Below are 56,630 nucleotides of genomic sequence, written 5' to 3' on the forward strand. Positions count from 1 at the left end.
CCCCCCGGGGCGCGCGCCCCGCGGCGCGGGCCCCCCCCCCCCCGCCCACCCCCCCGCCGCCGCCCCCCCGCCCCGCCCCGCGCGCGCCGGTGACGAGTGCGGCGCGCTGGCCGGGCCGTTCGACAGCCTCTTTGAGCGCGACGGCGATCGCCACGGCTTCGTCGCGTTCGCTGGCGGCTTCGAGAAGCGTCACCTCGGCGAAGGCCTCGGCAATATCGCCGGCCCTAAAGCGGGCGCGCGTCTCGGCCCAGAGCTCGGTGGTCTCCGCCGGGCGCAGCGCTTCGCCGACAAGTGCGGCGCGCAGCGCAAGCGGTCGCGGCGCAACAGCAATCTCCTCGACATCGGCGCGCGGCACGCCGATCTTGCCGATCAACTTTGCCAGGCCGTATTGCGGGTGGCCAAGCACGGCTGGCCGCGCGCCCGGTGTGGTGATCGCGGCAAAGGATGGCTCGTCCAATGCCCGGTCGAGCCCGGGCAGCACAACGGCGCCATTGGGCAGACCGGCGATCACGGCAAGCAGCTCGGCCGTGGCGGGAATGGAGCCGGTGGACCCGGCGGCGATCACCGGTCCGGCTGGCGGATTACGCTTCAGCCGCGCCGCCTCCAGCCTTATCAGGGCATTACGATGCGCGGCCGGATTGGAACGATGGCGTTCCTCGAGCAGGTTCGGCCAGTTCTCCGTCACGATGGTCAGGAAGTCGAGTGTCACCTGCCACCAGCCTGCAAGATTGCCGGCTACAAGGTCGGCGAGCCTTGCCCAATCCGTGCCTTCGGTGTCGATCTCATCCATCAGGCGTGCAAGGTCGCGCGCCAGCCAGATGGCGTCGGCGGCGGAGGCCGGTATGACGATCTCCTCGTCGAACAATGCCGCGACATGTGCCGGCAGGCGGCGTTTCCACGCCCGCACCAGCGGCGCAAGCAGCAGAAGACGCTCGACCACGGCGATCGGCGGCGCAAGGTCGATGGCGACCGAACCTCCTGCCTCGAAGGCGGCTTCATCCTCATCGAACTCACCAAGCGGGCGGATGACCGGCAGGATCGCCGAGCGGCTTCCCGAGCGCGAGAGAGCATCGACGAAGACGCCGCGAAGCGCCCGCGCCGCACGGCGCGTCGGCACATAGATGGTGAGATCGGCCAGCGCCAGCGGATCGCCGTCATAGGCGAAGCCGGGAACCAAGCGCCCCGCAAGCAGCGCCTCGGCCAGCGTCGGCAGGAACGGCGCTCCGGGCGGGATCGAGAAAACGCGGCGGGAGCCGCTCATTTCGACTCGGTAAGAGCGCCGGGTGCCTCACCGACAGCATTGGGCGTGCCGGCAAGCGCGGCGGCGACCGCTGCTTCCGCCCGCGGGATCGCGTCAGGTGTGCCGACAGTAATCCAGTGGCCCTGCATTTTCATGCCGAACAGGCGGCCGGCGGCGATTGCCGCATCGAAATAGGCGTTGAGAGAGTGTGGACCGGCCGGCGCATCCTTGAAGATGCGCGGATGGACGATTGCGGCGCCGGCATAGATCAGGCCGGCCGGATCGTTGTTCGCACGCCGCAAGGCGCCGTCCGGCGCCATCAGGAAATCGGTGCCGCCGCTATGTCCGGTTGCCGACTGGAGATCCGCAAGCATCAGCAGAATGTCCATTGTCGCGCCCTCCCATGCAAGGGCAAGTCGCCTGAGACTGGAAACGCCGCTGTCGATCCAGAAGGTGTCGGCGTTGAGCACATAGAAGGGCGCCCCTAACCTGGGCAATGCCTTGACGATACCACCGGCGGAGTCAAGCAAGCCCCTACTCTCATCCGAGATGACGATTCTCGGCGCACTGCGGCGGGCTACATGGTCCACGATCTGTTGCGGGAGGTAATGGACGTTGACGACGGCCTTGGCGACGCCGGCTCCGGCTAGGCAGTCCAGCCCCCAGTCGAGCAATGTCTTGCCGGCGACCTTGACCAGCGGCTTCGGCATGGTGTCGGTGATCGGCCGCATGCGCTTGCCGAGCCCGGCGGCGAGCACCATGGCGGTCGTCGGCATCGGCTGCTCATCCGCCGCCTTCAGGCCCAAATCCTTAGCCGTCAAATCGAGCGTTCCTCCAGGAAGCCGTGGGCGATGTAGAAATCCTGCAGCCCGGCCAGCGCCGGATGCGCCAGTGCCCGGCGAAGATAGTCGCGGATGCGCGGCAGATGCTTCAGATAATAAGGCTTGCCGTCGCGTTTTTCGAGCCGCACGAAGATGCCGAGGATCTTGGAATTGCGCTGTGCGGCCATGATTGCATAGGTTTCGCGGAATTCGTTCTCATCGAAGGCACCGGCAGCACGTCGCGCGGCGATGTAGGCGGCGAGCGTGTGCTTTTCGATTTCAGGTGAGATGGTGACGCGCGCGTCCATGGCGAGCGAGGCGACGTCGTAGGCTGACGGACCGATCAGCGCATCCTGGACATCGACGACGCCGAGGCGATCGTGACCGGAACGGTCAGCGCGCCAGATCAGGTTGGGTGAATGGAAATCGCGCAGCATCAGCGTGTATTCGCGCCCCTCCAGCCGATCGAGCACCGCACTCCATTCGCCGCGGTAACCGGCGCGCAGCGCCTCGCTAGGCGGAGCGCCTGATATCGCCGGGGCATACCAGTCGACCAGCAATTCGGCCTCGATCATCATGGCGTCGCGGTCGAAAGGCGGCACCTCGTGGAAGACGCCGGGGCCGGCCTGCATGCAGGCCGGCCATGTTTTGCCGTGCATCATGGCAAGCAGTTCGGCCGCCGCCGCATAACGCGCAGCCACCGGCTGGCCGCGCTTGTCGAGGAAGCCTTGGGAACCGAGATGCTCCAGCAGGAGAAAACCCTGCTCGAGATCCTGGGCATGGATTTCCGGGACGCTGACGCCGCCGGCCCGCAAGGCCCGGTCGATGGCGACGAACGCCGAAACAGATTGCGCGGTGTGAGCGATCTCGGCATAGGGTTTGCCGTCGCGGACTGGCGGTCCGAGCACCAGCCTTGGCGAGTTCATCAGCACGCGCGGCGGAAATCCGGCGAGCGTGACGATCTCGTAGGAGCGAGCCGAGGCATCACCGATGAAATACCGTCGCTGCGCTTCGCCCCAACCGGCCTGCCCGAGAAAATCGCGCATTGCCAGCGATCGCGCCGCGCGCTCGAAGGCGGCGCCCTCTCCCGATAGTCTCGCCAGTCGGCCGTCGCCCTGCTGGAGAAGTTCGACCAGCACCGAGGTTTTCGGCAGATATGCCTCTGCCCGCTCCGGCCATTCGACCAGCGCGGCGCCTTGCGTCAGCGCCTCGTAGAAGCCCAGCTCGTCCAGCTCGGATGCCGTGCCCAAGCGGTAGAGATCGAAATGATGAACCGGCACACGCGTGTCGTAGCTCTGGACCAGCGTGAAGGTCGGGCTCGGCACGTCGAGCCCGGCATCGTCGGCCAGTGCCCTGATCAGCGCCCGTGCCAAGGTCGATTTGCCGGCGCCGAGATCGCCCTTGAGGGCGAGCACGTCGCCAACGCGCAGCGACATGGCGAGATCCTCGCCGAACCTTGCCGTCGCAGCCTCGTCGGCGAGAAAACGCTCCAGCACCAATACCGCCATCGAACGCGCTACTCGGCCGCCGCGCGGATGCCGGACGGCGTGTCGGGAAAGGCGCAAACAACCGTGGTGCCCTTATCCCTGCCGGTCTCGATGCGGACGCTGCCGCCATGCAGTTCGACAAAGCTCTTGACGATCGACAGGCCGAGCCCGGCGCCACGGCGGCGGCCGCCATTGGTGCGCGGCTCGAAGCGCCGGAACACTGAGTCAAGCAGGTCCGGCGGCATGCCGGGGCCGTCATCGTGAACGGAAAATTCCACGCCGTCGGCAAGTTGGCGGCAGGCGAGCGTTATGGTGCTCGCCTCCGGCGCGTAATTGGCGGCATTGCTGAGCAGATTGAAGAGGATCTGGCGGACGCGGATCTCGTCGCCGTGGAAGGTTTTCGGCGCGGCCGCCGCGTCGATCCTGAGCTTGATCGCATGTTCCTCCAGCCGGTCGGCGACCAGTTCGGCGGCAGCCGTAATGGTTCGATCGATGTGAACTTCGGAAATGTCGAGTTCCATGATGCCGGCATCCACCGTCGCCAGGTCGAGGATGTCGTTGACGATGGTGAGCAGGACCGAGGAGGACGAGCCGACATGCCCGATATATTCGCGTTGCTTCTGGTTCAGCGGACCAGTCGACGGCAGTGAAAGAAGCTCGGTAAAGCCGATGATGTTGGTGAGTGGCGAGCGCAGCTCATAGGAGACGTGCTGCACGAATTCGTTCTTGATCTGGTCGGACTTTTGCAGCGCCTCATTCTTGTCCTTCAGCGCCCGCTCGACATTAACGCTGTCGGTAACGTCGACGAAGGTCATCATCACCTGGCCGTTGGGCAAAGGGATGACGGCGTAGCGCAAAACGGTGCCGTTGTTCAATTCGGTTTGGCCGTGGCGGTCGCGGCGCTCGTCGTCGAAGCCGGTGATGGCGGCAACGAACCCGCCCCACGGACTGTCGACGGCACGGCGGTCGCAAAGGTCGCGGATCGTCGAGACATGGACGTTGGGTTTTGAGGCATCGGCATCCAGCCCCCACAATGCCGCGAACGCCGGGTTCGACAGTCTCAGCCTGCCGTCGGGGCCGAACACAGCGACGCCTTCGGCGAGGTTGTCGAGCGTCTCGCCCTGGACCCGGACGGCGGTCTGGTAGCGGCTTTCAAGGTCCATCTTCTCGGTCAGGTTCTCGAACACCCAGGTGACGCCGCCCTTGGGCTGCGGATTGGCGACGACGCGAATGGTCTTGCCGTCCGGCAGATGCCACCAATGCTCCTGCGATTCAACCGCGCGGTAAGCGCCGAGCAGGCTCTCTTTCCAGCGCCGCCATTCGGGCTGCTCGGCGATCTTGCCTTCGCTGCGCAGGCGATCGAGCAGCAAGGCGTTGTCCGGCGCGCTGTGCAGGAAGCCGCTGTCGAGGCCCCATAGTTTCTGGAACGCCTGATTGAAAAACCGCAATTTCTCGTCGGTGTCGAAAATCGCCACGGCGGTGTTGAGCTGATCGAGCGTGTCGGCGTGGCTCTGCATGGTCCGCTCATATTCGGCGCGAATGGCCTCGATAGCGCTGATGTCGCAGGCAAGACCAGCCGAACCATCCGCCCCGGCAAAATCGGTCACGGCAAACATACGGCGATCGCCTTCGATGACCGTGGAGAGCGTCTGTTCAAAGACCGCGCGCGACTTGTGCTGCGCAGCGATCGTGTCGCGCGCCTGGCCGCCGAGGAATTCCTTGCCATCGCGGACCGCCGCTTCGGCATTCTCGGCCTCGACCGCTTCGGCATACGCGCGGTTGACCCATTTCAGCCGCCCGTCGACAGTACGCAGCCATGACGGCATCTTGAGCGCATCCAGAAGACCGATCAGCGTCTCATGGTCGGCAGCTAAGCGCTGGTTCTCGATCTTCAGCCTGGCCTGGCTTCGCTGTGTCTCCGAAAGCGAGACGAAGCGAACCAGCACATGCGCCGCACTCTTGCGGCCGTGAACCTCGAGCGGCTGGCCGGCCTGCGATTCGATGACCAGATCGAACGGCTTTGCCTTGTCCCGCAGTGCCGCGACGGCATGTTCGAGTGCGGCCGCCGAACGCGGCATCAGCCAGCGGCCGAAAGCCAGGAAGGCCGCCCGGTCCTCCGGCGCGCCGCTCTCGATCGGCAATGTCCCGACAAGCTCGGGCTTCTTGTTCTCGGCCGCCCATACCACCACGCGCTGATCGCGGGAATGGAGCAGCGCCTCCGAGCGCTGCAGCGCGGCATTGACGTCGGCGATACGGGTCCTGAGCTCGGCATTTTCCGCCGCGGTGCGCGCCCGTTCGCGGATCAGAAAGATGGCCGACAGCAATGCCGCCCCCATGACGCCGACGAACATGGCGAGTTGCATGACCTCGACCGTGCTGACCGACAGCCCGGCCTTTTGCGCCACGCGGGTTTGGGCATGTGCAGTAAAGCCAAGCAGCGGACCAACCAGCGCGGAAGAAGCAAGCAGCACCCCGACACGGCTGCCGGCGCGCCATAGAAGGCTGCCGCCTCTGGCAGCGGAGCCCGTGATCGAATCGCTATGGCCGCCGGAAACGGCCTGTCCCGCGCAAGGCGGGTTATCCCCCGGCATGTCTTGGTCCTCTTCGCCGCCTGAATGCAAGACCGCCCTGATGCGTGCGCCCGGGCCTCGTCCCCGGACCGCGAATCAGCACCATAGCGCTTGCGCGAATCGGCGTGAAGAATCAATCAGCGCAAAAATAAAGCCGGGCGAAAAGTCAATCGCCCGGCTTCAATATCTAGTGGCAAGTTTCGCCGTGGCTAATAGCGGTAGTGTTCCGGCTTGAACGGTCCGTGCGGAGTGACGCCGATATAGGCGGCCTGTTCGCCGGACAGTTCGGTCAAGCGGGCACCGAGCTTGTCGAGATGCAGGCGCGCGACCTTTTCGTCGAGATGCTTCGGCAGGACGTAGACCTGGTTCTCGTACTGGCCGGGCTTGGTGTACAGCTCGATCTGGGCCAACACCTGGTTGGTGAAGGACGCCGACATGACGAAGCTCGGGTGGCCGGTAGCGTTGCCGAGGTTGAGCAGGCGGCCTTCCGACAAAAGGATCATCCGCTTGCCATCCGGGAAGGTGATCATATCCACCTGAGGCTTGATGTTGGTCCATTTCAGGTTGCGCAGCGACGCCACCTGGATCTCGTTGTCGAAGTGACCGATGTTGCCGACGATCACCATGTCCTTCATCAGGCGCATGTGGTCGAGGGTAACGACGTCCTTGTTGCCGGTGGTGGTGATGACGATGTCGGCCGTCGGCGCTGCGTCTTCGAGCGTGACCACCTCGAAACCGTCCATCGCCGCCTGCAGCGCGCAGATCGGATCGACCTCGGTGACCTTGACGCGGGCGCCGGCGCCCTTGAGCGAAGCCGACGAGCCTTTGCCGACGTCGCCATAGCCGCAGACAACCGCGACCTTGCCGGCCATCATCGTGTCGGTGCCGCGGCGAATGCCGTCGACAAGCGATTCCTTGCAGCCATATTTGTTGTCGAATTTCGACTTGGTGACGGAATCATTGACGTTGATCGCCGGGAACGGCAGCAGGCCTTTTTTCTGCAACTGATAGAGCCGGTTGACGCCGGTCGTCGTCTCTTCGGTAACGCCGCGGATCGCTTCCTTCTGCTTGGTGAAGAAGCCGGGCGATGCCTGCATGCGCTTCTTGATCTGGGCAAACAGGATCTCTTCCTCTTCGCTGCCCGGATTGGACAGCACATCCTCGCCGGCCTCGGCGCGGGCGCCGATCAGGATGTACATGGTGGCATCGCCACCGTCGTCGAGGATCATGTTGGAGGTGCCGCCATCGGCCCACTGGAAGATCTTGTCGGTGTAGACCCAATAATCCTCCAGCGTCTCGCCCTTGACGGCAAACACCGGAATTCCGGCCTCGGCAATGGCCGCGGCAGCGTGGTCCTGGGTCGAGAAGATATTGCAGGAAGCCCAGCGGATATCGGCGCCGAGCGCCTTAAGCGTTTCGATCAGCACCGCCGTCTGGATGGTCATGTGCAGCGAGCCGGTGATGCGCGCGCCCTTGAGCGGCTTCTTGTCGCCGAATTCTTCGCGGCAGGCCATCAGGCCCGGCATTTCGGTTTCGGCGATCTCGATCTCCTTGCGGCCCCAGCCGGCAAGCGCGATGTCTGCGACCACATAGTCCTTGCTACCCGTCATGGCAGTGCTCCGATGCGAATTGATTGCGGGACGCGCCCGCCCCGAAAGCGTGTCGGAGGGCGCGAGGTGCCGGCCTGACTAGCAGATCGGGAGTCGGACGACAATGGGATATAAAGAAATCTTTATCCGTGCATGTCTTCAGCGGCGGCGGCCATGAGAGCGCGCAGAAGGGGTGCTGTCCAAGGTGGCCGTCCCTCAGACCTCAGATCGGCAACACTTTCAAAGCCGGAAACAAAAACCCGCCTCGGCGGGCGGGTCTTCGGGGCCAATTGGCACCATAGCGAAATTAGTAGCATAGCTGCCGGCACAAAGCAAGAACAAAATACGCGACGGTCGCGCAAAAATGCGATTTCCTTCACCGCCGCAAGGTTGCACCGAACATGCCGTAGCAGGTGCCGTCGGCGAAGCCGTCAGCACTCCTCGCCGAAACGGGAAGCAACCAGTTGCTCCAGCGCATCGATGACCTCTTCGGCCTCCGGGCCGGTGGCGGTGACGCGTATCGAATAACCGGGGCTCGCCGCCAGCATCATCAGGCCCATGATCGAGGTGCCGCCGACCTTGACGCCGTCCTTCTCGACCTGGACCGTGGCGTTGAAGCCGCTGGCGATTTGAACGAACTTGGCCGAGGCGCGCGCATGCAGGCCGCGCTGGTTGACGATTGGAAAGTCGCGAACGATCTTGTCCTTTTCCGGCAACAGCGCGCTCATTTGCTGCTCAGGAGTTGACTGGCGACATTGATGTATTTGCGGCCGGCAGCCTGCGCCTCATCCAGCGCGGCCGTCATGTTGTCGCCCTTGCGAACGCTGGACAGCTTGATCAGCATCGGCAGGTTCATGCCGGCAATGACCTCGATACGCCCGGATTCCATCACGGAAATGGCGAGGTTAGAGGGCGTGCCGCCGAACATGTCGGTCAAAACGATGACGCCTGATCCCGTATCGACGCGGCCGACTGCCTCGATAATGTCGCGGCGGCGCTGTTCCATATCGTCGTCGGCACCGATCGCCACGGTCTCGAAATTGTCTTGTGGCCCAACGACATGTTCCACGGCATTGCGGAACTCGGCGGCCAGTTGACCGTGCGTTACAAGCACGAGTCCGATCATTCTTTGGTGGCTCCCGTCATCGCCGCTTCACAGGCGCATTTTATGCTCGCCGACCGTTCCAGGTGGCGGGAGCGCTATCTTGTCGACGCAAGGCCCGTTGACAAGCCCAAAATTGCGCCGGCCCAAGCCAATTTGACGCATTGCAGCAAAAAATCGAAATCGGATCACAGGAAAGGCGCAATCGACAGGCGCGACATCACTGCCGGCAAGGCCGCCGCTACATTGCGCCCGGCAAGATCGATGCGCGGCACTGGTACGCCGACAACGAGTTCGCAGCAGTCTTCCTGGAAGCGGGCCATTTTGCCGGCTGGCACCAGCCGGATAATGAGGTCGATCACGCAGCTTGGCTCGAACCGTATCGGTTTGGGGCCGAATCCCGGGACCTCGACGAGGCCGGCTATGCTGGCTGGTGCGCGGCAGACCAGCCGCCCGTCGCAATCTGCAGCATAGAGCTGGTCATCGCCGATCAGCCGGGAAAACAGCCCACGCTGGCTGCAATGATCGATCAAGGCGAGCCCCAGCGTCGTCTTGCCCAAGCCGGACGGTCCGGTGATGAGAATGCCGCGATCACCTATCAGGATCGCGGTGCCGTGAATATTTTCAGGCTGCACAATAGGACCAGGCGTGATTGGAATTCATCCGTCAGCCTTCCGCCGGCAGCGTCACCACGAAGCGCGCGCCCTTGATCTCGCCAGGCTTGGTGCCCGGGATGTTCTCGGCGCTCAGCGTGCCGCCATGAGCTTCAACGATCTGCCTGGATATCGACAGGCCAAGGCCCGAGTTCTGACCGAACGCCTCGCCGGCCGGCCGATCGGTATAGAACCGCTCGAAAATGCGGTCGATGTTATCGGCCCGGATACCGGGTCCATTGTCGTCGATGGTGACGATGTTGAACTTGCCGGCGCGCGCCAGCGATATGGTGATGTGGCCACGTTCCTCGGGAACGAACGAGCGGGCATTCTCGATCAGGTTGGTGATCACCTGGCCGATCCTCAGATCATGACCGACGACGAAGTAGCCTTTCACGCCCTGCGGCAGTTTGGCGACCTTGAATTCGATCTCGACCGCCTTCTTGTTGCGCGTGGCCTCGCGCGAGACGGCGACCAGATCGGTGATGAACTTCTTGAGGTCGACGGTTCCTGCATCTTCCCGCGCCAGCTCGGCATCGAGACGGGAGGCATCGGAAATATCGGTGATGAGACGGTCAAGCCGCCTCACATCGTGCTGGATGATATCCATCAGCCGGCTGCGCGAATTGTCGTTCCTGGCCAGCGGCAATGTCTCCACCGCGCTGCGCAGCGAGGTAAGCGGGTTCTTCAACTCGTGCGAGACATCCGCGGCAAAACTTTCGATCGCCTCGATGCGGGCGTAGAGCGCGTTGGTCATGTCGCGCACGGCGATCGACAGATTGCCGATCTCGTCCTGGCGGTCGGAGAAGTCGGGGATTTCCTCGCGGTTCTTGACGCCGCGGCGAACCCTGACCGCCGCCGCGGAAAGCCGGCGCAGCGGGTTGGCGATGGTGGAGGCCAGCAGCATCGACAGGATGGCGGTAACCAGGGCGGCAATGCCGAACACGCGCAGGATCGCCTTGCGCTCGGCCGCGACGATCTTGTCGATGTCGCCGCCTTCGGTCGACAGCATCAGCACGCCGAGAACGGCACGGAAGCGCTGGATCGGTACCGCCACTGAAACGATCTGCTCGCCCTGCTCCGAGATCCGCACGATCGTCGACGGACTGCCGGTAAGCGCCTTGACCACTTCCGGAAACGCGGCGCCGTTGCCACCTGGCTGCTCGCGATAGACAGGCAGCTGCTTGTTGCGAAAGAAATCAAAGACGAATTTCTGGATGCGCTCCAGAAGGTCTGGCTGTTCCTCTTCGACCGGCGGCAGGTCGTAGCGAAGGATCTGGCCGCGCGAATAGAGATGGCGGGAATCGAGCAGCAGGTTGGCGTCGCGGTCGTAAATGCGGGCTCGGGTCCGCGTCGGCGAGATCAACCGCCTGAGCACCGGCGCCACGCGCTCCGGATTGATCGGGAAATCGAGGTTATCGAGCTGATCGGAGCCCGGGCCGAGGCTTTCGCCGGCCTGCAACTCGAGCAGCTTCTCCGGATCGATGCTGATCGAATCGGTCTCGACCGTCGCCGAGGCGGCAATCGCGCCGGCGATGATCTCGCCTTGAGTCATCAGGCTCTCGACACGGGCGTCGATCAGCCCGTCGCGAAAGGTATTGAGATAGAGAATGCCGGTGACCAGGACGGCAAGGCCGGCAAGGTTGAGAAAGAGGATACGCCGCGTCAGGCTGGAAAAGATGTGATGGCCGAGAAACCGGCGCATCGGCACCGTAATTTTCGACACGAAGGCGGGCAGAATCCGCGGCGGGCGCCTGGCGGCGCCCGACCGTCTCACTCGCTCTACTTGCACTGCCATCGAATAGCAGCTCCCGCTCGACTCAAGCTTCGCGGAACCGATATCCGACTCCGTAAAGGGTTTCGATCATTTCGAAGTCATCATCAACGGCCTTGAACTTTTTGCGCAGCCGCTTGATGTGACTGTCGATGGTGCGGTCATCGACATAAACCTGCTCATCATAAGCCGAATCCATCAGCGCATCACGGCTTTTTACAACGCCCGGACGCTGGGCCAGCGAATGCAGGATGAGGAACTCGGTGACGGTCAGCGTCACCGGCTCGCCCTTCCAGGTGCAGGTGTGGCGCTCCTGGTCCATGACAAGCTGGCCGCGCTCAAGCGACCGGGCCTGCTGGTTGGGCGCCTTGGCCGCCGCCTCGCGGGTGCTGGCGCGGCGCAGCACGGCGCGGACGCGCTCCACCAGAAGACGCTGCGAGAAGGGTTTGCGGATGAAGTCGTCGGCGCCCATCTTGAGGCCGAACAGTTCATCGATCTCATCGTCCTTGGAGGTCAGGAAGATTACTGGCAGGTCGGATTTCTGACGCATCCGGCGCAGCAACTCCATGCCGTCCATGCGCGGCATCTTGATGTCAAGGATGGCGAGGTTCGGCGGGCGCGCCGCCAGTCCCTCCAGCGCCGATGCCCCATCCGTGTAGGTTTCGACCCGATAACCCTCGGATTCGAGGGCGATCGAAACCGAAGTCAGAATGTTGCGATCGTCGTCGACAAGCGCGATTGTTGCCATTTCAAGCGGCTCCCTCATGAGCTGTCCCTTCTTTCGTCGAGAAGGGGCTTTTGCAGGACAAATTAGGTACAAAATGTGGCACAGGCTGTATCCGCTGTCACGCGCGGCATGTCGACGGCTACAATTGTACCTCGATATGGATGGGACGAATGAACATCGCCAATCCTTTGGGCAACCATCAGTGTTTTTGCACATATAAACGATTTAAACAACTTTCAAAATATTTAAATCGATTAATGATTTGATATCATTCGCCTTTTCTGGTTTTGACGTTTTTAGCTCCTGCAATGGGGGTTCCGGAATTCGCCGGTAAAGACGCGGTAAATCGAAGAAGGGACACCCATGTCGGAAGCCGGCAAACGCAATCCTGCATGTGCAATCGATCGCATCGGCCTGAGAACCACGGGCGTGGTACGCTATAATTTCAGCGCGGCCGCGCTCTACGAGGAGGCAATCCGCCGTGGCGAGGCCCGACTCACCGCGCATGGCGCGCTTGCCGCCGAGACCGGGCAGCACACCGGCCGCTCGCCCAGGGACAAATTCGTGGTGCGCGACGAAAGCACCGCGCCGCATATATGGTGGGACAACAACAAAGCGATTTCGCCGATCCAGTTCGATACGCTGCTTGCCGATTTTCGCGCCCACGCGGCTGGAAAGGACCTTTATGTGCAGGACCTGGTCGGCGGCGCCGACGAGGAACTGAAGCTGCCGACCAGGGTGATCACGGAGCTTGCCTGGCACTCCTTGTTCATCCGCAATCTGCTCATCCGACCGGCCGCCGCCGAACTCGAGCATTTCCTGCCCGATTTGACGATCATCGACCTGCCGTCGTTCCGCGCCGATCCCGCCCGCCACGGCACGCGCGGCGAAACGGTGATTGCCGTCGATCTTTCGCACATGATCGTGTTGATCGGCGGTACCTCGTATGCCGGCGAGATGAAGAAGTCGGTGTTCACCGTGCTCAACTATCTGCTCCCGGCAAAGGGTGTGATGCCGATGCACTGCTCGGCCAATGAAGGGCCCGTCGGCGACGCGGCCGTTTTCTTCGGCCTTTCCGGGACCGGCAAGACGACGTTGTCGGCCGACCCGTCGCGCACGCTGGTCGGCGACGACGAGCATGGCTGGGGACCGCACGGCATCTTCAATTTCGAGGGCGGCTGCTATGCCAAGACGATCAAGCTTTCGGCCGAAGCCGAGCCGGAGATCTTCGCCACCACCCAGCGCTTCGGCACGGTGCTGGAGAATGTGGCGCTCGACGCAGGCCGCGTGCCGGATTTCGACGATGGCGGGCTGACCGAAAACACACGCTGCGCCTACCCGCTCCACTTCATCCCCAATGCCAGCAAGACGGGGCGCGCCAGCCACCCGAAGAACATCATCATGCTGACCGCCGACGCATTCGGTGTGATGCCGCCGATCGCGCGGTTGACCCCGGCGCAGGCCATGTACCATTTCCTCTCCGGCTATACCGCCAAGGTGGCGGGGACCGAGAAGGGCGTTACGGAACCCGAAGCGACATTTTCGACATGCTTCGGCGCACCGTTCATGCCGCGGCATCCGTCGGAATACGGCAATCTGCTGCGCGAGCTCATCGCCCGCCACGGCGTCGATTGCTGGCTGGTCAACACCGGCTGGACCGGCGGCGCCTACGGCACCGGCAAGCGAATGCCGATCAAAGCAACGCGGGCGCTGCTTGCGGCGGCGCTCGACGGCTCGCTGAAAGCGGCCGACTTCCGCACCGACGCCAATTTCGGTTTCGACGTACCGGTGACGGTTGCCGGCGTCGACCGCGCCATTCTCGACCCTAGATCGACCTGGATCGACAAGCCCGCCTACGACCGGCAGGCGGCAAGGCTGGTCGGCATGTTCGTCGACAATTTCGAAAAGTTCGAAGCCCATGTCGACGCCACCGTGCTCGGCGCCGCACCACGCATGCAGGTAGCGGCTGAATAGCCGTCGCCCCTGGTGATGCTTCAAGGCCCGGCTTCAATCGGGCCTTTTCTTTTTTCGCCTGCCGCGCCATGAGTGCGGCATGAACGCCGACGACAAGATCATCATTACCGACGATGCGGTGATTAATCCGGGCGACCTGCACGAGGACTTCATCCGTTCGTCCGGCCCGGGCGGCCAGAACGTCAACAAGGTGGCGACGGCAGTGCAATTGCGCTTCGATGCCGCCAATGCGGCTGGCCTGTCGGAGCGGGTGCGCGAACGGACCATCAAGCTTGCCGGCCAGCGCGCCACCAAGGACGGCGTCATCGTCATCGAAGCCGGACGCTTCCGCACCCAGGAGCAGAACCGGGCGGACGCCCGGGCGCGGCTGACGGCACTGGTCGCCAAGGCCGCCGAACCACCACCACCGCCGCGCAAGAAGACCAGGCCGTCCAAAGGCGCGGTCGAAAGACGGCTCAAGAGCAAGGCCGGGCGCGGCTCGATCAAGAAACTGCGCGGCCGGGTCGGGGATGAGTGACAGCCGAAGCGGCTTCGGATCTCAGATCGCCGGTTAAAGCGCGCAGCCACCGTCGGAGGCGGCTTTCGGGTCGCCGTTTTCATTTGACGGTGGCATTCTGATTTCTCCAGACCAACGGATTAACCGACGCGATGCTCGTACTGCCCAAAGGCGTCCGCCATATGCCCGGCTACCTGTCGCGCGCCATGCAGGAAGTGCTGGTGGAAGCTATCAGGCAGGTCGTGCAGAAGGCGCCGCTGTTCGTGCCGGCGATGCCGCGTACCGGCAAGGAGATGAGCGTGCGCATGACCAATTGCGGTCCGCTGGGCTGGGTCACCGACAAGGAGCACGGCTATCGCTACCAGCCGACCCACCCGGTGACCGGAAGGCCTTGGCCGCCGATCCCGGAGATGCTGCTCGAACTGTGGCGGGATGTATCTGCCTATGCGCACCTGCCGGAAGCCTGCCTGGTCAATTTCTATTCGCAGGATGCCAAGATGGGTCTTCACCAGGACCGCGACGAGAGCGATTTCTCCGCGCCTGTCGTCTCGGTGTCGCTCGGCGACGATTGCCTGTTCCGGGTCGGCCAGACGACGCGCGACGGCGCCACCAAATCGTTCAGGCTGAGGAGCGGCGACGTCGTCGTGCTTGGCGGCGAAGGGCGGCTCTGCTTTCACGGCGTCGACCGTATCTACCCGTCGACCTCGGCATTGCTCAGGAGTGGCGGCCGCATCAATCTGACGCTGCGACGGGTGACGATGCCGAAATAGGCTGTTCGGGTGGCCGGTGGCCCGGGCGGACATAATCGTCGCGCAGATAGATGCGCTCGGTCTCGTCCTCGATAAGAATGCGGTAGTGCGCCAGGATGGCGTCAAAGCCAAAACGCTCCATCAATTGGCTTGTCCACATCGTGTTGTTTTTCTTGAAGACGACGATATCCGGGCGCAGACGCACGAACTCTTCGCGTTTGCTTTCGACGTAGCGCGCCATGATGGCTTGGTAACGCATGGCTTCGGCGGTGTCACCCGAGAGAGATGCCTGCCGGGACAGGGAAAGTGCGAACGCTCCAAGCCAATCGCTGACGTGGGTCGAAACGAACTGCCCATCGATCATACGGTTCAACGGATGTCCCGAGGAAATATCCGAACTGACCAACGCTACGGTCGGCCGATCGGTGGCGGCGCGAATTGCAGCAACCAGCGCCGGCCCTGGTTTCTGGGTGCTCCAGTACGGCAAGAAAGCGATTGCCACCGCCGCCAATGCCCAAGCTCGCGAAGGAGCCGTCACGAACGTCAACAGCTTCGACGGCCGCTGCACGATCCTGGGCAGTGCCAACAGGCAGAAAATGGCTGCCACAGCGCAAAAGATCGCGGGATAGGCATGATAAGACCAGCCTTTGGCTTGGTAGAACAGGGGAAACATGCCGGCGATCGATGCCGCCAACGCTACCGCCGCCAGCTCTGGAAACCGCCTGGCCGGCCACAGCCACCAGATCAGGAAGACAAGGAAACACCACGAGAAACCGTAGCCGATCACAATCGGCCAAAAGATGCCGATCTTTGCATAAACGTCCGCCAAGAGGGGATAGATGTCGCGCACAAATTCCGGATGGATCAGCGTGACCGTGCTGAGATAGACAACGCAGATGCCGCCAATGACCCAGTGTTCCAGGGCGAAGATCGATTTCAGACTGCGCCGGCGCACTGCAACGACCAGCGCCGGCGCCAACACCATGATCGCATAGTAGGGCTTGACCAGCAGCAGAATGCTGCCCGACAGGCCGGCGAGTACGGCGAGCCCGGGGTCTGGTTGGGCAGCTGCATCTCTGCGCGCGCGCCAGGCATGAAGCGCAAGCAGCGGCATGAAAAGTGCCATGCCGATATGCTCCCGCTCGCTGAAGGCATTTCCGGGGAAGACCACCAACATTGCGCAAAACGCTGGCCCCAGTGCAAACAATGATGCAGTTTCGGTGAAACCCGCACGCTTGACGATCACGCCCGAGAGCGAAAGTCCGATAAGCACGGCAAGGTATGTCCAGGCCTCAACCAGGATTTCCGGGGCGGTGCCCAGCAATCTGGCTGCAGCCACTGGCGGCAGATAGAGCCAGACGCTGAATGGGGGATTGGTCTCGTAGATTTGCGAGTAAAGCCGCTCACCGGACAGCATACGCTCGCAGACCGTGATCAGCCAGCTAGTGTCGGGAACAGTCCCCCAACGTCGCTGCCAGAAGATCGAGAAGACGGTGACTGCGGCAATGGCCAGGACATTGCGGCTAGGAAGCAGCGACGCCGCAATATCCCGGTCGCGCCAGCGGCTCAAGCCGCCAATGTCGTTCGAGACGCTCATGCTGTTGCACCGAGGCTCTCGAGATCGAGCCATATGTCGTCCAGTGGAGCGATTGGATCCAGCCGTGTCATGGGTTTCCGGGGGCTCCTGCTCAATCGGTTTGGAGCGGCGCAGGCGCCGTGTAACGCAGATAGACAGTGATTTCCGGCTCGGCGTGCAGCAGACGATAGCCGGCCAAGGCGACCTGGATCCGCTTGTCCTGCAGCATCAGGGCAGTCCACGCCGGCGAGCCTGACAGCACGATATCGGGCTTCTTCGCTGATATCTCGGCGGCGTTTTCGCCGATCACCCGATCGCGGATGCTTTCAAGTTCCGGTCTCCGTTCGAGATCGCCGGTGACGCGGGCGAGCGTGTCCGCGTTGGAGACCGCCCAGGCGCTCGGATGGCGTGATATGAACCTGCCGCCGACCAGCCTGGCGAGGGGATGGGCAACCTGCATCTGGTCGGCAATCGACATGATGGCCGGGGTTTCGACCGTTGCGCGGATCGCGGCGACAGACCGGGCGATCGGGCCGTTATCCGTCGTCAGCGCCGCGTACTGTGCCCTGACCGCTATTTGCAGCACCAGCACGCAGCCGAAGATCAGGGCGGCCTTGCGAACGAAGCCTGCACTGCCGAATGTGCCGAACCGCACAAGCTGGATGCCAAATGCAAGTGTCGCAACAACGACCATCGGCAGCGCGTGATTGGGCCAACCCTTGCCCATGACAATGAAGGCCGGAATGAACCCCAGGGCGGTCAGGAGCGGAATCCTGACGTCCCAGTTCGTCTTTCTCAGGCCGCCGGCCGCAAGCACGGTGGCGGCGGCCAGAAGCAGCACCACTTTCGGCCAGTTTGCCAGCATATCGGCGGCAGAGGCCCTCAACGGAAGATAGACCTCCCTGACCAAGGGCAGGACGTCGCTGACGTAAGCGCGGTCGAAGAGCGCGATGGACGCTATATAGGCGGCCACGATCGCAGCGCCCACCAGGTTCTCTGCGACGAAGAGCGGTCTCAGCGACCGCCTTTCAAGCGCAAGACAGAGCGACGGCAACATGAAGGCCAGCACAAAATAGGGCGGCTTGACCATGACCACGACCGCCGCGCCGAAACCCGCGACCATGTGCTCCAGGCGCGAGCCCGCGCTGAAATCCAGGTTCCGCTGACGTGTGCATTGCAACGCCACCCAAGGCAGAATGGCAATCAATGCGAAGTGCTCGCGTTGGCCGAATTGATCCGGCATGAAACACAGGATCAAAAACAGGGCCGCCGCTGCCGCCCACAGCGCATGGGGCTGCCGGTAGACCGGTTCATCGCGCGCGAGAATGCGGACGGAAACGGAAAGACTGGCCAGGCTCAGGCAAACGACGCCAAGCGTCAGCCAGAATTCCGCACGCATGCCAGTGAGCTTTTCCAGGAGCATGAACGGCATGTAGAGCCAGATCGAGAAAGGTGGGTTGGTCTCCACGATGTCCGTGTTGAGCCGCTCTCCGCCAAGCAGGCGGTCGCAGACGACCAGAAGCCATGACACGTCGACATTGGTCGGGATTGCAACGGTGGATAGCCAGACGGCGTATGTGACGATCAGGCAGGCCAGCAGCAACGGAGCACCCGCTACGCCCGCAAAGGGCGAGAAGCGGTTGGCGCCGGGCAGCAGTTCACTGAGGGATCGCGCGCTAGAGACCACGAAACACCCACCGCCCGAGGACGACATAGTTGATGACCGGCACGGCAATGCAGGTGAGCAGGATCGGGATTGCGGCAGGGACGCCGAGCATCTGGGTCAAAAGCCCCGGCAGGGCGATCGCGACGGCGAGGCCGGAAGCGGTGAGCAGGAGGAAGCGGGGCAATTCCATAGCGTGACTGCCGCCCGAGGTGAACGTGAAATATTTATGCCCGGTGTAGGAGAACAACGCGGCGACGGCGTAGGCCGCAAACGATGTGAGCGCCCCCGGCAAGGCTGCCGTTGCCTGTCCACGCGACAGCAGAAAAGCGCAAACGGCGTAGATCAGCGTCGACGCGATGCCAATCAGCGCAAAGCGCGATAGTCGACGATACGAGCCGGTGCCCATGACGCGGTCAAGCTGCCAATTTCTCGTCGGGGCGAGCGGTTTCGACGGCGCTGTTCTTGCGGAATACCGCCAGCAGCGAAACCCCGAAGGGCAAGCTTGCATTTGGTATGATGCGGCCTTCCGCCGAAAACACTGCCTTCATCGCTGCATTCAGTGGTTTCGGCGGCGTGGCATGACCGGCTGGCAAGGCCGGCCTGCGCAACCTGTCCACCAGTCGTGCCAGCGCCGCTACCGGGAAGAGCGCGGCATTTGTGTAGCTCAGCCGGTCGATCGCGAAACCAGCCTTTTCAATTCGTTCACGCAGCAGATTGCGTGAATAGCGCCGCATGTGATGCAGCCCAACATCATGCGTGCTCCACAACCATTGGTGTGCTGGCACCGTGAGGACGACGCCGCCGCCCGGCTTCAGCATCTGGCGGATCGCGGCAAGCGACGCCTCGTCTTCGGCGACATGTTCCAGCACGTCGAACAGGCAGACGAGGTCGCAGCTTTGCGGCGCGACAGGAATGTTGTCCGGCAGATGTCCGGCGAGGAAGTCGCGGCCGGTCTTTTCCCAGGCAATCCTGCGCGCGAGATCGCTCATCTCGACTGCCGTCACTGCGCCGAACTGCTCCAGCATCCGGATGTTGCCGCCGGTGCCGGCGCCGATCTCGACGATGCGCGCGTTTTCAGGCAGGCCGATGCTGCGAATGACCGCCTCGGCGATGGCGCGACGCCCGCAGAACCACCAATGCTCGTCTTCGGTGGCGGCCATCTGTCGGTAGGCGTCGATCTCCATCAGCTCATTCCCTCATATTTGCGGCGCACGATGTAGATCGGACGCTGCTTGATCTCGGCGTAGACCCTGCCGAGGTATTGTCCGATGATGCCGATGCCGAGTAACTGGATGCCGCCAAGGAAAAGAACACTGACCAGCAGGGAGGCGTAGCCGGGCACATCAACGCCAAAGATCATTGTCTTGGCGACGATCAGCAGGCCGTAGAGGAACGACAGCGCGGAAATCGTCGCGCCGACATAGGTCCAGATTTCAAGCGGAGCGGTGGAGAAGCTGGTGATGCCTTCGAGCGCGAAGTTCCACAGCTTCCAGCCGGAGAATTTCGACTGGCCGGCGATGCGCTGATCGCGGACATATTCGACGCTTGCGGTACGGAACCCGACCCAGGCGAACAGGCCCTTCATGAAACGACGGCGTTCGGGCAAAGACCGCAGCGCCTGGATGACCTGGCGGTCGATCAAACGGAAGTCGCCGACATCGTGCGGGATCTTCTGCTGCGCGATCCAGTTGTGAACGCGGTAGAACATCGAGGCGGAGCGCTGCTTGAGAAAGCTGTCGCTCGACCGATTGGCTCGCTTGGCCAGAACAACCTCAAAACCCTCGCGCCACTTTTCTACAAGCAGCGGAATGACATGCGGCGGATCCTGCATATCGACATCCATCGGGATCGCTGCATCGGCATCGCAGCTGTCGAGCCCCGCGGTCATCGCGGCTTCCTTGCCGAAATTGCGTGAAAGGTCGATTACGTGGATGCGTGGATCGGTTTGTTGGGCTTCGATCAGCTTTTCGAGCGTCGTATCGCTGCTGCCGTCGTTGACGAAGATGAACTCGAGGGCAACGCCTTTGTCCTTCAGCGGCGCGGTGCTTTCGCATACCGCCTTCAGGAATGGAGCAATTGCGCCTTCCTCATTGTGGACAGGCACGATCAGGGCAATCGTTGCGCCGCCGCTGCCTGGACGTGCGATGCGGTCAGCTGCCGGCCGATCGATGTTTAGGAATGGCGCATTCATTTGTTTGCCGAGCCCGCAGATCAGGCCCGACAATAGAAAGACTGGGTTAAGATGACTTTAAGGAATGTCCCGGGATTTCACAGTTTCCTGAGCGCCACTTCCTCGACCAGATGGTTGGCGCCCTTGCGCAGGATGAGATCGGCTCGGGCGCGGGTCGGCAATATATTCTCGCGCAGATTCTTCAGGTTGATGTTGGTCCACAGGCCCTCGGCGATGGCGCGGGCCGCATCCTCGGAAAGTTGCGAATAGCGGTGAAAGAAGGAGGCCGGGTCGCGGAAGGCGGTTTCGCGCAACCGCATGAAGCGGGCGATATACCAGTGATGGATCAGCGCCTCCTCGGCATCGATGTAGATGGCAAAGTCGAAGAAATCCGACAGGAAAGGCACGATCTTGCCATCCTTCGGCAGCTTGCCCGGCTGCAGGACGTTGATGCCCTCGAAGATCAGGATGTCCGGCCGGTCGATGGTCTGGAACTCGCCCGGGATGACGTCATAGGTCAGGTGCGAATAGACCGGCGCGCGGACGTTGCGCTGCGCCGATTTGATGCCGGACAGGAAGCGCAGCAGCGCGCCGACGTCGTAGCTGTCCGGAAAGCCCTTGCGCTCCATCAGGTTGTTGCGGCGCAGGACTTCGTTCGGCAGCAGGAAACCGTCGGTGGTGACCAGGTCGACCTTGGGACTCGACGGCCAGCGCGCCAGCAGCTCCTTCAGCACGCGCGCCGTGGTCGATTTGCCGACCGCGACGGAACCGGCAATGCCGATGATGAACGGTGTCTTGGCCGCGTCCAGCGCGTTGAAGAAGGCCTGGCGCTGCCTGAACAGGAGTTGACTGGCTTCGACATGAGCCGACAACAGCCGCGACATCGAAAGATAGATGCGCTCGACCTCGTGGAGATCGACCGGATCGTTCAGCGACCGCAGACGACGGACCTCGTCCTCGGTGAGCGTCATCGGCGTATCGGCGCGGAACCGCGACCATTGCTCGGCCGAGAAGAAACGATAGGGTGAATACTTCTCGGTAGGAGCGAGCTGGTCCATCGAGTTCCTCCGCAGCGATCAGCCCCGGTCCAGCCGAGACGCCTTTTCGGCGATGCCCGAACGACCGGTGCGGCGTTCAAGCTCGTTGAGCACATCGCTCAGCGGAATGCCCGCTACGCCAAGAACGACAAGCCAATGATAGATGAGATCGGCGCTTTCCGAAACAAGCGCGTCCCGGTCGGCGCTGACGGCTGCGATCACCGTTTCGACTGCCTCTTCGCCGAGTTTCTGCGCTGCCTTGCTCATGCCACGCTGAAAGAGCTTGGCCGTCCACGAATCCGGATCGCCGGAACGTGCGCGTTCGCCAATAATCTTCTCCAGATCGGAGAGCGAGAACTCGGTCATGACGGCGTTTACAGCCTCTTCTTAGCCGGAAAGGCTCTAGGACCGATTACCCGGCGAGTCCAGCCGCATCGGCAGTCCGGCCTGAGCCATGTGCAGCTTGGCTTCGGCGATGCTGTAGGTGCCGAAATGGAAGATCGACGCCGCCAGCACCGCGCCGGCATGGCCGTCGCGAATGCCTTCGACAAGGTGGTCGAGCGTGCCGACGCCACCGGAAGCGATGACCGCCACGCGTACGGCATCGGCGACCGCGCGGGTAAGGGCTATATCATAGCCGGCCTTGGTGCCGTCGCGGTCCATCGATGTCAGCAGGATCTCGCCGGCGCCGAGGTCGACCACTCGCCGAGCGAACTCGACGGCGTCGATGCCGGTCTTCTCGCGGCCGCCATGGGTGAATATCTCCCAGCGATCAGCCTCGCTCGCAGCGGACACTTTCTTGGCATCGATGGCGACGACGATGCACTGGTTGCCGAATTTGTCGGCAGCCTCGGCGACAAAATTTGGGGTCTTCACCGCCGCCGTGTTGATCGACACCTTGTCGGCGCCGGCCAGTAGCAGCTTCCTGATGTCGGCGACCTGACGGACGCCACCGCCAACGGTCAGCGGCATGAAACATTGTTCGGCGGTGCGGGCGATGACATCGAAAATGGTCTCGCGGTTTTCCGACGAGGCGGTGATGTCGAGAAAGCAGAGCTCGTCGGCGCCGGCCGCGTCATAGGCTTTTGCCGCTTCGACGGGATCGCCGGCATCGACCAGGTCGACGAAATTGACGCCCTTGACGACACGGCCGTTCTTGACGTCGAGACAGGGGATGACGCGGGCTTTCAGCATCAGATCCTCTCGATCGCCGCAAGAAAGTCGACAAGCAGCTGGCCGACGACGGGCGGAACTTCGGACTGGGAATCAAAGGCCGGGTCGTAGGCCGAGAGCGTCACGCCGACAATCGGGATTGACCTGGCCAGTCCGCAGGCAAGCTGCCGCAGCTGTTCCGGACTCGGGCCGCCCGGGTGCGCGTAGCGGTTCACCTGCAGCACATCCGGATCGAGAACATCCAGGTCGAGATGCAGATGCGCCCGCACAGTCCCTGCCGCCGTGAGCTTTCCGATCATATCGAGTGCACCGGCACATTCGGTGCGCACGATCGGCAAAGTTTCCAGCAGTCGCTTTTCGTCGGGATCGAGGTCGCGGGCATCGACCAGCATGCAGCGCGCCGGGTCTATCGGCCGGAACCCCGGAATTGCTGCCGCCATCGGATGCCAGCAGAGCCCGAGCGTCGCCGCCAGCGCCATGCCGTCGAGAAAGCCGTAGGCCGACGTCTCCGGCGTGTTGAGATCGCCATGCTGGTCGATCCAGATGATCGAATCCGCCGCTTCACCGGCAACCGCACCGGCGGCGGTCAGGCAATTTCCAGCAAGGATAATGGGGAAGCGTCCTCCATCGCGGGCGAGGTTAACCTTGGTCGCGACGGCGTTGCAGACGGCGAAGCCGGTTGCAATTTCGCGCCCCTGCTCGTCTCCGACCTTGCCGATATCTTCGACGGCGACATCATGGCCAGCCACGGTCAGGGCTTCGACCAGCCCACCGCCGACGATGGCGTCCGGCCCCTGGCCGCACCCCTCGTGATAGTGCCCGCTGTCGTAGGGAGCAACGATAATCGAGACCTTCACGTTTCACACCCTGCCATCGGTTTGCCACGCAGGATCGCCAATGCCTCGGCCGGGTCGATGCGGCCGTCGTAGAGGGCGCGGCCGGAGATCGCGCCTTCGAGCTTGCGGGCATCGGGCATGGTCATGCGCACGATGTCGGCGATCGAGGCGAGCCCGCCCGAGGCGATAACCGGGATCGACACCGCGTCGGCGAGATCGATGGTGGCGTCCCAGTTGATGCCAGTCAGCACACCGTCGCGGTCGATATCGGTGTAGATGATGGCGGCGACGCCGGCACCCTCGAATTTCCTCGCCAGTTCAATGACGCCGAGGCTCGAGGCCTCAGCCCAGCCTTCGACCGCGACCTTACCGCCCTTGGCGTCGATGCCGACAGCGATCTTGCCCGGGAATGCCTTGCAGGCCTGCCTGACCAGATCCGGATCGCGGACCGCCACGGTGCCAAGAATGACGCGGGCCAGCCCACGGTCGAGCCAGTCCTCGATCTGCGCCAGGGTGCGGATGCCGCCGCCGAGCTGCACCGGATTGCTCGTCGCCTTCAGGATGGCGCCGACCGCGGCGCTGTTGACGCTCTGGCCCTTGAAGGCGCCGTTGAGGTCGACGACGTGCAACCATTCGAAGCCCTGCTCTTCGAAGACGCGCGCCTGAGCGGCGGGATCGTCATTGTAGATGGTGGCGGTCGCCATGTCGCCATGCCTGAGGCGCACGCATTTGCCGTCCTTGAGGTCTATCGCCGGAAACAGAAACACCTTCAGGCGCCTTCGACGATGACAAAGTGGCCGGTCGAGCCGGCGAGCCTGTACTTCAACGCCTCCTGGTATTCAGGCGAGCCGTAGCATTCCAGCGCCTTTTCATAGGATTCGAACTCCACCAGCACGTGGCGATTGCCTGCCGGTCCTTCCGGGCTGGTGTACCGCCCGGCGCGCACCGGGAACTTCGCGCCGTATTTCGCGAAAGCCGCGGCATTGGCCTCGATATATCGCTTGTAGATCTCGGGATCGCGGACATCGACCATTGCCATCCAATAGCCCTTCTTGCTCATGGTTCAGGGCCTCCAGCCTAGGAAATTGGTGATCAGCGCCAGGCCCAGCGCCTGGCTCTTCTCGGGGTGGAATTGCGTTCCGGCGAGGTTGTCGCGAGCGACAGCGGCCGTTACCGGGCCGCCATAGTCGGCAACCGCCAGCACCTCATCCTCCTTCCGTGCATCGAGATGGTAGGAGTGGACGAAATAGGCATGCAGTCCCTTGCCACCCGTCGCAATGCCGGAAAACAGCGGATGCTTGCGCTTCAGGTCAATCGTGTTCCAGCCGATCTGCGGGATCTTCAGTGTCGGATCGGCCGGCGTGATCTCCTTGACGTCGCCGGCGACCCAGCCAAAGCCCTTTGTGACGGTCTTTTCCAGGCCTCGCTCCGACATCAGCTGCATGCCGACGCAGATGCCGAGGAACGGCCGAGCCTTGGCGATCGCCACCTCCTCGACCGCTTCCCACATGCCGGCTACCGCACGCAGTCCAGCGGCGCAATCGGCATAGGCACCGACGCCGGGCAGGACGATGCGGTCGGCGGTCCTGACCCGCTCGGCATCGGCGGTGAGTTCGATCGCGGCGGCAATACCGGCTTCATGCGCGGCACGCTCGAAGGCCTTGGTGGCCGAGCGCAGATTGCCCGACCCGTAATCGATGATCGCTACCCTCATCTCAGGGCTTTCCCGGAATATGGTTCAGCCCCAGCGCCAGGCCCATCTGCGCCGACCGGGCATGTGCTGCGTCTGGGACGATGCGTTGCACCGTCGGTTGTTCATCCGACTGAGCATCGGCTTCCAATGCATAGCGGAGGTCTGCGTCGTCGAGCCTGTCGGCCTCGACCACGCCCCATTCATGCCAGCCGCGACGGCGCAGGGCTGCGATCCGCAAGCCCTGCCCTTCCAGTCCGACAAAGAGCATGACAAGCAGGGATAAAAGCGAGCCGGCTGTTTCCAGGTCCAGCCTTTCGCCTAGCATCGAGAGCAGGCCCATGGCGACAAACGCCAATGCCGCCTCGACCCACAGCCGGTGCCAGGCCAGCCACAGCGGCGGCACCAGGAAGCCGAGCCAGGCAAAGCCGTCACGGATAAAGGTAGTGTCCACGCTTTCGCTGCGGCCTGGCGGCTTCATCACGACATAGATGGCCATGACGCTATCCTTTCAGGGATCCCTTGGTGGAGGGAACCGCGTCCGGCTGGCGCGGGTCGCGCTCAAGCGCCGAACGCAACACACGCGCCACGGCCTTGAAGCAGGTCTCGGCGATGTGGTGGTTGTTGGCGCCGTAATGATTGGTGACATGAAGCGTGATGCCGGCATTCTGCGCCAGCGCGTGGAAGAATTCGCGCACCAGCTCGGTATCGAACGTACCGATCTTCGGCGACGAGAACGAAACATTCCAGACCAGAAAAGGCCGGCCGGAGACATCGATTGCCGCCCGCGTCAGTGTCTCGTCCATGGCGAGATCGATCGAGGCGTAGCGCATGATGCCGCGCCGCTCGCCCAACGCCTTGGCCAGCGCCTGGCCGAGCGCGATGCCCGTATCCTCGACCGAGTGGTGGTCGTCTATGTGCAGGTCGCCCTTGGCCTTCACGGTCATGTCGATCAGCGAATGGCGCGACAACTGGTCCAGCATATGGTCGAAGAAGCCGACGCCCGTCGAAATGTCGGATTTGCCCGAGCCGTCGACCTGAACCGACACGGCGATGTCGGTTTCCCTGGTCTTGCGGCTTATCTCGGCGGAACGGGGCGCCATGACCTCATCCTTGTCTCAGATTTGCACGGTTCAGGCGTTCACATGCCTGAAAACGAAAGCCTTCTAGCAGCATGATCCGGCGATTGCCAGTTACCGCTGCGGAGCACAGTCCGGCCCGGCGGATGGCCGGTTTGCAATCATCCGGCCTATGCATACATATGGCCGATCAAGTCACTCGTAACGCGCCGATCGCCTCGATGGGATCGGTGCTGATCGGAGCAGAAAATGTCGAATGAACTGACCATGCATGCCACGACCATCCTGACCGTGCGCAAGGGCGGCAAGGTGGTGATCGCCGGCGACGGCCAGGTCAGCCTCGGCCAGACCATCATGAAGGGCAACGCCAAGAAGGTGCGCCGCATCGGCAAAAGCGGCAACGTCATCGCCGGTTTTGCCGGCGCCACCGCCGATGCTTTCACGCTGCTTGAGCGGCTCGAAGCCAAGCTCGAACAATATCCCGACCAGCTAACACGTGCCTGCGTCGAGCTCGCCAAGGACTGGCGCACCGACCGTTATTTGCGCCGGCTGGAAGCAATGATGCTGGTGGCCGACAAGTCGGTGTCGCTGGCGCTGACCGGCACCGGCGACGTGCTGGAGCCCGAATTTGGCGTCATGGCCATCGGCTCCGGCGGCAATTACGCGCTGGCGGCGGCACGCGCTTTGATGGACAGCGACAAGGGCGCAGAGGAGATCGCCCGCAAGGCGATGCAGATCGCGTCAGACATTTGCGTCTACACAAACAACAACTTCGTCGTCGAAACCCTCGATGCCGCCTGAGCGGAGCCTCCGCTATGGTTTTCGGCCGGTGATCCAGAGGGACCTGCCGATGATCGCCGGCTGGCTTGCCGAGCCGCATGTCGCCGAATGGTGGAACGACCCAGAGACCGAGATTGCGGAGATCCGCGAGCATATCGACAGCATTTCGGTCGAGCCGCTGATTATCGAGCTCGACGGAAAGCCCATCGGCTATTTGCAGAGCTACGATCCGCATCTGGAGGACGGCCATCCCTATAGCGACCAGCCGTTCGGCACGCTCGGCATCGATCTGTCGATCGGCGTGCCGGGGCTTGTCGGGGTCGGCCACGGCTCGGCGATCGTCCGGCAGTTCGTCGAGCAGCTTTTCGAGGAAGGTACGCCGCGCGTCATCATCGACCCGGACCCCGCCAATGCACGGGCTATCCGTGCCTATGAAAAGGCCGGTTTCAGGGCTATCGATCGCAGGAAGTCGGAATATGGCGATGCCGTGCTGATGGCGATTGATGCCCCAGAGGGCGACGCCGGACAGGGTGAGGCAAAAGAGGGGCAATAGCAGCATGAGCGTATCCAGCGACAAAACCGTCTCGGCCTACGAAGACAGCTGGCGAATGGGGCTTCTGTTGGTTCTCGGCCTGGTCATCTTCCAGGCCGGGGTCCTCTACGGCATGGGGCGGACGCCGATCTGTACCTGCGGCTATGTCAAGCTGTGGCACGGCATTGTGCAGAGCTCCGAGAATTCCCAGCATATTTCCGACTGGTACAGCTTCTCGCACATCATTCACGGCTTCTTGTTCTATGCGCTGGCGTGGTTCCTTTTCCCGCGCTCGCCGATCGGGCTCAGGCTGGCCTTTGCGGTGGTTATAGAGGGCGGCTGGGAGTTGCTCGAGAACAGCCCTTTCATCATCGACCGCTACCGCGCCGGCACAATCTCGCTCGACTATTATGGCGATAGCATCATCAATTCGGTGTCCGACACGCTGGCCATGGTGCTGGGGTTTGTCATGGCGCGAAGGTTTCCTATATGGGTGATCGTGACCCTCGCCCTCATCTTCGAATTCGGTGTCGGCTATCTCATCCGGGACAATCTGACACTCAACGTGATCATGCTGCTGCATCCGTTCGAGTCCATTCGGCAGTGGCAAAGTGGAATTTAGTGACATGAGCACCTTCTCTCCCCGCGAAATCGTTTCGGAACTCGACCGCTTCATCATCGGCCAGAAAGACGCCAAGCGTGCCGTGGCGATTGCCTTGCGCAACCGTTGGCGCCGCCAGCAGCTCGAGGGCCAGATGCGCGAAGAGGTGATGCCGAAGAACATCCTGATGATCGGCCCGACCGGTGTCGGCAAGACCGAGATTTCACGCCGCCTGGCACGCCTTGCCGGTGCGCCTTTCGTCAAGGTCGAAGCCACCAAGTTCACCGAGGTCGGTTATGTCGGCCGCGATGTCGAGCAGATCATCCGCGATCTGGTCGAGATCGCCATCGGGCTGGTGCGCGAGAAGATGCGCGAGGACGTCAAGGCGCGTGCCCACATCAACGCCGAGGAACGGGTGCTCGAAGCGCTCGTCGGCAAGACGGCGAGCCCGGCCACCCGCGACAGTTTCCGCAAGAAGCTGCGCGACGGCGAGCTCGACGACAAGGAGATCGAGATCGAAGTGGCCGATACCGGCAATGGCGGCATGCCTGGCTTCGAGATCCCCGGCATGCCGGGCGCCAATATCGGCGTGCTCAACATCAACGACATGCTGTCGAAGGCGATGGGCGGCAAGAAGACCAAGTTGCGCAAGACGACCGTCAAGGAGTCCTACGGGCTGTTGATCAGCGACGAGTCCGACAAGCTGCTCGATCAGGACGAAGTGGTGCGCAGGGCACTCGAATCGACCGAGAATGACGGCATTGTCTTCCTTGACGAGATCGACAAGATCGCCTCGCGTGAAGGCGGCATCGGTGCCGGTGTTTCGCGCGAGGGCGTCCAGCGCGACCTGTTGCCACTGGTCGAAGGCACCACGGTTGCGACCAAATACGGACCGGTGAAGACCGACCACATCCTGTTCATCGCTTCAGGTGCGTTCCACGTCGCCAAGCCATCCGATCTGCTGCCGGAATTGCAGGGCCGCCTGCCGATCCGTGTCGAGCTGCGGGCGCTGGAGAAGGACGATTTCGTCCGCATCCTCACCGAGACCGAAGCCAGCCTGATCAAGCAGTATATCGCGCTGATGAAGACCGAAGGCGTCGACCTGGTCTTCACCGATGACGCGATCGATTCGTTGGCCGGCATCGCCGTGGACCTTAACGCCAGCGTCGAGAATATCGGCGCCAGGCGGCTGCAGACGGTGATGGAACGGGTGCTGGACGATATCTCCTATGACGCGCCGGACCGCAACGGCACCTCGGTGACCATCGATGCCGCCTATGTCGAGAAGCATGTCGGCGACCTCTCCAGAAACACGGACTTGTCGCGTTTCATCCTGTAGGAGACGCTTCATTCTCGAAGAGGGTCGGGGAATTGCTCCCGGCCTCCCCAATTTGGCCCAGCATTCCCGATGTGTGGCCAAATGGAAGCATCCGGCAAGCTTTCGTCCCGTCGGGTGCAGGCGTCTCTCGACTCCCGGTGGAGCATTACCTAGTTTGCCGGCGACTATTTGGGCGGCGGCGCATGAAAAAACTGATCCTCGTCATTTTGGGGCTGACGCTGGCGGCAGCCATGTTCGCCGCGCAAGCGGCAACGATGGTGCCGCCGGGCAACCGCAACACCGAGCAGCCCGACATACCGGGCGCTTCGAGCCGGCGCACCCAGGCGACCAACACCACCTTCCAGGCGAAATACCGCAAAGTCTTTGCGCTGCTCCAGAACGATGCCGAGTTGCGCGGCAAGATCAAGCAGGCAGCCGCGGCCTATGGAATCGACCCAATGCATATCGTCGGCGCCATCGTCGGCGAGCACACCTACAATGTCGATGCCTACGACCGGCTGCAGACCTACTACGTCAAGGCGATTTCGTATCTGTCGAGCAAGCTCTCCTTTGCCTATGATGGCGAGGACATCTCCGATTTCGTGCAGCGGCCGCAATTTACGAAATGCGCAGGGAAGTCCGACAGCTACGATCTGTGGGAGTGCCGCGAACAGGTGTGGAACCGGTCGTTCCGTGGCAAGACCGTCGACGGCGAGAGCTTTCCCAACGACCGCTTAGGCGCCACTTTCTTCCAGCCTTATTATGCCGGGCAGACTTTTGGCCTTGGCCAGCTCAATCCGCTGACGGCGCTGCAAATGAGCGACCTCGTGCACAAGGTTTCCGGCCTGCCGGAACTCGACGTCGGCGATCCCAACGCGGTCTACAAGACCATCATGGATCCTGACCTGACACTGCCTTATGTCGCGGCGACGATAAGGAAGTCGATCGACGCCTATAGAAGCATTGCCGGCTTTGACATCTCAGGCAATCCCGGCATCACGTCGACGCTCTACAATGTCGGCAACCCCGAACAGCGCGCCTATGCGCTGAAGGCCGAGAACGACAAGCGCCGCGCTGCGGGCGAGCCGGAAAAACTGCCCGAGGAAAATTACTATGGCTGGCTGGTCAACGACAAGCTGCCGGAGCTGAAGGCGCTGTTTTAGCCGAACGCGCTCGGCCAATTATCCACGCGGCGTTCATGCCGCCAGCAGCGACTTCAGCTTGATCGCCTGCGAGCCCAGCGCTTCCGGCGCCGGCCTTGCCTGCTTCGCAATCAGCATCTCGGCCAGCCTTATGTCGCGGGCGACCGCGTTGCCGGCGCCGATGCCGCTTGCCGCAACCAGCCTGCCGTCTTCGGCGAGGTGGAACAGGATGAAGGCGCCGTCGCCGAGGTCGCGGCGCACGATGCTGCGGCCTTCGTCCGACAGGCCGGCGATCTGCAAGGTCAGGCCGTACTGATCCGACCAGAACCACGGCACCGCCGCATGGAACTCGCCGGCGCCAAGCATATTCCTTGCGGCGAGCGCGCCCTGCTCCTGTGCGTTGCGCCAGGCTTCGAGCCGCACGCGCCGGCCGCCATAGATGGCGAGCGGAAACGAACAGCAATCGCCGGCGGCAAAGACATCCCGGTCGCTGGTGCGAAGCTCGGCGTCGACGGCGATGCCATTGTCGACGGTCAGCCCCGCCTCCGCGGCAAGTCCGGTCACCGGCACGGCGCCGATGCCGATCACGGCTAGATCGGCGACAATGTCGCGTCCACCGGCGAGCGCGATGCGCACTTCGGCGCCATCATCGGCAATGGCGGCGATGCCCTCGCCGCACAGGATTTTCACGCCTTCCGCTTCATGCGCCTGATGGATGACCTCAGCGATCTCGGCTGGCACGCCGCGCATCAAGATGCGCGGCTGCGCCTCAATGATGGTGACCGCGGCACCCAGTCTGCGTGCCGCCGCGGCAAGCTCAAGCCCGATGAAGCCGCCGCCGACTATGGCGATGCGATTTCCGGCGCTGAGATGGGCGCGAATGGCCAGCGCGTCGTTGAAGGTCCGGAGGTAGACGCAGCGCCCGCCAAGGCCCGGCATAGGCAGCTTGCGCGGCACCGAACCGGTCGCCAGCAGGAGCTTGTCGTAGGCCAGGGCGGAACCGTCGGACAGGCGCACGACATGCGCCGTGCGGTCGATCGCCACAGCCAAAACCGAATGGATATGCCGGATAGAGCGCTCGGCCAGGATCGCGTCGCTGGCGATCGCCTTGATCAGGGGCGCGTCGGCAACCATCGCGTCTTTCGACAGCGGCGGGCGCTCATAGGGCAGATGCGGCTCGTCGCCGACCAGCGTCACCGGGCCATCATAGCCGAGCTCGCGCAGCGCAAGGGCGGCGCGCCCGCCGCATTCGCCGGCGCCGATGATGACCATTCCCTTCGTCATCATCAACCGATCCGGACAAGGACTTTGCCGGCGTCGACTTTGACCGGATAAGTTCTTAGATCGACGCACACCGGCGCGCCCCTGGCAGCCCCTGTCTTGTAGTTGAAGCGGCCATTGTGCTTCGGGCACTCGATGATGTCGTCCATGACCAGCCCGTCGGCCAGATGCACCTTCTCATGCGTGCAAAGCCCGTCGGTGGCGAAATACTCGTCGTCGGGGCTGCGATAGATGGCAAAGGTGCGGCCGCCATGGTCGAAGCGCATCACGTCCTCTTCGTCGATGTCCTCGGCGTCACAGGCCTCGACCCAGTCGCTCATTTACGGGTCCCTCGATGTTTGGTGCCTTGGCATGGGCTTGTCATTCGGCAGCCACCGCAACAGCAGCGTTATCGCTGTGGAAATCCTCGCGATAGGGCCTCGCCGTCGGCGGCAGTTCGCGCTTGATGAAATAATCCTCATTGCGCAGCTGGCGCAGGAAAGCCGGTATCATCTCGCGGTAGCCGGCCAGGATGGATGGTGTCGGCGCCGGCAGATCGTGCTTGATCAGTTCGTGCAGCCTGGGCAGCGCGTGATAGGGCACCATGGGAAACATGTGATGCTCGACGTGGTAGTTCATGTTCCAGTAGATGAAGCGGCTTATCGGGTTCATGTAGACGGTGCGGCTGTTGAGCCGGTGATCGGTGACGTTTTCAGCCAGGCCGCCATGCTGCAGCAGGCCGACCATGACATGGTGCCACGCGCCGTAAAGCCTGGGCAGCCCGACCAGCATCAGCGGCAGGAACGAGCCGGTATAGAGCGCCAGCGCAATGGTCGCGGCATAGATTGTCGTCCAGATGCGGGCAATGCGAATTGCCTTCGGCTGCTCCTGGTCGGGAATGAAGGTTCTTTCGGCCGGACTGACGATACCGGCTGCATTGCGCAGCATGTCGCTCATCGCATGCCAGGCGTCGAGAATGCCGACGAAGTTGAGCACCACGCGCAGCAGATCGGGCGGACGCATCACCGAGATCTCCGGATCGCGGCCGACTATGATGGTATCGGTATGATGTCGCGTGTGGCTCCAGCGCCAGGTCACCGGGTTGCGCATAATCATGAAGCAGGCGACCTGATAGACCACGTGGTTCATCCACTGCGTCCTGAAAGCGGTGCCGTGGCCGCATTCGTGCCAGCGTGAGTCGGTGGAGGAACCGTAGAGGACGCCGTAGACGAAGAAGAACGGCACGCACCACCAGCTGCCCCAGAACCAGGCGGCGCCGGCGCCGCTGAGGATCATGGTGCCGAGCCAGATGATGGTGTCGCGGATCGCCGGGCCGTCGGAGCGCTGCATCAGCTCCTTCATCTGCTTGCGCGGCACGTCGGTGTGATACCACTCGGCCGCCGCCAGCCCGCTCTCGACGGCAAGCTTCGCGTCGCGGCCGATCAGGCTGTAGTCGCGTCGGGACGCTGCTGCGGAGCTCGTATTCCCGGTTCGGAGTCCAATATCCACCATAGCGGAGGCCTCGATCATATTCGGTCAGCGTTCAAAATAACGCCGAGCCCTGATAGGCTCAATATCACAAAGATAGTTTCTATCATTTTCCATCAGAATGGTGTAAAAGGGCCAAACAGTGGAATGAGGCAGCGATGGCGAAACGCCCGACGATCACCGACCTGGCGCGCATTTCGGGGGTCAGCGTTGCCACCGTCGATCGAGTGCTGAACAACCGCTTGCCGGTGCGCGAGGAAACCGCGCGCCGCGTCTATGAGGCCGCGACCAGCATCGGCTATCACGCAGCCGGATTGATCAAGCAGCGGATGCGCCATGAATTGCCCGAATACCGGCTCGGGTTCCTGCTGTTGAGGCGGGAGGACGTCTTCTACAGCGAATTTGCCCGCGAGCTTGAACTGGCGGTATCGCAGTCGCCGCGCTTTCGCGGCGTGGCCACCATCGACTTCGCCGCTTCGCTGGCGCCGGACGAGATCGTCGAGCGGATGCGCAAGCTGGCCGCCAAATCCAGGGCCGTCGCCCTGGTCGGGCCTGATCACCCGACGCTGACGGTCGCCGTCGAGGCTCTCAAAGCCAATAGCGTACCGGTGTTCTCCCTGCTTTCCGACTTTGCGTCCGGTATTCGCGAGGGCTATGTTGGCCTGGACAATCGCAAGGTCGGCCGCACCGCTGCCTGGATGATCTCGAAGGCCGCGAAGAGACCTGGCAAGGTTGCCCTCTTCGTCGGCAGCCATCGCTTCCATGGCCATGAGCTTCGCGAGATCGGTTTTCGCTCCTTCTTTCGCGAGCAGGCGCCGGAATTCACTCTCCTCGAGACGTTGGTCAATCTGGAAGCGAACCAGATCACGCATGATGCAATGATCGAGCTTCTGGCCCGGCACCCTGATCTCGCCGGTTGCTATGTCGCCGGTGGCGGCATGGAAGGCGCGATCTCGGCGCTGAGGGAGGCAAAGCCGGCTGAGATGCCGGCGGTCGTCTGCAACGAGATCACGCCCGACTCCCGCGCGGCGCTGGCAGATAATTTCCTGACCATGGTGATCTCGACGCCACTGGCGGCGCTTTGCCGCGAGCTTGTCGGGCTGATGGCGCATGCCATCGAGACCGGCGCTGCGAATGCGCCGGGCCAGACCTTTCTGCCCTTCGACATTTATCTGCCAGAAAACATCTGACGTCGCGGTCATCGGCGGCAGACATGATGTAATCTATCAGAATGCTTTCAGGCCTCGCTTGCCTGAGCGTCCGTCCAAAAGCGCTCGAAATGCCGAAAATCCATTCCTCATGGCGAAATCTCGCTTGACGCCCACGCGAAATGGAATAAATATTTCACCATCTGAGCATTTTGGTTCTTTCGTTCCGGAAGATCTGTTTCAGGCAAATGCCTCTGGAACCAAAAATGGCAATCGGGAGAGAATTCCCTGCGAGATCGGGGATTCCGGGTAGATCGGTGCAGCCGGACACCAATGTGGAGGAGAAATAAAATGAAAAAACTGCTTTTGGGCGTCGCGTTCGCGGCGCTAATGAGTTCGTCCGCCTTTGCCGCCAAGATCGGCGTGTCGATGGCGTTGTTCGACGACAATTTTCTCACCGTGCTGCGCAACGGCATGATTGAACAGGCCAAGGGCATGGACGGCGTCGAGCTGCAGGTGGAGGATGCGCAGAACGACGTCGCCAAGCAACTCGACCAGATCAAGAACTTCGCCGCCTCAGGCGTCGACGCCATCATCGTCAACCCGGTCGACACCTCGGCGACCCAGGCGATGTCGGACGCAGCCGCCGCTGCCAAGATTCCACTGGTCTATGTCAATCGCGAGCCGGTCAACGTCGACACGCTGCCCGAAAACCAGGCCTTCGTCGCCTCGAACGAAGCCGATTCCGGCACGCTCGAGACCAAGGAGGTCTGCCGCCTCTTCAAGGAGGCCGGCAAGACTGAAGCCAATGTCTATGTGATCATGGGCGAGCTGTCGAACCAGGCAGCGGTGCAGCGCACCAAGGACATTGATGACGTGATCGCCACACCGGAGTGCAGCTTCATCAAGATCATCGACAAGCAGACGTCGAACTGGAAGCGCGAAGAAGCGCAGAACCTGATGACCAACTGGCTGTCGACCGGCAAGCCGTTCGACGGCGTCATCGCCAATAATGACGAAAGCGCCATCGGCGCCATCCAGGCGATGAAGGCCGCCAACATCGACATGAAGTCGGTTGTCGTCGGCGGGGTCGACGCTACCCAGGATGCGCTTGCCGCGATGCAGGCGGGCGACCTCGATGCGACGGTGTTCCAGGACGCGGCCGGCCAGGGTGCCGGCGCGCTTGACGCAGCGCTCAAGCTGGCGAAGGGCGAGAAGGTCGAGCACAAGGTCTACATCCCGTTCCAGCTGGTCACGCCGGCAAATATCGACAAGTTCCTGAAGAAGAACTGAGGCGGACCTGTCCGATACGGAGCGGCGCGCCAAAGTAAGACAGCGCCGCTCCGCTTTTTCCCTCTCGGCCTGAACAGCGCCGAGTGGAGACTGTGGCTGACGGAGGAAGCACGATTGGCACAGACATCTCACGGCGTCGGCGGGCTCAGCTATGATGCGAAGCGGCGCGCATGGCCGGCCGAATTCAACGTCTTCCTGGCGCTCGTCATCCTGGTCGGCGCTTTCGAGCTGATCGGCCGGGTCTTCCTGGGCGACAGCTTCCTTTTCAATACCCGCGACAATATCGATGCGATCTTCAACGAAGCGCGGCTGCAGATCATCATCCTGCAGGTGTCGATCGTCGGCATTATTGCCATCGGCGTGACGCAGGTGATCATTACCGGCGGCATCGACCTGTCCTCAGGTTCGATCGTCGGCGCCACGGCGATGATAGCCATGAGCTTCGCCCAGGTGGCGACCGTCAATGGCAACCCGAACCCCAAGGCGATGTTCATCGCCCAGGGCTGGACCGACCTGCCGGTGATCGTGCCCGTGCTGGTCGCGATCGGCTGCGGCCTGCTGGCCGGCCTGGTCAACGGCGCTTTGATCGCCTACACGCGCATCCCGCCGTTCATCGCCACGCTCGGCATGATGGTCACCGCACGCGGCATCGCCAAATGGTGGTCAAAGGGGCAGCCGATCTCGTTTCCGACCGAGAGTTTCGCCGCCATCGGCAAGGGGCTGATGCCGGTCATCATTTTCATATCGCTCGCAGTGCTGTTCCAGCTGATCCTGAGTTACACCAAATATGGCAAGCACTGCTATGCAATCGGCTCCAATGAGGACGCCGCGCGCATGTCCGGCATCAACATCGCCAACCACAAGATCCTCGTCTACGTCATTGCCGGCGTCCTCGCCGCGCTCGCCGCCGTGGTGCTGAGCTCCAAGAATCTCACCGCCCAGGCCGGCATGGGTGTAATGTACGAGCTCGACGCGATCGCCATGGCGGTTATCGGCGGCGTCTCGCTGTCGGGCGGCCGCGGTTCGATTATCGGGACGGTGATCGGCTCGCTGATCTTCGGCGTCATCATCTCCGGCTTCACCTTTCTGCGCCTCGACGCCTATTATCAGGAGATGGTCAAAGGCGTGATCATCGTCGGCGCAGTCGTACTCGACCAGTGGCGCCAACGCCTGCGGGCGATGAGGGCTTGATCATGTCGGACATCGTCCTGAAGACCGAAAACCTGACCAAGTATTATGGCGGCGTCCATGCGCTGGAGGGTGCCGACTTCGAGCTGCGCAAGGGCGAGCATGTCGCCATCATGGGCGACAACGGCGCTGGCAAATCGACCTTCGTACGCCAGATCACCGGCGTCGAGCAGCGCACCAGCGGCAGGATGTGGTTCGACGGCAAGGAAGTGAATTTTGCCGGCCCCATCGAAGCCCGCGAGGCGGGCATCGAGACGGTGTTCCAGAACCTGGCGCTCGCCGACGACCTCGACGTGCCGTCGAACCTGTTCCTCGGCCGCGAGCGGGTGCTTTTCAATCTCGGGCCCTTCTCGATCCTCGATCGCAAGTTCATGCGCAAGGCGACCGAGGCAGCCTTGGTCCGGACAGCGGTCAAGATCCCCAATCTTTCCAATACTATCCGCCACATGTCGGGCGGCCAGCGCCAGTGCGTGGCGATTGCCAGAACCGCGACCTTTGCTTCCAAGCTCATCATCATGGATGAGCCGACGGCGGCACTCGGCGTGCAGGAGACGATGCAGGTCGAAAACATCATCCGCACGCTGAAGGAGAATGGCGAACCGCTGATCCTGATCTCTCACAACATGCGCCAGGTGTTCGACCTGGTCGACCGCATCGTCGTTTTCCGGCGCGGCCGCATCGTCGCCAATTTGCGCAAGCAAGACACCGACGGCAACGATATCGTCTCCTACATCACCGGTGCCAAGACCGGGCAGGCAGAACTTGCGGCGTAACGGCCAACGCCGAGCCACAGGCGCTGACACGCCCTCCCTTCCGAACCATCCTCAAAGGAAAATTCTTCATGCCTCTTCGCTTTGCTCTTCTCGGTGCCGGCCGTATCGGCAAGGTCCATGCTCGCGCCGTTGGTTCCAATCCGCAGGCCAGGCTGGTTGCGGTTGCCGACGCCTTCGAGAAGGCGGCGACCGATCTGGCCTCTGCCTATGACGCCGAAGTGCGCAGCATCGATGCCATCGAGAAGGCCGGCGATATCGACGCGGTCGTCATCTGCACGCCGACCGACACTCATGCCGATCTGATCGAACGCTTCGCCAAAGCGGGTAAAGCGATTTTCTGCGAAAAGCCGATCGACCTCGACGCCGCCAGAGTGGAAGAATGCCTGGCCGTCGTCGACAAGGCCGGCGCCACCCTGATGGTCGGCTTCAACCGCCGCTTCGATCCGCATTTTGCCGCCGTGCGCAAGGCGATCGACGACGGCGCCATCGGCACTGTCGAAATGGTGACAATCACCTCGCGCGATCCCGGCCCGCCGCCGCTCGACTATATCGGCCGCTCGGGCGGCATCTTCCGCGACATGACCATTCATGATTTCGACATGGCGCGCTTCCTGCTCGGCGAGGAGCCGGTGGCGGTCAGCGCTCACGCTTCGGTGCTGGTCGACAAGAAGATCGGCGAGGCCGGCGACTTCGACAGCGTCAGCGTCATCCTCGAAACTGCCTCCGGCAAGCAATGCGTTATCTCCAACTCGCGCCGCGCCACCTACGGCTACGACCAGCGCATCGAGGTGCATGGCTCGAAAGGCATGATTGCGGCCGAGAACCAGCGGCCGGTGTCGATCGAACTGGCCAATGAGAAAGGCTATACGCGGCCGCCGCTGCACGATTTCTTCATGACCCGTTATCTCGACGCTTATGCCAACGAGATCGCTGCCTTCATCGCGGCAGCGACGTCAGGCAAGAAGGCGGCGCCGAGCGGCAAGGACGGGCTGGTGGCGCTCAGGCTGGCGGATGCGGCGCTGAAATCGGCCAAGGAAGGCAAGACCGTCCGCCTCGACAAAACAATCTGACTATCAAGCACAGGAGCAAGGCGATGAACGGTTCCGCCGGTCGCAATTCCGAAACACGCGCCATCGTCACCGGCGGCGCACAAGGCATCGGCTTTGCCGTCGCCGAAGCGCTGGCCGATGAGGGTTGCCGGGCGCTGGCGCTGATCGGCCGCTCGCAGGAGAAGGGCGACAAGGCTGTCGCCATCCTCAAGGGGGCAGGCGTCGATGCCATCTTCATCAGCGCCGACGTCTCAAAAGTGGCCGACTGCAAGCGTGCGGTCGAAACGGCGATTGGCCATTTTGGTTCCGTCAACGCGCTGGTCAACGCCGCTGCCACCTCGGCTCGCGGCTCGCTGGTCGAGACCTCCGAGGATCTGTTCGACCAGATATTCCAGACCAATGTGCGCGGCCCGTTTTTCCTGATGCAGGGCGTGGTGGCGCATTTGCTGGCGCGCCAGGCACCGGGCTCGATCGTCAACGTGCTGTCGATGTCGGCGCATTGCGGCCAGTCGTTCCTGGCGCCTTATTCGTCAAGCAAGGGAGCGCTGGCGACACTCACCAAGAACGTCGCCAATGCCTATCGCGGCAATCGCATCCGCTGCAATGCGGTGCTGCCCGGCTGGATGGACACCGAGGGCGAGGCGATCGTGCAGAAGAAATGGCACGACGCCCCGGAGGACTGGTTGGAGAAGGCCGAAGCCGCGCAGCCGATGGGCCAATTGGTGAAGCCGGCGCAGCTTGCCCGGTTGATCAGCTATATGATCAGCCCGCAGTCCGGCGTCATGACCGGGTCGCTGGTCGATTACGACCAGAGCGTCGCCGGGTCGTCGCCGGAATAACGCCGGCAAGTCTAGCGGAACGCTTCGTCATCCACGGGCGGAGCAAGGAGCGCAGCGACGCGGCGCAGACCCGAGGATGACGAAGTTCGGGGGGCTTCAGCCAATCGCGAATGGGCTGGAGTAAACCTCCTCCTCACCAGGCACGTGACAAGCGCATCCGCATCGACTATATCAGCCCTCATGATCAACCTGACCGCCACATATTGGTACTTTATGAGCTCGCTGGCGGCGGGAGGATTGCGCTCGATCTGAAGATTGCAGCAACAATATCCGAACAGCCGCCAGACCTGGCGGCTTTTTTGTTTCAGCCGGCAGGTCTCCCAATCAGGAGCATAAGCCGTGTTGACGACCACAGACGATCTTCGGGTCAAAGAAATAAGGGAATTGAGCACGCCGGACGAGGTGATGCGGGAGATACCGCGCACGCTGACGGCGACGCGCACCGTTGCCGCGTCACGCAATGCGATCCACGCGGTGCTGACCGGCACCGACGATCGGCTGGTGGTCGTCGTCGGCCCCTGTTCAATCCACGACCCGGCCGCCGCCGTAGACTATGCCAGCCGTTTGGCATCGCTGCGTGAAAACCTGTCGGACCGGCTGGAGATCGTGATGCGGGTTTATTTCGAGAAGCCGCGCACGACGATCGGCTGGAAGGGCCTGATCAACGATCCCGACCTCGACGGCAGCTTCAACATCGACAAGGGTCTGCGGATGGCCCGCAACGTGCTCTCGGCGGTCAACAATCTCGGCCTTCCCTCAGCGACCGAGTTCCTCGACATGACAACTCCGCAATACATTGCCGACCTCGTCGCCTGGGGCGCGATCGGCGCGCGCACGACCGAGAGCCAGATCCACCGCGAACTCGCATCAGGCCTGTCCTGCCCGGTCGGCTTCAAGAACGGCACCGACGGCAATTTGCGGATCGCGGCCGAGGCGGTGAAATCCGCCGCCCAGCCGCACCATTTCATGGCGGTGACGAAAGGTGGGCGCAGCGCCATCGCGACGACCACCGGCAACGAGGACTGCCACGTCATCCTGCGCGGCGGCATTGTGCCCAACTACGACGCGGCAAGCATAGCTGCTGCCTCCGCTGAGCTCGGCCGGATCGGCGTGGCGCCTCGGCTGATGATCGATGTCAGTCATGCCAACAGCAACAAGAAACCGGAAAACCAGCCGCTGGTGGCGGCTGACGTGGCGGGCCAGATCGCGGCGGGCGACGAGCGCATCATCGGCATCATGATCGAGAGCAACCTCGTCGCCGGCCGGCAGGACGTCGTGCCCGGCAAGCCGCTCGTCTATGGCCAGAGCATCACCGACGGCTGTATCGACTGGGAAACCACCGAAACGGTGCTGCACGGCCTTGCCGACGCCGTCGAGCGGCGCCGGTCGGCGCGACGCGCCATGATCGCTGGCCGTCCGGGAGCCGCCTGAGCACTTCTCCTTCTCCCCTTGTGGGAGAAGGTGGATCGGCGCGCAGCGCCGAGCCGGATGAGGGGTGCTGGAAGAAACTCGGCGCAAAAATATTGAGGGATTTGAAGCGCTTATTCTTTGCTGTAGCGATCCGTCCAAAACCCCTCATCCGACCGAGCTTCGCTCGGCCACCTTCTCCCACAAGGGGAGAAGGGGCTTATTACCGCACCTCCACCCAGCGCTGTTCCGCGAACGAGCGCGCCATCGCGTGCACCGTGCGCTCGATCTCCAGGCCTTCGTCGAAATCGATGATCCGCGCCGGCTTGCCGGCAAGTCGCGTCAACAGTTCCCGGCATTCGATAATCTTGAGGTCATTAAAGCCAAGGCCGTGACCGGGCGCCGGCAGGAAGGCGTCATAAGGCTTATGATGCGGCGCCACCAGGATGGTGCGGTAGCCTTGCTCGGTCGGCCGGTCGGCCGTCAGATAGAGTTGGAACTCATTCATCCGCTCCTGGTCGTACAGGATCGAGCCCTTCGAGCCAAAAATCTGGATGGCGATCCGGCCTTTGCGGCCCCAGGCCGAACGGTTGACCAGCAGCGTGCCGGCGATGCCGTTTTCGAGATGCATCAGGATGCTGGCGATGTCGTAGGTCTCGACCGCGCGGCGCCCGCCCGAGGCGACGCGGCGGTCGGCATAGGGTTTGGCCATGTCGCACATGACGCGGGCAACGCGGCCGAACAGTATGGCGATGAGCGACAGCGGGTGCACGGCGAAATCGTCGAGCGCGCCGTAGCCGGACGCCGCCTCGTGCTTCCAGAAGAACAGCGCCTCCGGATCGGCCATGAAGTCCTCGTCCATCTCGATACGCAGATGGTTGACCTCGCCGATGATCTTCTCGTCGAGCAGCGCCCCGATATGGCGGATCGCTGGGTTCTGGATGTAGTTATAGCCCAGCGCGGCGACCTTGCCGGACTTTTGGGCCGCCGCAGCCATTGCTTGCGCCTCCGCAAAATTCGGCGCCATCGGTTTTTCACACCACAGATGCTTGCCGGCTTCGAGGATGGCGATGGCCATTTCCGGGTGGAACTGGTTCGGCGTGGTCAGCGAGATGACATCGACATCCGGGTCGTCGACGACAGCGCGCCAGTCACCGGACGCCTTGGCGAAGCCGAATTCGCTGGCACGGCGTTTGGCAAGATCCTCGTTGACCTCGCCCAGATGGACCAGCCTTGGCTTGGCCACATCGGGAAAGACGGTGCCGACCGCGTTCCAGGCAATGGCGTGGCACTTGCCCATGAAACCCGTGCCGATAAGACCTACCCCGACCATCCGCTTGCCTCCCTGTGCGCAAAATTTGTGTGGATGAATTAGTCCATTTTGTCTGCAGATGGAACGCTTGTCTCATTTTTTATGGTGTTCTTGCACAGGCCCGCTATGATGGGCCACAGAGGGAACCAGACGATGAGCCTGGGCGGAGCGACGATGGACGAACGGGTGCCGCGCGATTTCGAGACGCTGCGGGCGACGATACTGGAGCGGCGTCAGAGCCTGCCGAAACGTATCGCCCAGATCGCCGCCTATGCGCTCGACAACCCAGACGATATCGCCTTCGGCACCGCTGCCAGCATCGCCGCTTCCGCCGGTGTCCAGCCTTCGACCCTGATCCGCTTTGCCCAGCAGCTTGGTTTTGATGGTTTCACCAGCCTGCAGTTGGTGTTTCGCGAGCGCCTGCGCGAGCGCAACTCATCCTATGATGAAAGGCTGGCGGCATTGCGCGCCAAGGCCGAGGAAGGCGCCGGCCACCGCGCGATTTTCGACGGTTTTGTTGCCGCAGCCAGTACCTCGCTCAACGACATTTCGCGCACGCTGAATGAAGACCATTTCGAAGATGCGATCACCGTGCTGGCCAAGGCCGAAACCATTTACGTGCTGGCCAAGCGGCGCTCCTACCCGGTCGCCTCCTATATCGCCTATGCATTGGGCAAGCTCAAGATCCGCAACCAGCTGATCGAATCGGCCGCCGGCCTCAATGCAGAGATGATCGGCTTTGCCTCTCCAAGGGACGCCGTGATCGCCATCAGCTTTTCGCCCTATGCCCCGGCCACCATCGAGGAGGCGCGCGTCATTTCGGAGCAAGGCGTGCCGATCGTGGCGATTACCGACAGCTCCTTTTCGCCACTCGCTCAATTCGCCAGGGTCTGGTTCGAGGTCGCCGAGGCCGATTTCGCCGGCTTCCGCTCGCTGTCGGCGACGATGGCTTTGGCTATGGCGCTGACCGTCGCGGTCGGCGAGAAGCGGCGCGATAGCGGCCGCAAGCGCAAGCCTTAGATCACCTCTATTGCCGTTTCGCCTTCTGCCGAAAGCCGCGCTGCGTCGCGTGCAGGCGGCGACCCGAACTGGCGGGCATACTCCCGGCTGAACTGGGAAGCACTCACATAGCCGACGGCGAAGGCGACACGTGCGACGTTGCCCGGCTGGGCAATCAGCAGATGGCGGGCTTCCAGCAAGCGGATTTGCTTTTGATACTGGATTGGGCTCATGGCCGTTGCCGCCTTGAAGTGACGATAAAACGCAGCACTGCTCATACGGGCAATCTCGGCCAGATCGCCGACCCGGACCGGCTGATGGGGATGCGAACGGATCCAGGCGATCGCCCGGCCAATCCGGGACAGATGGCCATCGGCGCGCGCAAGTTCACGAAGCTTTCCGCCTTGGGGGCCTTGCAGGAGCCGAAACAGCATCTCTCGCTCGATCATGGTCGCGAGCACGGGAATCTCCGCTGGCCGGTCAAGCAGCCGCATCATTCGACGCAACGCGTCGAGCAGGTCGTCATCAGCGGGAGAGGTGGAGAAACTGTCGCCACTGAGGGCCGGCGCGTGCTCGACGAGGAGCGCGGCGACGGCCTGCAGGTCAAGGGTCAAGCCAATGGCCAGGTAAGGACGCGCCGCGCTCGCTTCGATTATCTGGCTGATGGTGGGCGTCTCGACAGTATAGATGAAATAGCTGGCCGGATTGTAACGAAGAGCCGGTCGCCGATCAGAACCGTCTTCGCGCCCTGCAGTACGAATAAGATCCCCGACCCCCACACCCCTGGTATTGGCGCCGTGGCGACTTCGCTGCGGCCGATCGAAACGCGGGGAATCGCCGTTCTTGTTCTTCGCCCGCGCGCATGGCGGCCGGCGATCTCGATCAACTCCTGCAGCGCTTCGCTCATTGCGCCAGCATCGCGCATTCGCACCAGCTGCGCAACAGCGTGAGAGGATTAGGCAAGAACCGGAGAATTTCCGGCGCGCGGCGCCCGCTGTCTCGCGCCATTTGTGGGTCTTCCACAGCAAACATGGAGACACCGATATGACGACATCGAAAAGCGCGCTGGTGACCGGCGCCAACAAGGGTATAGGCCGTGAAATCGCCCGGCAACTGGCGACCAAGGGCTTCAAGGTCTGGCTCGGCGCCAGGAGCGCCGAACGCGGCATGGCGGCGGCGCAGGCATTGCGCGCCGAAGGCCTCGACGTGGAGTGGCTTGAGCTGGACGTCACGCGGGATGACAGTGTGAAGGCGGCAGCCGAGGCATTCAGGCAGGCCAGCCCCTGCCTCGACGTGCTGGTGAACAACGCCGGCGTCGCCATCAATTACGACCTGCCGCCGAGCCAGCAGCGGATCGCCGACATCCAGGCCACCTACGACGTCAATGTCTTCGGCCCGATCCGCGTGACCCAGGCATTCCTGTCGCTGCTGCTGGCAGCACCTGCTGCCCGGATCGTGATGGTGAGCAGCTCCACCGGGTCCATCGGCCGGGCGCTCGATACCGCCACTGCGAACCACGCCGTTAACATGATGGGCTACGGCAGCTCCAAGACAGCCTTGAACGCCATCACGGTGGCATTCGCCAGGGAGCTCGCGCCGCAAGGCATCAAGGTCAACGCCGCGGCGCCCGGCTACACTGCCACCGATCTCAACGGGTATAAAGGTCACCGCACGGTGCAGCAGGCGGCCGAGATCGTCATTCACCTGGCGACCTTGGACGCCGATGGCCCGACCGCCGGGTACTTCAACGATGATGGCCCGCTTCCTTGGTAAATCAGCTGGTTTCAGTGGTAGACACTTGACGTTCGTCTGACTTCAAAGTTTCTGAACGCGCGAGCCTTGCACAGCACTTTTCAGCCTTGGGAATGCTCGTTCCATATTGACTATGGATTGGAATTATTATTTCATATTGCCGGCGCCACGCTGCCGCTCGCGCGTGTTACCCAATACAACAAGCCGATGGGAGGTTCGAATGGGCGAAGCCGTGGAAGCGAGACATGCGCCGCTCGACATCATCACCATCGGCCGCGCTTCCGTCGATCTCTACGGCCAGCAGATCGGCTCGCGCCTCGAGGACATTACTTCCTTTGCCAAGTCGGTCGGCGGCTGTCCGGCCAATATCGCGGTCGGTACTGCCAGGCTCGGCCTGCGCTCGGCGCTGCTCACCCGCGTCGGCAATGAGCAGATGGGCCGCTTCATCCGCGAGCAGCTGACCCGCGAGGGCGTTTCGGTCCAAGGTCTCAAGACCGATCCAGAGCGGCTGACCGCCCTGGTGCTGCTGTCGGTCGAGGATGAAGGCGTCTCGCCGATGATCTTCTATCGCAGCGATTGCGCCGACATGGCGCTTTCGAAAGACGATATCGATGAGGCGTTTATCGCTTCGGCACGCGCGGTCGTCGTCACCGGCACGCATTTTTCACGGCCCAACAGCGACGCCGCCCAACGCAAGGCGATCCGTATCATGAAAGCCAAGGGCGGCAAGGTGGTGTTCGACATCGACTACCGCCCGAACCTCTGGGGTCTCGCCGGCCACGCCGAAGGCTTCGAGCGCTATGTGAAATCCGACCGCGTCTCGGCGCAGTTGAAGACGGTGCTGCCCGATTGCGATCTCATCGTCGGCACCGAAGAGGAAATCATGATCGCCTCGGGCGCAGACGATTGCCTGAGCGCGCTGAAAACCATCCGCTCGCTGTCGGCGGCAACCATCGTGCTGAAACGCGGCGCCATGGGCTGCATCGTCTATGACGGGCCGATCAGCGACGACCTCGAGGACGGTATCGTCGGCAAGGGATTTCCAATCGAGGTCTACAATGTGCTCGGCGCCGGCGACGCCTTCATGTCGGGCTTCCTGCGCGGCTGGCTCGGCGAGGAAGGCTTGGCGACGGCGGCGACCTGGGCCAATGCCTGCGGCGCCTTTGCCGTGTCGCGGCTCCTCTGCGCACCGGAATACCCGACTTTCGAGGAATTGCAGTTCTTCCTGAAAAACGGCAGCAAGCATCTGGCGCTGCGCAAGGACGAGGCGATCAATCACATCCATTGGGCGACCACGCGCCGGCGCGACATCCCCTCGCTGATGGCGTTCGCCTGCGACCACCGCGTCCAGCTGGAGGATGTCGCGGCAAAAGCCGGCGCCGATCCGTCGCGAATCCCGGCTTTCAAGGTGCTGACGGTCAAGGCTGCGGCCAAGGTCGCGGCTGGCCGCGCCGGCTACGGCATGCTGCTCGACGAAAAATACGGACGCGAGGCGATGTTCGAATTCGCCCACCATTCCTTCGCCTGGCTCGGCCGGCCGGTCGAGTTGCCGGGTTCGCGGCCGCTTCGCTTCGAGTTCTCGCAAGACATAGGTTCGCAACTGACCGAATGGCCGGTCGACCACTGCATCAAGTGCCTGTGCTTCTATCATCCCGACGATCCCGCGGCGCTGAAGAGCGAACAGCAGCAGAAACTGCGCGCTTTGTTCGAGGCCGCGCGGAAAATGGGCAGAGAACTTCTGGTCGAGATCATCGCCGGCAAGCACGGCAGGCTCGACGACATGACCATCCCGCGCGCGCTCGAGGAACTCTACGCACTCGGCATCAAGCCCGATTGGTGGAAGCTCGAACCGCAGGCATCGGCCGGCGCATGGGCAAAGATCGAAGCGGTGATCCTGAAGCACGATCCGTGGTGCCGTGGAATTGTGCTGCTTGGCCTGGAAGCGCCGCAGGACGAGCTGGAAGCGGCCTTCGCCGCCACCGCCAAGGCGCCTATCGTCAAAGGCTTCGCTGTCGGCCGCACCATCTTCATTAACGCGGCCGAACAATGGCTTGCCGGCAAGATGTCGGACGAGGAGGCGGTGGCCGACATGGCATCGCGTTTCGAAAAACTGACCGAGGCATGGCTTGCCGCGCGCGGTCGCAAAGCAGCATAAGAAGGCGCGACATAAGCACTGCGGAGGAACCGACATGACCAAGACAATCCGCCTGACGATGGCGCAGGCGCTGACCCGCTTTCTTGCCCGACAGATGACCGAGATGCACGGCAAGAAAGTGCCGATCTTCGGCGGAGTCTGGGCGATCTTCGGCCACGGCAATGTCGCCGGCGTCGGCGAGGCGCTCTACCAGGTTCGCGACGAACTGCCGACCTTCCGTGCCCATAACGAGCAGGCAATGGCGCATGCGGCGATCGCCTACGCCAAGGCCAATTTCCGCCGCCGCTTCATGGCCGCGACCAGTTCGATCGGCCCCGGCGCGCTCAACATGGTGACCGCTGCGGCACTTGCGCATGTAAACAGGTTGCCTGTCCTGTTTCTGCCTGGCGACGTCTTCGCCAATCGCATTCCCGATCCCGTCCTGCAGCAGGCCGAGGATTTTTCCGATGGCACGGCGACGGTCAATGACTGCCTCCGCCCGGTGTCGCGCTATTTCGACCGCATCACGCGGCCGGAGCAGATCATGCCGGCGCTCAACCGCGCCATGCAGGTGCTGACCGATCCCGCCGAATGCGGCCCGGTGACGCTGGCGCTGTGCCAGGACGTGCAGGCCGAGGCCTATGACTACCCCGAGAGTTTCTTTGCCGAGCGACTCTGGACGCCGCGACGGCAGCGCCCGGACCGCAACGAACTGGCGGCCGCAGTCGCGGTACTCAAAGCAGCGAAAAAGCCGCTGGTGATCGCGGGCGGCGGCGCACTCTATTCGCAGGCGTCCGAGGAGCTGGCAAAACTGGTGCAAGGCGCCGGCATTCCAGTTTGTGAGACGCAAGGCGGCAAATCCTCGCTCCCGGACGATCATCCGTTGAACATGGGCGCGGTCGGCGTTACCGGCACTTCGGCGGCCAACAGGCTGGCCGAAGAGGCCGACGTCGTGCTTGCCGTCGGCACCAGACTGCAGGATTTCACCACCGGCTCCTGGGCATTGTTCAAGCATGCCGGCAGGACCATCATCGGGCTCAACGTGCAGCCTTTTGACGCCGGAAAGCACCAGGCGCTGCCGCTGGTCGCCGATGCGGCGGAAGGGCTCGCCGAACTCGCTGCGGCGCTGAAAGGCTGGAAAGCCCCTTCAGGCTGGACCGACAATGCGATCACGGGCAAGAAGAGCTGGCAAGCGGATGCCGACAAGGTGACGGCGTCGACCAATGCCGCCTATCCGTCCGACGCGCAAGTGATCGGCGCAGTACAGCGCGCCATGGGCTCCGGCGTGGTACTGCTTCATGCGGCCGGCGGCTTGCCCGGCGAATTGCACAAGCTATGGCAGGCGGGCGCGCCCGGCTCCTACCACGCAGAATACGGCTTCTCGACAATGGGCTATGAAATCGCCGGCGGGCTTGGCGTCAAGATGGCCAAGCCGGACGAAGAGGTCGTGGTGATGATCGGCGACGGCTCTTACCTGATGCTCAATTCCGAGATCGCGACCTCGGTGATGCTCGGCCTCAAGCTGACCATCGTGCTGCTCGACAACCGCGGCTATGGCTGTATCAACCGGTTGCAGATGGCGACCGGCGGCGCCAACTTCAACAATCTGCTGAAGGACGCCCGTCACGAAGCCTTGCCCGAGATCGACTTCGCCGCGCATGCTGCGAGCATGGGTGCGATTGCCGAAAAAGTGCCATCGATCGCCGGGCTGGAAACGGCGTTGGTGCAAGCGAAGAAGAACACGCGAACGACGGTGCTGGTCATCGACACCGACCCGCTGGTTTCGACCGAGGCTGGTGGAAGCTGGTGGGATGTCGCAGTGCCGGAAGTCTCGGCACGGCCGCAAGTGAATGCGGCGCGCAAGAAATATGAGGAAGCGCTGAGCGGGCGGGTTCTTTAGCCATCCGCGAACGCGCCTCGATGTCTGAAACTGGAGTGACGACTTGAAAGCCAAACTGGGCATGTCCCCCATTGCATGGTGGAACGACGATCTTGCCGAACTCAGCGATGATGTGTCGCTGGAGGAGTGCCTGCGCCAGTCGCGCTCGGCTGGCTTTACCGGAATGGAAATGGGCCGCCGCTTTCCCAACGATCCGCAAATCATGCTGCCGATCCTGAAAGAGGCCGACGTGACGCTTTGCGGCGGCTGGTTCTCGGGGACGCTGGTCGACGAAGACATGGCGAAGAACAAGGATCGTATCCAGCCGATGATCGACCTGTTCAAGGCGGTGAACGCGCCATGCATCGTCTATGGTGAAGTCGGCCGCTCCATCCAGGGCGACCGCTCGAAGCCGCTCGCCAGCAAGCCCAGGCTTTCGGACGAGGAAATGAAAGCCTACGCCCGGCGGCTCACGCAGTTCGGCGAATGGTGTGCAGAGCAAGGCATGCCGCTCTCCTACCATCATCATATGGCGGCAGTAGTTGAGACCGAGCCAGAGCTGGATGCCTTCATGCGCTATTCGGGAGAAGGCATTCCATTGCTGCTCGACGCGGGTCACCTGGCCTTTGCCGGCGGCGATGTGCTGCGCGCTATTGATAACCACCACCCGCGCATCAACCATGTGCATGTGAAAGATGTGCGCATCGAGGTGATCCAAAAGCTGGATCGCAACACGCAATCCTTCCTCGACGCGGTGGCACTTGGCGCCTTCACCGTGCCGGGAGATGGCTCGCTGGATTTTGGCGCGATCGTCCAGAGGCTCGCCGACCATGGCTATGAAGGCTGGTTCGTGGTCGAGGCCGAGCAGGATCCGAAGAAGAACCCGCCGCTCAAGATGGCGCAGGTCGGCTACAAGGAATTGATGCGGGCTATGACGGCGGCCGGCTATACGGTGGAGACACAGGGCTTTCCCAATGCTTGAGAGTTCGCGAGGAAAGGTGTTGATCCGATGAAAGACTCCGAGCACCCGTTTTTCCGGCCGCTGTGGCGGCGCGTCGCCGTTGTCGCGGTCTGCCTGGTCTGGTCGGTAATCGAATTCGCCACCGGCACGCCGTTCTGGGGCGTGATCGCGCTCGGCTTCGCCGGCTATGCCGTCTGGCAGTTTTTCTACCTCTACAAGCCGGCTGACGAGGACGAGCCATCGGCAGACGCCAAACCGAAGGAATGACCATGTCTAAGCTGCTCGTCAAAGCCAATAAGGGCCACGGCCGCGTCGCTCATGTGACGCCGCAAAACGCCGGCTGGACCTATGTCGGCTTCGATCTGCATCGGCTCAGGCCCGGCGAGAGCGCTTCCGGGCAAACCGCGGATCGTGAGGTCTGCCTGGTGTTCGTCACCGGCAAGGGCAAGGCCAAGGCCGGCGGCAAGGATCTCGGCTTGCTGGGCGAACGCATGTCGCCGTTCGAAGGCAAGCCTTGGTCGGTCTATGTGCCGCAGGGGTCGGAGTGGTCGGTGAGCGCCGATACCGATCTCGAACTTGCCGTCTGTTCGGCGCCAGGACTGGGCGGCGGTCTGCAGGTCCGTGTCATCGCGCCCGACGATCTCGGCCAGGAGGTTCGCGGCAAAGGCACCAACACGCGCTATGTCACCAACATCCTGCCGGAGGGCAAGCCGGCCGATTCCTTGCTGGTGGTCGAGGTCATCACACCCGGCGGCCACACATCGAGCTATCCGCCGCACAAGCACGACCAGGACAATCTGCCGGCTGAATCCTATCTCGAGGAGACCTATTACCACCGTCTCAACCCGCCACAGGGCTTTGCTTTCCAGCGCGTCTACACCGATGCCGACGAGAACGGTGCTCGTTCGCTCGACGAGGCGATGGCGATCGAGGACGGCGACGTCGTGCTGGTCCCCAAGGGTTATCACCCCTGCGCCGCCTGCCACGGCTATGATCTCTATTATCTCAACGTCATGGCCGGACCGAAGCGGACGTGGAAATTCCACAACGCGCCCGAGCACGAATGGCTGATGAAGGCCTAACCACTTCCCCTTCGCCCCAACCGCTGGTCCAAGCGAAAAATCGTCGGCTAACGACCCGGCTGTGTGGTTTTGTTACCGAAAACGCCGCAAAGCTTCGTCAATTCGTCATGGAAATCACCTATGGCAGCGGGGCTGACGAGGACTTTCGATGCGCTACGCGATCTATTTCACCCCCCGACAGGACGAACCGCTGGCACGGATCGCTGCCGACTGGCTCGCCCGCGACCCATTCGGTGCCGCCACAAAGCCGGTCGAGGCTGCGGGCGAGTTGTCGGCGGCAGAAGTTGCCTTCCATACCGCCTCGGCGCGCCGCTATGGCTTTCATGCGACACTGAAGGCGCCCTTCAGACTGGCCTCCAACGAGACGGAAGCGTCGCTTCGTGCAGCACTCGACGATTTTGCCGAGGCGACGCCGCTGGTTACGATCCCGCGCCTCGTCGTCAGCCAGATCGACGGCTTCTTCGCGCTGGTGCCGGAAGCACCGCTGCCGGCGCTCAACCGCTTCGCCGACGACGTTGTGCGCGACTTCGACCGCTTCCGCGCGCCGTTGACGGAAGCCGAGATCGAACGGCGCAGCCCCGATTCGCTGAAGCCCGACGAGTTCCGCAATCTCTGCCAGTGGGGCTATCCCTATGTCTTCGAGACGTTTCGCTTCCATATGACGCTGTCCGGCCGGGTGTCGTCACAGGAAAGCCCTCGTCTTCGCCTAGCAATCGACAGCCTGTTTACGGACGTGCTGCAACGGCCGGTGGCGGTGGACGCGCTGACGCTGTTTGTGGAAACTGAACCGGGTGCGCCGTTCATGGTGCTGTCGCATCACGCGCTCGGGCGCCGCCCGGCCAGAAGAACTGCCTAAATGGCTATTTGCTTTAACCGGATAGTGCGACGCCAATTCATTTTCAATTGGCTGCAAAATGCTGCAAGGACTGCCTGAAATGATTGCCGAGACCGTTCTTGACAATGCCCGTATCGTGCTGGCCGACCAGATCGTCGAAGGGTCGATCGTGCTGCGCGACGGGGTGATCGCCGCCATCGATCCCGGCGCTGGCCGCAGCGGCGAGGACATGGGCGGCGACTTCATCATCCCTGGCCTGGTCGAGCTCCATACCGACCATCTCGAAGGCCATTACGCGCCGCGGCCGAAAGTGCGCTGGAACCCGATCGCAGCCGTGCTCGCGCATGACGCCCAGGTGGCGACCGCCGGCATCACCACCGTGCTCGACGCCTTGCGTGTCGGCATGGACGAGGATGCCGACCTGACGGCCGCCGACATACGCAAGCTGGCCGACGCGATCGAGGACAGCGTGCAGCAGGACCGGCTCAGGGCCGACCATTTCCTCCATCTGCGTTGCGAGGTTTCGGCGCCGGACTGCCTCACGGCCTTCGCCAATTTCGACGGCGACGAGCGGGTCAGGCTGGCGTCGCTGATGGACCATGCGCCCGGACAGCGCCAGTTCGTCAATTTGGAAACCTACGCCTATTACTACCAGCGCAAGCTGAAGCTGACCGATCGCGATTTCCAGAAATTCTGCGAAAAGCGGATGGCTGAATCGGCGAGGAATTCGAGCCCGAACCGCAGCTTCATCGCCGCGGCTTGTCATGAGTGCAGCATCGTGCTCGCCAGCCATGACGACGCGACCGTCGGCCATGTCGACGAAGCGATCGAGCAAGGTGTGCGCGTCGCCGAGTTCCCGACCACCGAGGAGGCAGCACGGGCTTCGAAAAAGGCAGGGCTCGGCGTATTGATGGGCGCGCCGAACGTCATGCGCGGCGCGTCGCATTCGGGCAATGTCTCGGCCCGCACGCTGGCCGGCGATGGCCTGCTCGATATCCTGTCGTCGGACTACATTCCCTTCAGTCTGATCCAGTCAGCCTTCTTCCTTGGCGACGTGGTCGAGGGCATTTCCTTGCCACAGGCGGTGGCGATGGTCTCGAAGAACCCGGCCGAGGCGGTCGGCCTCACCGATCGCGGTGTCATCGAGCCCGGCCGGCGCGCCGATCTGGTTCGCGTGCGCGTCGACGACCATGTCCCGGTCGTCCGCACGGTCTGGCGGCAGGGACGCCGGGTCGCATGATGGTGTCGGCATCGGTCGAGCGTGAATTGTCCGCTATCGGATTTCCGATCCGCGACGGTGTCTTCGTCGCCGTCGTCGGGCCGAGCGGTGCCGGCAAGGACACGGTGATCGGCTATGCGCGCGCCGTGTTTGCCGACGAGAGCCGGCTGGAGTGCGTGCGCCGGGTGATCACCCGGCCGAGCGATGCGGCCACCGAGGATCACGATACGCTCGCCGATGCTGCCTTCGTCGAGGCCGAAGCGGATGGTGCCTTCGCCATTTCCTGGGAGGCGCATGGCCTGCGCTACGGCATCCCGGCCGAAGTCGACTGGTCAGTCTCCAACGGCCGTGTCGCGATCGCCAACGTCTCGCGCGCGATCATCCCGGCGCTGCGGGAGCGCTACGCCAATCTGGCTATCGTCGAGATCACGGCTACACCGGAGATCCTGGCCGAGCGGCTGGCATTGCGCGGTCGCGAGTCGCGCGGGGAAGTGCTGGCACGGCTGGCGCGCAGTGCCAATGTGGCGCTGTCCGGACCGGGTGTCACCTCGATCGACAATAGCGGTCTTCGTGAAGCCGCCGGCGAGCGCTTCGCCGAAGTGCTGCGCAAGGCCATGGCCTTCTCCGACATGTCGGGCCTTATCTAAGGCGCGCCCATCCCGATGCATTCGGAATGCGCGCTACTTGTCTAACCGATATCTTTTTTAGAAACCGGTATCCACTTCTCGGGATTATGGCCTCATGCGGCGTGCCGGTCCCGACCAGCGTGACGAGTGTCCGTGGCAGTGGTTGTCGACGGCTTCGCTGGCGCATCCGCTGGTGTATCCAGAACTGCAACGTGGTGCCGATACACCATCTCCCAGCCCTTCCAGCCGGTGAACAGCAGTATGCAGACCACTATGAACGACAAGAGCGCACCCCATGGGCGGACCGCGGCTTCGGCGCCTTGCGCATAGCGCAGGTAGAAATTGATCAGTGCCACAACGACCGCGGTCAAGTTGCCCAGCATGTGGTACCAGGCGTCGGACAAGGCGCGAATGCGCGGCTCGTTGAGGAAGTCGATAAAACCGGCTGTCGCAGCGAGAAGGGCCATTACGATGGCTGCCCCGATCAGCCACATCGATGCCCGTGCCCAGAAGGCATCGGCAGTCCCCCAGAAAACCAGGTCGGTGACAAACGCACCGACAAGAAACGCGACAGGAAAAGGTATCAGCATCGGGTGGAGGGGGTGAGTTCCTACTTTGGCGGTACTAACTGGATTCGTGGGCATGGAACGCCTCCGCGTAGCAAAGCTTAAACAAACGCTCAGATACGCGTTTCGTTCCAAATAGAGACCGACCTGAACTGCTGTCGCGAAGTTCCGGCTGACTCTTTCACGCCACCTGCCATGGCAGTCGGCGAATTTCATCCAGCTATTTTTGCGTCACTCAGCGGCAGCACCCGCCACGCCCTTGCGTGTGGCTTCCAGCATCCGCCGCCGCGCGCTGAACACGCCCCATTGCTGGTCGACCAGCACGCCGATGAGGATCACCCCGCCCATGACGGCGAAGTTGAGCGAGGACGGGATGCCGAGCAGGTTGACGAGGTTCTGCAGCTCCTGCAGCAGCACCGTGCCGAGCAGGACGCCGATCAGCGAGCCTTCGCCGCCACGCAGCGAGAAGCCGCCGAGCACCGCGGCCGCGATGGCATAGAGCTCGTAGAACTGGCCGTGGCTCGCCGGCGAGATCGAGCGTGTGTACATGGCGAAATAGATAGCTGACAGCGCCGTCAGCACGCCGCAGATGACATAGGCGGCCATGACGATGCGGCCGGTGCGGATGCCGGAATATTTTGCCGCTTCCTCGTTCTTGCCGATGGCATAGAGATAGCGCCCGAACACCGACCGGTGCAGCACCACCCACATGACGACGGCGATGACGATCAGCGCGATGAAGCTGTTCGGCACGCCCCAGGACCGCCCCGCCGTCAGGAACTCGAGTTCCGGGAAGTTCTGTCCGAAGGCAAAGCCGGCGGTGCCGTCAGCGGTGTAGAAGCGCGCCACGCCGCGATAGATCAACAGGCCGCACAAAGTCACCACGAAAGGCTGCAATTTGAGCCGGGTGATCAGCCAGCCATGCGCCAGCCCGATGATGCCGCCGAGCACCAGGATCAGCGGCAGGGCGACCGGCCAGGCCATGCCGCGCGTGGCGATGAAGTCGATGAACAGCACGCCGAGCAGCGCAACCACCGAGCCGACCGACAATTCGATGCCACCGGTGATGATGACGAAGGCTTGGCCAATCGACAGGATGCCGAACAACCCGATCAGGTTCGAGGTGTTGGCGAGATTGATCGGCAGCAGGAAGCGTGGGTTGATGATTGCCACCACCGCGCCGACCACCAGGATCAGGATCAGCAGGCCGAGATCTTTCTTGCTCATCGTCTTCTCCCAGTGCCTGCGAACTACTTCGGCTGCTTGCCGACCGCCAGCAGCAGCACGTTCTCCTGGCTGAACCGGTCCTTGTCGAGAATGCCCGAGATCTGGCCTTCATGCATGACGGCAATGCGGTCGGAAACGCCGATCACCTCCTCCATGTCGCTGGAGATCATCAGCACGGCGACGCCGGCATCGGCCAGCGCCCGCATCAGCCCGTAGATCTCGGCCTTGGCGCCGATGTCGATACCGCGGGTCGGTTCGTCGAGAATCATCACCTTCGGCTTCATCGCCAGCCATTTGGCCAGCACGACCTTTTGCTGGTTGCCGCCCGACAGCGTACCGGTGCGCGTCTGGACGGAGGGCGCCCTGATGCCGAGATCGGTCTTCTGCTTCTCGGCGGTGGCGGATTCCGCGCCGGCCGAGACCAGCGAGCGCCGCGAATGCGCCGGCAGATTGGGCAGCGAAATGTTCTGGGCAATCGACAGGTCGAGCAGGATGCCGGTCAGCTTGCGATCCTCGGGGACGAGGAAAATACCGTTGGCCACTGCGTCCGCGGCCGAACCAAGAACCAGATCTTTTCCGTCAAGCTGGAACGAGCCGCCAAAGCTTCTGTCGATGCCGAACAGGACGCGCGCCAGCTCCGTCCGGCCGGAGCCGACGAGACCGGCGAGGCCGAGGATCTCGCCATGCCTGACATCGAGGTCGACGGGCCGGTCGGGATAGGCAGCGGTGCGAATGGCCTTGACCGACAGCGCGACAGAGCCCGGTGGGCGCGCCGATTCCGCGGCCTTCTCGCGCTCCTTCAGCATGCGGC

Annotated in this window: 57 protein-coding genes and 1 pseudogene (1 of these 58 running past the window's edge); 25 read left to right on the forward strand and 33 right to left on the reverse strand. The window is 62.8% G+C overall.

Annotated elements, in window-relative coordinates:
- The 10 genes from addB to NKI72_RS07525 all read right to left on the reverse strand — a co-directional run.
- The coding region (gene addB, locus NKI72_RS07480; RefSeq protein WP_352850017.1) for a double-strand break repair protein AddB at positions 1-1,261 on the reverse strand (1,261 nt) is incomplete at its 3' end.
- Positions 1,258-2,001 carry a nucleotidyltransferase family protein gene (locus NKI72_RS07485; protein WP_352832664.1) on the reverse strand — a complete coding sequence of 248 codons (744 nt, stop codon included), beginning with the start codon at positions 1,999-2,001 and terminating at the stop codon, positions 1,258-1,260. The genes NKI72_RS07485 and addB, both read right to left, overlap by 4 nt.
- 56 nt (positions 2,002-2,057) lie before the next feature.
- Positions 2,058-3,569: a tRNA (adenosine(37)-N6)-threonylcarbamoyltransferase complex ATPase subunit type 1 TsaE gene (tsaE, locus tag NKI72_RS07490; protein ID WP_352832568.1), complete on the reverse strand. Its 1,512-nt coding sequence runs from the start codon at positions 3,567-3,569 to the stop codon at positions 2,058-2,060.
- A gap of 8 nt (positions 3,570-3,577) precedes the next feature.
- Entirely contained in the window at positions 3,578-6,139 is a 2,562-nt protein-coding gene (locus tag NKI72_RS07495; protein WP_352832570.1) for a sensor histidine kinase, read from the reverse strand.
- 188 nt (positions 6,140-6,327) lie between these two features.
- The gene (ahcY, locus tag NKI72_RS07500) at positions 6,328-7,728 is read right to left on the reverse strand and encodes an adenosylhomocysteinase (protein WP_352832573.1); all 1,401 of its coding nucleotides are present in this window, start codon (positions 7,726-7,728) and stop codon (positions 6,328-6,330) included.
- Positions 7,729-8,138: 410 nt separating this feature from the next.
- Positions 8,139-8,435 carry an HPr family phosphocarrier protein gene (locus NKI72_RS07505; protein WP_023677551.1) on the reverse strand — a complete coding sequence of 99 codons (297 nt, stop codon included), beginning with the start codon at positions 8,433-8,435 and terminating at the stop codon, positions 8,139-8,141.
- Entirely contained in the window at positions 8,432-8,833 is a 402-nt protein-coding gene (locus tag NKI72_RS07510) for a PTS sugar transporter subunit IIA (RefSeq protein WP_023677550.1), read from the reverse strand. Before NKI72_RS07510 ends, NKI72_RS07505 begins: the two co-directional genes overlap by 4 nt.
- Before the next feature lie 164 nt (positions 8,834-8,997).
- Positions 8,998-9,444, reverse strand: a complete 447-nt coding sequence (locus tag NKI72_RS07515) for an HPr kinase/phosphorylase (protein WP_352832576.1) — start codon at positions 9,442-9,444, stop codon at positions 8,998-9,000.
- Positions 9,445-9,475: 31 nt separating this feature from the next.
- The gene (locus NKI72_RS07520) at positions 9,476-11,260 is read right to left on the reverse strand and encodes a sensor histidine kinase (protein ID WP_023677548.1); all 1,785 of its coding nucleotides are present in this window, start codon (positions 11,258-11,260) and stop codon (positions 9,476-9,478) included.
- 22 nt (positions 11,261-11,282) lie between these two features.
- Complete coding sequence (locus NKI72_RS07525) at positions 11,283-11,984, reverse strand: response regulator transcription factor (RefSeq protein WP_023677547.1); 702 nt, start codon at positions 11,982-11,984, stop codon at positions 11,283-11,285.
- Positions 11,985-12,326: 342 nt separating this feature from the next.
- On the opposite strand from NKI72_RS07525, the gene NKI72_RS07530 reads away from it, so the two are divergent.
- From NKI72_RS07530 to NKI72_RS07540, 3 genes are all read left to right on the forward strand, one after another.
- Positions 12,327-13,937: a phosphoenolpyruvate carboxykinase gene (locus NKI72_RS07530; RefSeq protein WP_352832579.1), complete on the forward strand. Its 1,611-nt coding sequence runs from the start codon at positions 12,327-12,329 to the stop codon at positions 13,935-13,937.
- A 79-nt stretch (positions 13,938-14,016) separates the two neighbouring features.
- On the forward strand, positions 14,017-14,454 hold the full coding sequence (gene arfB, locus NKI72_RS07535) for an alternative ribosome rescue aminoacyl-tRNA hydrolase ArfB (protein WP_023677545.1): 438 nt from the start codon (positions 14,017-14,019) through the stop codon (positions 14,452-14,454).
- A gap of 131 nt (positions 14,455-14,585) precedes the next feature.
- Positions 14,586-15,203, forward strand: coding sequence for an alpha-ketoglutarate-dependent dioxygenase AlkB family protein (locus NKI72_RS07540; RefSeq protein WP_352850018.1), 618 nt, complete (start codon positions 14,586-14,588; stop codon positions 15,201-15,203).
- Here NKI72_RS07540 and NKI72_RS07545 read toward each other — a convergent pair.
- The 14 genes from NKI72_RS07545 to hisB form a co-directional block, all read right to left on the reverse strand.
- Positions 15,166-16,599, reverse strand: coding sequence for a hypothetical protein (locus NKI72_RS07545; RefSeq protein WP_352832581.1), 1,434 nt, complete (start codon positions 16,597-16,599; stop codon positions 15,166-15,168). The two genes, NKI72_RS07540 and NKI72_RS07545, sit on opposite strands and share 38 nt — an antisense overlap.
- A 271-nt stretch (positions 16,600-16,870) precedes the next feature.
- Complete coding sequence (locus tag NKI72_RS07550; protein ID WP_352832584.1) at positions 16,871-18,445, reverse strand: hypothetical protein; 1,575 nt, start codon at positions 18,443-18,445, stop codon at positions 16,871-16,873.
- Positions 18,435-18,830: a GtrA family protein gene (locus NKI72_RS07555; protein WP_352832587.1), complete on the reverse strand. Its 396-nt coding sequence runs from the start codon at positions 18,828-18,830 to the stop codon at positions 18,435-18,437. Before NKI72_RS07555 ends, NKI72_RS07550 begins: the two co-directional genes overlap by 11 nt.
- Positions 18,831-18,837: 7 nt before the next feature.
- Complete coding sequence (locus tag NKI72_RS07560) at positions 18,838-19,608, reverse strand: class I SAM-dependent methyltransferase (RefSeq protein WP_352813969.1); 771 nt, start codon at positions 19,606-19,608, stop codon at positions 18,838-18,840.
- Positions 19,608-20,615 carry a glycosyltransferase family 2 protein gene (locus tag NKI72_RS07565; protein ID WP_352454814.1) on the reverse strand — a complete coding sequence of 336 codons (1,008 nt, stop codon included), beginning with the start codon at positions 20,613-20,615 and terminating at the stop codon, positions 19,608-19,610. Before NKI72_RS07565 ends, NKI72_RS07560 begins: the two co-directional genes overlap by 1 nt.
- Positions 20,616-20,692: 77 nt before the next feature.
- Positions 20,693-21,652 (reverse strand): type I pantothenate kinase, encoded by a 960-nt coding sequence (gene coaA / locus NKI72_RS07570; protein WP_352451662.1) that lies wholly within the window; start codon positions 21,650-21,652, stop codon positions 20,693-20,695.
- An 18-nt stretch (positions 21,653-21,670) separates the two neighbouring features.
- Positions 21,671-21,997, reverse strand: a complete 327-nt coding sequence (locus tag NKI72_RS07575; RefSeq protein ID WP_352451663.1) for a phosphoribosyl-ATP diphosphatase — start codon at positions 21,995-21,997, stop codon at positions 21,671-21,673.
- Positions 21,998-22,033: 36 nt separating this feature from the next.
- On the reverse strand, positions 22,034-22,828 hold the full coding sequence (hisF, locus tag NKI72_RS07580; protein WP_352814122.1) for an imidazole glycerol phosphate synthase subunit HisF: 795 nt from the start codon (positions 22,826-22,828) through the stop codon (positions 22,034-22,036).
- Positions 22,825-23,661: an arginase family protein gene (locus NKI72_RS07585; RefSeq protein ID WP_352813970.1), complete on the reverse strand. Its 837-nt coding sequence runs from the start codon at positions 23,659-23,661 to the stop codon at positions 22,825-22,827. The genes hisF and NKI72_RS07585 overlap by 4 nt, the downstream gene beginning before the upstream one ends.
- Complete coding sequence (gene hisA / locus NKI72_RS07590; protein ID WP_352472580.1) at positions 23,658-24,407, reverse strand: 1-(5-phosphoribosyl)-5-[(5-phosphoribosylamino)methylideneamino]imidazole-4-carboxamide isomerase; 750 nt, start codon at positions 24,405-24,407, stop codon at positions 23,658-23,660. The genes NKI72_RS07585 and hisA overlap by 4 nt, the downstream gene beginning before the upstream one ends.
- A 2-nt stretch (positions 24,408-24,409) precedes the next feature.
- Complete coding sequence (locus NKI72_RS07595; protein ID WP_352472581.1) at positions 24,410-24,700, reverse strand: DUF1330 domain-containing protein; 291 nt, start codon at positions 24,698-24,700, stop codon at positions 24,410-24,412.
- A 3-nt stretch (positions 24,701-24,703) separates the two neighbouring features.
- On the reverse strand, positions 24,704-25,354 hold the full coding sequence (gene hisH / locus NKI72_RS07600) for an imidazole glycerol phosphate synthase subunit HisH (RefSeq protein WP_023677533.1): 651 nt from the start codon (positions 25,352-25,354) through the stop codon (positions 24,704-24,706).
- Between the two features lies 1 nt (position 25,355).
- The gene (locus NKI72_RS07605; RefSeq protein WP_352813974.1) at positions 25,356-25,829 is read right to left on the reverse strand and encodes a DUF2628 domain-containing protein; all 474 of its coding nucleotides are present in this window, start codon (positions 25,827-25,829) and stop codon (positions 25,356-25,358) included.
- Positions 25,830-25,833: 4 nt separating this feature from the next.
- A complete protein-coding gene (gene hisB, locus NKI72_RS07610; RefSeq protein ID WP_352472583.1) occupies positions 25,834-26,433 on the reverse strand; it encodes an imidazoleglycerol-phosphate dehydratase HisB in 600 nt (199 codons plus the stop codon).
- 225 nt (positions 26,434-26,658) lie between these two features.
- Between hisB and hslV the strand changes: the two genes are divergently transcribed.
- The 5 genes from hslV (at position 26,659) to NKI72_RS07635 (ending at position 30,803) form a co-directional block, all read left to right on the forward strand.
- Entirely contained in the window at positions 26,659-27,210 is a 552-nt protein-coding gene (hslV, locus tag NKI72_RS07615) for an ATP-dependent protease subunit HslV (protein ID WP_352472584.1), read from the forward strand.
- Positions 27,200-27,742 carry a GNAT family N-acetyltransferase gene (locus tag NKI72_RS07620; protein ID WP_352472585.1) on the forward strand — a complete coding sequence of 181 codons (543 nt, stop codon included), beginning with the start codon at positions 27,200-27,202 and terminating at the stop codon, positions 27,740-27,742. Before hslV ends, NKI72_RS07620 begins: the two co-directional genes overlap by 11 nt.
- Before the next feature lie 4 nt (positions 27,743-27,746).
- Positions 27,747-28,343 carry a DUF2585 domain-containing protein gene (locus NKI72_RS07625; protein ID WP_352832596.1) on the forward strand — a complete coding sequence of 199 codons (597 nt, stop codon included), beginning with the start codon at positions 27,747-27,749 and terminating at the stop codon, positions 28,341-28,343.
- Between the two features lie 4 nt (positions 28,344-28,347).
- Entirely contained in the window at positions 28,348-29,661 is a 1,314-nt protein-coding gene (gene hslU, locus NKI72_RS07630; RefSeq protein WP_254815924.1) for an ATP-dependent protease ATPase subunit HslU, read from the forward strand.
- A 182-nt stretch (positions 29,662-29,843) separates the two neighbouring features.
- Entirely contained in the window at positions 29,844-30,803 is a 960-nt protein-coding gene (locus NKI72_RS07635; RefSeq protein ID WP_352832598.1) for a DUF1402 family protein, read from the forward strand.
- Between the two features lie 33 nt (positions 30,804-30,836).
- On the opposite strand, the gene NKI72_RS07640 is transcribed toward NKI72_RS07635, so the two are convergent.
- From NKI72_RS07640 to NKI72_RS07650, 3 genes are read right to left on the reverse strand one after another with little or no spacing between them, the layout of a single operon-like run.
- On the reverse strand, positions 30,837-32,066 hold the full coding sequence (locus tag NKI72_RS07640) for an NAD(P)/FAD-dependent oxidoreductase (RefSeq protein WP_352832667.1): 1,230 nt from the start codon (positions 32,064-32,066) through the stop codon (positions 30,837-30,839).
- Between the two features lie 2 nt (positions 32,067-32,068).
- Positions 32,069-32,383, reverse strand: coding sequence for a MocE family 2Fe-2S type ferredoxin (locus tag NKI72_RS07645; protein WP_023677524.1), 315 nt, complete (start codon positions 32,381-32,383; stop codon positions 32,069-32,071).
- 40 nt (positions 32,384-32,423) lie between these two features.
- Positions 32,424-33,554, reverse strand: a complete 1,131-nt coding sequence (locus NKI72_RS07650; RefSeq protein ID WP_352850020.1) for a fatty acid desaturase family protein — start codon at positions 33,552-33,554, stop codon at positions 32,424-32,426.
- A 134-nt stretch (positions 33,555-33,688) separates the two neighbouring features.
- Between NKI72_RS07650 and NKI72_RS07655 the strand changes: the two genes are divergently transcribed.
- The 7 genes from NKI72_RS07655 to NKI72_RS07685 all read left to right on the forward strand — a co-directional run bounded on the left by NKI72_RS07655 (position 33,689) and on the right by NKI72_RS07685 (position 41,251).
- Positions 33,689-34,720 (forward strand): LacI family DNA-binding transcriptional regulator, encoded by a 1,032-nt coding sequence (locus NKI72_RS07655; RefSeq protein WP_352832603.1) that lies wholly within the window; start codon positions 33,689-33,691, stop codon positions 34,718-34,720.
- 309 nt (positions 34,721-35,029) lie between these two features.
- Positions 35,030-35,971: a sugar ABC transporter substrate-binding protein gene (locus tag NKI72_RS07660; RefSeq protein WP_352451673.1), complete on the forward strand. Its 942-nt coding sequence runs from the start codon at positions 35,030-35,032 to the stop codon at positions 35,969-35,971.
- Between the two features lie 114 nt (positions 35,972-36,085).
- On the forward strand, positions 36,086-37,162 hold the full coding sequence (locus tag NKI72_RS07665) for an ABC transporter permease (RefSeq protein WP_292655972.1): 1,077 nt from the start codon (positions 36,086-36,088) through the stop codon (positions 37,160-37,162).
- A 2-nt stretch (positions 37,163-37,164) separates the two neighbouring features.
- Positions 37,165-37,932 (forward strand): ATP-binding cassette domain-containing protein, encoded by a 768-nt coding sequence (locus tag NKI72_RS07670; RefSeq protein WP_023677519.1) that lies wholly within the window; start codon positions 37,165-37,167, stop codon positions 37,930-37,932.
- A 68-nt stretch (positions 37,933-38,000) separates the two neighbouring features.
- Positions 38,001-39,002, forward strand: coding sequence for an inositol 2-dehydrogenase (iolG, locus tag NKI72_RS07675; protein ID WP_352832606.1), 1,002 nt, complete (start codon positions 38,001-38,003; stop codon positions 39,000-39,002).
- Positions 39,003-39,025: 23 nt separating this feature from the next.
- A complete protein-coding gene (locus tag NKI72_RS07680) occupies positions 39,026-39,820 on the forward strand; it encodes an SDR family oxidoreductase (protein ID WP_352832609.1) in 795 nt (264 codons plus the stop codon).
- Positions 39,821-40,159: 339 nt separating this feature from the next.
- Entirely contained in the window at positions 40,160-41,251 is a 1,092-nt protein-coding gene (locus tag NKI72_RS07685; protein WP_352850022.1) for a 3-deoxy-7-phosphoheptulonate synthase, read from the forward strand.
- 199 nt (positions 41,252-41,450) lie between these two features.
- Here NKI72_RS07685 and NKI72_RS07690 read toward each other — a convergent pair whose 3' ends face one another.
- Positions 41,451-42,560 (reverse strand): Gfo/Idh/MocA family protein, encoded by a 1,110-nt coding sequence (locus NKI72_RS07690; protein ID WP_352769550.1) that lies wholly within the window; start codon positions 42,558-42,560, stop codon positions 41,451-41,453.
- A gap of 153 nt (positions 42,561-42,713) precedes the next feature.
- Between NKI72_RS07690 and NKI72_RS07695 the strand changes: the two genes are divergently transcribed.
- On the forward strand, positions 42,714-43,559 hold the full coding sequence (locus tag NKI72_RS07695) for a MurR/RpiR family transcriptional regulator (protein WP_352540037.1): 846 nt from the start codon (positions 42,714-42,716) through the stop codon (positions 43,557-43,559).
- On the opposite strand, the gene NKI72_RS07700 is transcribed toward NKI72_RS07695, so the two are convergent.
- Positions 43,556-43,987, reverse strand: coding sequence for a helix-turn-helix domain-containing protein (locus NKI72_RS07700; protein WP_352850033.1), 432 nt, complete (start codon positions 43,985-43,987; stop codon positions 43,556-43,558). The two genes, NKI72_RS07695 and NKI72_RS07700, sit on opposite strands and share 4 nt — an antisense overlap.
- Before the next feature lie 9 nt (positions 43,988-43,996).
- Positions 43,997-44,463, reverse strand: a pseudogene (locus NKI72_RS07705) (AraC family transcriptional regulator); the annotation flags it as partial.
- Positions 44,464-44,582: 119 nt separating this feature from the next.
- On the opposite strand from NKI72_RS07705, the gene NKI72_RS07710 reads away from it, so the two are divergent.
- From NKI72_RS07710 to phnN, 9 genes are all read left to right on the forward strand, one after another.
- Positions 44,583-45,311 (forward strand): SDR family NAD(P)-dependent oxidoreductase, encoded by a 729-nt coding sequence (locus tag NKI72_RS07710; RefSeq protein WP_352832617.1) that lies wholly within the window; start codon positions 44,583-44,585, stop codon positions 45,309-45,311.
- A 199-nt stretch (positions 45,312-45,510) separates the two neighbouring features.
- Positions 45,511-47,445: a bifunctional 5-dehydro-2-deoxygluconokinase/5-dehydro-2-deoxyphosphogluconate aldolase gene (locus NKI72_RS07715; RefSeq protein ID WP_352832620.1), complete on the forward strand. Its 1,935-nt coding sequence runs from the start codon at positions 45,511-45,513 to the stop codon at positions 47,443-47,445.
- A gap of 34 nt (positions 47,446-47,479) precedes the next feature.
- Complete coding sequence (iolD, locus tag NKI72_RS07720; protein ID WP_352832623.1) at positions 47,480-49,324, forward strand: 3D-(3,5/4)-trihydroxycyclohexane-1,2-dione acylhydrolase (decyclizing); 1,845 nt, start codon at positions 47,480-47,482, stop codon at positions 49,322-49,324.
- 43 nt (positions 49,325-49,367) lie between these two features.
- Positions 49,368-50,285 (forward strand): myo-inosose-2 dehydratase, encoded by a 918-nt coding sequence (iolE, locus tag NKI72_RS07725; protein WP_352832626.1) that lies wholly within the window; start codon positions 49,368-49,370, stop codon positions 50,283-50,285.
- Positions 50,286-50,312: 27 nt separating this feature from the next.
- Positions 50,313-50,531 (forward strand): hypothetical protein, encoded by a 219-nt coding sequence (locus NKI72_RS07730; protein ID WP_023677508.1) that lies wholly within the window; start codon positions 50,313-50,315, stop codon positions 50,529-50,531.
- 2 nt (positions 50,532-50,533) lie between these two features.
- Complete coding sequence (gene iolB / locus NKI72_RS07735) at positions 50,534-51,346, forward strand: 5-deoxy-glucuronate isomerase (protein WP_352832629.1); 813 nt, start codon at positions 50,534-50,536, stop codon at positions 51,344-51,346.
- Positions 51,347-51,494: 148 nt separating this feature from the next.
- On the forward strand, positions 51,495-52,202 hold the full coding sequence (locus NKI72_RS07740; protein ID WP_352832632.1) for a DUF1045 domain-containing protein: 708 nt from the start codon (positions 51,495-51,497) through the stop codon (positions 52,200-52,202).
- 79 nt (positions 52,203-52,281) lie between these two features.
- Positions 52,282-53,421 carry an alpha-D-ribose 1-methylphosphonate 5-triphosphate diphosphatase gene (locus NKI72_RS07745; protein WP_352850024.1) on the forward strand — a complete coding sequence of 380 codons (1,140 nt, stop codon included), beginning with the start codon at positions 52,282-52,284 and terminating at the stop codon, positions 53,419-53,421.
- The gene (gene phnN / locus NKI72_RS07750; protein WP_352850025.1) at positions 53,418-54,047 is read left to right on the forward strand and encodes a phosphonate metabolism protein/1,5-bisphosphokinase (PRPP-forming) PhnN; all 630 of its coding nucleotides are present in this window, start codon (positions 53,418-53,420) and stop codon (positions 54,045-54,047) included. The genes NKI72_RS07745 and phnN overlap by 4 nt, the downstream gene beginning before the upstream one ends.
- Positions 54,048-54,139: 92 nt before the next feature.
- Here phnN and NKI72_RS07755 read toward each other — a convergent pair whose 3' ends face one another.
- The 3 genes from NKI72_RS07755 to NKI72_RS07765 form a co-directional block, all read right to left on the reverse strand.
- On the reverse strand, positions 54,140-54,670 hold the full coding sequence (locus NKI72_RS07755) for a DUF2231 domain-containing protein (RefSeq protein ID WP_352472336.1): 531 nt from the start codon (positions 54,668-54,670) through the stop codon (positions 54,140-54,142).
- Between the two features lie 153 nt (positions 54,671-54,823).
- Positions 54,824-55,819: an ABC transporter permease gene (locus NKI72_RS07760; RefSeq protein ID WP_352832638.1), complete on the reverse strand. Its 996-nt coding sequence runs from the start codon at positions 55,817-55,819 to the stop codon at positions 54,824-54,826.
- Between the two features lie 23 nt (positions 55,820-55,842).
- A protein-coding gene (locus NKI72_RS07765) for a sugar ABC transporter ATP-binding protein (protein WP_352832673.1) crosses the window boundary here: on the reverse strand, positions 55,843-56,630 show its 3' portion. Its footprint extends 757 nt past the window's final position; the window shows 788 of its 1,545 coding nt (coding positions 758-1,545); its start codon lies off the right edge, out of view; its stop codon occupies positions 55,843-55,845.

It is taken from the genome of Mesorhizobium sp. M0437, assembly GCF_040321335.1.
Classification (GTDB): Bacteria; Pseudomonadota; Alphaproteobacteria; order Rhizobiales; family Rhizobiaceae; genus Mesorhizobium.

Coding starts and splice junctions, on each gene's coding strand:
- NKI72_RS07715 (WP_352832620.1), top strand. CDS start 45,511: ATGGGCGAAGCCGTGGAAGCGAGACATGCGCCGCTCGACATCATCACC.
- NKI72_RS07690 (WP_352769550.1), bottom strand. CDS start 42,560: ATGGTCGGGGTAGGTCTTATCGGCACGGGTTTCATGGGCAAGTGCCAC.
- tsaE (WP_352832568.1), bottom strand. CDS start 3,569: ATGGCGGTATTGGTGCTGGAGCGTTTTCTCGCCGACGAGGCTGCGACG.
- NKI72_RS07525 (WP_023677547.1), bottom strand. CDS start 11,984: ATGGCAACAATCGCGCTTGTCGACGACGATCGCAACATTCTGACTTCG.
- hisH (WP_023677533.1), bottom strand. CDS start 25,354: ATGAGGGTAGCGATCATCGATTACGGGTCGGGCAATCTGCGCTCGGCC.
- NKI72_RS07660 (WP_352451673.1), top strand. CDS start 35,030: ATGAAAAAACTGCTTTTGGGCGTCGCGTTCGCGGCGCTAATGAGTTCG.
- NKI72_RS07520 (WP_023677548.1), bottom strand. CDS start 11,260: ATGGCAGTGCAAGTAGAGCGAGTGAGACGGTCGGGCGCCGCCAGGCGC.
- NKI72_RS07540 (WP_352850018.1), top strand. CDS start 14,586: ATGCTCGTACTGCCCAAAGGCGTCCGCCATATGCCCGGCTACCTGTCG.
- NKI72_RS07565 (WP_352454814.1), bottom strand. CDS start 20,615: ATGAATGCGCCATTCCTAAACATCGATCGGCCGGCAGCTGACCGCATC.
- NKI72_RS07530 (WP_352832579.1), top strand. CDS start 12,327: ATGTCGGAAGCCGGCAAACGCAATCCTGCATGTGCAATCGATCGCATC.
- iolG (WP_352832606.1), top strand. CDS start 38,001: ATGCCTCTTCGCTTTGCTCTTCTCGGTGCCGGCCGTATCGGCAAGGTC.
- NKI72_RS07760 (WP_352832638.1), bottom strand. CDS start 55,819: ATGAGCAAGAAAGATCTCGGCCTGCTGATCCTGATCCTGGTGGTCGGC.
- NKI72_RS07575 (WP_352451663.1), bottom strand. CDS start 21,997: ATGACCGAGTTCTCGCTCTCCGATCTGGAGAAGATTATTGGCGAACGC.
- coaA (WP_352451662.1), bottom strand. CDS start 21,652: ATGGACCAGCTCGCTCCTACCGAGAAGTATTCACCCTATCGTTTCTTC.
- NKI72_RS07620 (WP_352472585.1), top strand. CDS start 27,200: ATGCCGCCTGAGCGGAGCCTCCGCTATGGTTTTCGGCCGGTGATCCAG.
- NKI72_RS07640 (WP_352832667.1), bottom strand. CDS start 32,066: ATGACGAAGGGAATGGTCATCATCGGCGCCGGCGAATGCGGCGGGCGC.
- ahcY (WP_352832573.1), bottom strand. CDS start 7,728: ATGACGGGTAGCAAGGACTATGTGGTCGCAGACATCGCGCTTGCCGGC.
- hslU (WP_254815924.1), top strand. CDS start 28,348: ATGAGCACCTTCTCTCCCCGCGAAATCGTTTCGGAACTCGACCGCTTC.
- iolD (WP_352832623.1), top strand. CDS start 47,480: ATGACCAAGACAATCCGCCTGACGATGGCGCAGGCGCTGACCCGCTTT.
- NKI72_RS07710 (WP_352832617.1), top strand. CDS start 44,583: ATGACGACATCGAAAAGCGCGCTGGTGACCGGCGCCAACAAGGGTATA.
- NKI72_RS07755 (WP_352472336.1), bottom strand. CDS start 54,670: ATGCCCACGAATCCAGTTAGTACCGCCAAAGTAGGAACTCACCCCCTC.
- NKI72_RS07740 (WP_352832632.1), top strand. CDS start 51,495: ATGCGCTACGCGATCTATTTCACCCCCCGACAGGACGAACCGCTGGCA.
- NKI72_RS07545 (WP_352832581.1), bottom strand. CDS start 16,599: ATGCTGTCCGGTGAGCGGCTTTACTCGCAAATCTACGAGACCAATCCC.
- NKI72_RS07695 (WP_352540037.1), top strand. CDS start 42,714: ATGGACGAACGGGTGCCGCGCGATTTCGAGACGCTGCGGGCGACGATA.
- NKI72_RS07510 (WP_023677550.1), bottom strand. CDS start 8,833: ATGATCGGACTCGTGCTTGTAACGCACGGTCAACTGGCCGCCGAGTTC.
- arfB (WP_023677545.1), top strand. CDS start 14,017: ATGAACGCCGACGACAAGATCATCATTACCGACGATGCGGTGATTAAT.
- NKI72_RS07625 (WP_352832596.1), top strand. CDS start 27,747: ATGAGCGTATCCAGCGACAAAACCGTCTCGGCCTACGAAGACAGCTGG.
- NKI72_RS07650 (WP_352850020.1), bottom strand. CDS start 33,554: ATGGTGGATATTGGACTCCGAACCGGGAATACGAGCTCCGCAGCAGCG.
- NKI72_RS07495 (WP_352832570.1), bottom strand. CDS start 6,139: ATGCCGGGGGATAACCCGCCTTGCGCGGGACAGGCCGTTTCCGGCGGC.
- hslV (WP_352472584.1), top strand. CDS start 26,659: ATGTCGAATGAACTGACCATGCATGCCACGACCATCCTGACCGTGCGC.
- phnN (WP_352850025.1), top strand. CDS start 53,418: ATGATGGTGTCGGCATCGGTCGAGCGTGAATTGTCCGCTATCGGATTT.
- NKI72_RS07560 (WP_352813969.1), bottom strand. CDS start 19,608: ATGGAGATCGACGCCTACCGACAGATGGCCGCCACCGAAGACGAGCAT.
- iolB (WP_352832629.1), top strand. CDS start 50,534: ATGTCTAAGCTGCTCGTCAAAGCCAATAAGGGCCACGGCCGCGTCGCT.
- NKI72_RS07745 (WP_352850024.1), top strand. CDS start 52,282: ATGATTGCCGAGACCGTTCTTGACAATGCCCGTATCGTGCTGGCCGAC.
- NKI72_RS07605 (WP_352813974.1), bottom strand. CDS start 25,829: ATGGCCATCTATGTCGTGATGAAGCCGCCAGGCCGCAGCGAAAGCGTG.
- NKI72_RS07635 (WP_352832598.1), top strand. CDS start 29,844: ATGAAAAAACTGATCCTCGTCATTTTGGGGCTGACGCTGGCGGCAGCC.
- NKI72_RS07555 (WP_352832587.1), bottom strand. CDS start 18,830: ATGGGCACCGGCTCGTATCGTCGACTATCGCGCTTTGCGCTGATTGGC.
- hisB (WP_352472583.1), bottom strand. CDS start 26,433: ATGGCGCCCCGTTCCGCCGAGATAAGCCGCAAGACCAGGGAAACCGAC.
- NKI72_RS07485 (WP_352832664.1), bottom strand. CDS start 2,001: ATGGTGCTCGCCGCCGGGCTCGGCAAGCGCATGCGGCCGATCACCGAC.
- NKI72_RS07700 (WP_352850033.1), bottom strand. CDS start 43,987: ATGATCGAGCGAGAGATGCTGTTTCGGCTCCTGCAAGGCCCCCAAGGC.
- NKI72_RS07655 (WP_352832603.1), top strand. CDS start 33,689: ATGGCGAAACGCCCGACGATCACCGACCTGGCGCGCATTTCGGGGGTC.
- NKI72_RS07595 (WP_352472581.1), bottom strand. CDS start 24,700: ATGAGCAAGAAGGGCTATTGGATGGCAATGGTCGATGTCCGCGATCCC.
- NKI72_RS07730 (WP_023677508.1), top strand. CDS start 50,313: ATGAAAGACTCCGAGCACCCGTTTTTCCGGCCGCTGTGGCGGCGCGTC.
- NKI72_RS07670 (WP_023677519.1), top strand. CDS start 37,165: ATGTCGGACATCGTCCTGAAGACCGAAAACCTGACCAAGTATTATGGC.
- NKI72_RS07645 (WP_023677524.1), bottom strand. CDS start 32,383: ATGAGCGACTGGGTCGAGGCCTGTGACGCCGAGGACATCGACGAAGAG.
- NKI72_RS07505 (WP_023677551.1), bottom strand. CDS start 8,435: ATGAGCGCGCTGTTGCCGGAAAAGGACAAGATCGTTCGCGACTTTCCA.
- NKI72_RS07680 (WP_352832609.1), top strand. CDS start 39,026: ATGAACGGTTCCGCCGGTCGCAATTCCGAAACACGCGCCATCGTCACC.